Origin of the sequence: Gilliamella sp. wkB112, from assembly GCF_001690685.1 — a bacterium.
GTDB classification, from domain to species: Bacteria; Pseudomonadota; Gammaproteobacteria; order Enterobacterales; family Orbaceae; genus Gilliamella; species Gilliamella apicola_J.
In genome coordinates this window covers 519,043-576,713 of the sequence record NZ_LZGL01000017.1, presented here as the reverse complement: position 1 = coordinate 576,713, position 57,671 = coordinate 519,043, and the positions used below count along the sequence as shown (strand labels likewise).

General features: G+C 33.9%; 50 protein-coding genes and 1 other RNA gene (1 of these 51 running past the window's edge). 20 read left to right on the top strand and 31 right to left on the bottom strand.

Annotated elements, in window-relative coordinates:
- Positions 1-90 precede the first annotated feature (90 nt).
- The 3 genes from A9G12_RS09315 to A9G12_RS09305 all read left to right on the top strand — a co-directional run bounded on the left by A9G12_RS09315 (position 91) and on the right by A9G12_RS09305 (position 1,183).
- On the top strand, positions 91-330 hold the full coding sequence (locus A9G12_RS09315) for an addiction module antitoxin (protein ID WP_065565546.1): 240 nt from the start codon (positions 91-93) through the stop codon (positions 328-330).
- Position 331: 1 nt separating this feature from the next.
- On the top strand, positions 332-604 hold the full coding sequence (locus A9G12_RS09310) for a type II toxin-antitoxin system YafQ family toxin (protein ID WP_065565545.1): 273 nt from the start codon (positions 332-334) through the stop codon (positions 602-604).
- 81 nt (positions 605-685) lie between these two features.
- Positions 686-1,183: a hypothetical protein gene (locus A9G12_RS09305; protein ID WP_065565544.1), complete on the top strand. Its 498-nt coding sequence runs from the start codon at positions 686-688 to the stop codon at positions 1,181-1,183.
- Positions 1,184-1,498: 315 nt separating this feature from the next.
- On the opposite strand, the gene A9G12_RS09300 is transcribed toward A9G12_RS09305, so the two are convergent.
- From A9G12_RS09300 to A9G12_RS09290, 3 genes are all read right to left on the bottom strand, one after another.
- Entirely contained in the window at positions 1,499-2,722 is a 1,224-nt protein-coding gene (locus A9G12_RS09300) for an integrase domain-containing protein (RefSeq protein ID WP_065565543.1), read from the bottom strand.
- A 191-nt stretch (positions 2,723-2,913) separates the two neighbouring features.
- Positions 2,914-3,278: a transfer-messenger RNA gene (gene ssrA, locus A9G12_RS09295) on the bottom strand.
- Positions 3,279-3,343: 65 nt separating this feature from the next.
- Positions 3,344-4,324, bottom strand: coding sequence for a 2-hydroxyacid dehydrogenase (locus A9G12_RS09290; protein WP_065565542.1), 981 nt, complete (start codon positions 4,322-4,324; stop codon positions 3,344-3,346).
- A gap of 656 nt (positions 4,325-4,980) precedes the next feature.
- Here A9G12_RS09290 and A9G12_RS09285 point away from each other — a divergent pair.
- Entirely contained in the window at positions 4,981-5,877 is an 897-nt protein-coding gene (locus tag A9G12_RS09285) for a DMT family transporter (RefSeq protein WP_065565541.1), read from the top strand.
- Between the two features lie 57 nt (positions 5,878-5,934).
- Here the strand turns inward: A9G12_RS09285 and A9G12_RS09280 are convergent, their stop codons facing one another.
- Together A9G12_RS09280 and mprF are read right to left on the bottom strand one after the other, a co-directional pair.
- On the bottom strand, positions 5,935-7,215 hold the full coding sequence (locus A9G12_RS09280) for a virulence factor family protein (RefSeq protein ID WP_081299719.1): 1,281 nt from the start codon (positions 7,213-7,215) through the stop codon (positions 5,935-5,937).
- Between the two features lie 2 nt (positions 7,216-7,217).
- On the bottom strand, positions 7,218-9,821 hold the full coding sequence (gene mprF, locus A9G12_RS09275) for a bifunctional lysylphosphatidylglycerol flippase/synthetase MprF (RefSeq protein WP_065565540.1): 2,604 nt from the start codon (positions 9,819-9,821) through the stop codon (positions 7,218-7,220).
- Positions 9,822-10,231: 410 nt separating this feature from the next.
- Between mprF and A9G12_RS09270 the strand changes: the two genes are divergently transcribed.
- Complete coding sequence (locus A9G12_RS09270) at positions 10,232-10,906, top strand: HD domain-containing protein (RefSeq protein WP_218056611.1); 675 nt, start codon at positions 10,232-10,234, stop codon at positions 10,904-10,906.
- Between the two features lie 81 nt (positions 10,907-10,987).
- On the top strand, positions 10,988-11,830 hold the full coding sequence (locus tag A9G12_RS09265; RefSeq protein WP_065565539.1) for an aldo/keto reductase: 843 nt from the start codon (positions 10,988-10,990) through the stop codon (positions 11,828-11,830).
- Between the two features lie 42 nt (positions 11,831-11,872).
- Here the strand turns inward: A9G12_RS09265 and A9G12_RS09260 are convergent, their stop codons facing one another.
- From A9G12_RS09260 to A9G12_RS09230, 7 genes are all read right to left on the bottom strand, one after another.
- Positions 11,873-12,796: an AEC family transporter gene (locus A9G12_RS09260; RefSeq protein WP_065565538.1), complete on the bottom strand. Its 924-nt coding sequence runs from the start codon at positions 12,794-12,796 to the stop codon at positions 11,873-11,875.
- 20 nt (positions 12,797-12,816) lie between these two features.
- A complete protein-coding gene (gene glnD / locus A9G12_RS09255; protein WP_065565537.1) occupies positions 12,817-15,477 on the bottom strand; it encodes a bifunctional uridylyltransferase/uridylyl-removing protein GlnD in 2,661 nt (886 codons plus the stop codon).
- Between the two features lie 172 nt (positions 15,478-15,649).
- Positions 15,650-16,375 carry a hypothetical protein gene (locus A9G12_RS09250; RefSeq protein WP_065565536.1) on the bottom strand — a complete coding sequence of 242 codons (726 nt, stop codon included), beginning with the start codon at positions 16,373-16,375 and terminating at the stop codon, positions 15,650-15,652.
- A 233-nt stretch (positions 16,376-16,608) separates the two neighbouring features.
- Positions 16,609-17,739, bottom strand: coding sequence for a class Ia ribonucleoside-diphosphate reductase subunit beta (gene nrdB, locus A9G12_RS09245; protein ID WP_065565619.1), 1,131 nt, complete (start codon positions 17,737-17,739; stop codon positions 16,609-16,611).
- Positions 17,740-17,883: 144 nt separating this feature from the next.
- Positions 17,884-20,169 carry a class 1a ribonucleoside-diphosphate reductase subunit alpha gene (gene nrdA, locus A9G12_RS09240; RefSeq protein WP_065565535.1) on the bottom strand — a complete coding sequence of 762 codons (2,286 nt, stop codon included), beginning with the start codon at positions 20,167-20,169 and terminating at the stop codon, positions 17,884-17,886.
- Between the two features lie 295 nt (positions 20,170-20,464).
- Entirely contained in the window at positions 20,465-21,841 is a 1,377-nt protein-coding gene (locus A9G12_RS09235) for a hypothetical protein (RefSeq protein ID WP_065565534.1), read from the bottom strand.
- Between the two features lie 366 nt (positions 21,842-22,207).
- Positions 22,208-23,548 (bottom strand): replication-associated recombination protein A, encoded by a 1,341-nt coding sequence (locus tag A9G12_RS09230; protein ID WP_065565533.1) that lies wholly within the window; start codon positions 23,546-23,548, stop codon positions 22,208-22,210.
- A 183-nt stretch (positions 23,549-23,731) separates the two neighbouring features.
- On the opposite strand from A9G12_RS09230, the gene lolA reads away from it, so the two are divergent.
- Positions 23,732-24,325 carry an outer membrane lipoprotein chaperone LolA gene (lolA, locus tag A9G12_RS09225; protein ID WP_065565532.1) on the top strand — a complete coding sequence of 198 codons (594 nt, stop codon included), beginning with the start codon at positions 23,732-23,734 and terminating at the stop codon, positions 24,323-24,325.
- Between the two features lie 209 nt (positions 24,326-24,534).
- On the opposite strand, the gene A9G12_RS09220 is transcribed toward lolA, so the two are convergent.
- The 5 genes from A9G12_RS09220 to A9G12_RS09200 all read right to left on the bottom strand — a co-directional run bounded on the left by A9G12_RS09220 (position 24,535) and on the right by A9G12_RS09200 (position 31,023).
- On the bottom strand, positions 24,535-26,052 hold the full coding sequence (locus A9G12_RS09220; protein WP_065565531.1) for a UxaA family hydrolase: 1,518 nt from the start codon (positions 26,050-26,052) through the stop codon (positions 24,535-24,537).
- Between the two features lie 70 nt (positions 26,053-26,122).
- A complete protein-coding gene (locus A9G12_RS09215; protein WP_065565618.1) occupies positions 26,123-27,139 on the bottom strand; it encodes a zinc-binding alcohol dehydrogenase family protein in 1,017 nt (338 codons plus the stop codon).
- A 27-nt stretch (positions 27,140-27,166) separates the two neighbouring features.
- Complete coding sequence (locus tag A9G12_RS09210; protein ID WP_065565530.1) at positions 27,167-28,606, bottom strand: tagaturonate reductase; 1,440 nt, start codon at positions 28,604-28,606, stop codon at positions 27,167-27,169.
- A 118-nt stretch (positions 28,607-28,724) separates the two neighbouring features.
- Positions 28,725-29,642: a GntR family transcriptional regulator gene (locus A9G12_RS09205; protein WP_065565529.1), complete on the bottom strand. Its 918-nt coding sequence runs from the start codon at positions 29,640-29,642 to the stop codon at positions 28,725-28,727.
- Between the two features lie 112 nt (positions 29,643-29,754).
- Positions 29,755-31,023, bottom strand: a complete 1,269-nt coding sequence (locus tag A9G12_RS09200) for an MFS transporter (RefSeq protein WP_065565528.1) — start codon at positions 31,021-31,023, stop codon at positions 29,755-29,757.
- A gap of 346 nt (positions 31,024-31,369) precedes the next feature.
- On the opposite strand from A9G12_RS09200, the gene A9G12_RS09195 reads away from it, so the two are divergent.
- The 3 genes from A9G12_RS09195 (at position 31,370) to A9G12_RS09185 (ending at position 34,815) form a co-directional block, all read left to right on the top strand.
- On the top strand, positions 31,370-32,611 hold the full coding sequence (locus A9G12_RS09195; protein ID WP_065565527.1) for an oligosaccharide MFS transporter: 1,242 nt from the start codon (positions 31,370-31,372) through the stop codon (positions 32,609-32,611).
- A 70-nt stretch (positions 32,612-32,681) separates the two neighbouring features.
- Positions 32,682-33,800: a glycoside hydrolase family 172 protein gene (locus tag A9G12_RS09190; protein WP_065565526.1), complete on the top strand. Its 1,119-nt coding sequence runs from the start codon at positions 32,682-32,684 to the stop codon at positions 33,798-33,800.
- Between the two features lie 16 nt (positions 33,801-33,816).
- On the top strand, positions 33,817-34,815 hold the full coding sequence (locus A9G12_RS09185; RefSeq protein ID WP_065565525.1) for a LacI family DNA-binding transcriptional regulator: 999 nt from the start codon (positions 33,817-33,819) through the stop codon (positions 34,813-34,815).
- A 21-nt stretch (positions 34,816-34,836) separates the two neighbouring features.
- Here the strand turns inward: A9G12_RS09185 and smpB are convergent, their stop codons facing one another.
- Complete coding sequence (smpB, locus tag A9G12_RS09180; RefSeq protein ID WP_065565524.1) at positions 34,837-35,322, bottom strand: SsrA-binding protein SmpB; 486 nt, start codon at positions 35,320-35,322, stop codon at positions 34,837-34,839.
- A gap of 33 nt (positions 35,323-35,355) precedes the next feature.
- Between smpB and A9G12_RS09175 the strand changes: the two genes are divergently transcribed.
- The 5 genes from A9G12_RS09175 to A9G12_RS09155 are packed head-to-tail and all read left to right on the top strand — an operon-like array spanning position 35,356 to position 37,282.
- On the top strand, positions 35,356-35,817 hold the full coding sequence (locus A9G12_RS09175; RefSeq protein ID WP_081299718.1) for a type II toxin-antitoxin system RatA family toxin: 462 nt from the start codon (positions 35,356-35,358) through the stop codon (positions 35,815-35,817).
- A gap of 1 nt (position 35,818) precedes the next feature.
- Positions 35,819-36,091 carry an RnfH family protein gene (locus A9G12_RS09170; protein WP_065565523.1) on the top strand — a complete coding sequence of 91 codons (273 nt, stop codon included), beginning with the start codon at positions 35,819-35,821 and terminating at the stop codon, positions 36,089-36,091.
- A 23-nt stretch (positions 36,092-36,114) separates the two neighbouring features.
- Positions 36,115-36,549: a zinc uptake transcriptional repressor Zur gene (gene zur / locus A9G12_RS09165; RefSeq protein ID WP_065565522.1), complete on the top strand. Its 435-nt coding sequence runs from the start codon at positions 36,115-36,117 to the stop codon at positions 36,547-36,549.
- Positions 36,537-36,893, top strand: a complete 357-nt coding sequence (locus A9G12_RS09160) for an EamA family transporter (protein WP_065565521.1) — start codon at positions 36,537-36,539, stop codon at positions 36,891-36,893. Before zur ends, A9G12_RS09160 begins: the two co-directional genes overlap by 13 nt.
- Positions 36,893-37,282, top strand: coding sequence for an EamA family transporter (locus A9G12_RS09155; RefSeq protein WP_065565520.1), 390 nt, complete (start codon positions 36,893-36,895; stop codon positions 37,280-37,282). The genes A9G12_RS09160 and A9G12_RS09155 overlap by 1 nt, the downstream gene beginning before the upstream one ends.
- Before the next feature lie 41 nt (positions 37,283-37,323).
- Here the strand turns inward: A9G12_RS09155 and mutT are convergent, their stop codons facing one another.
- The 3 genes from mutT to A9G12_RS09140 form a co-directional block, all read right to left on the bottom strand.
- The gene (mutT, locus tag A9G12_RS09150) at positions 37,324-37,728 is read right to left on the bottom strand and encodes an 8-oxo-dGTP diphosphatase MutT (protein ID WP_065565519.1); all 405 of its coding nucleotides are present in this window, start codon (positions 37,726-37,728) and stop codon (positions 37,324-37,326) included.
- A 114-nt stretch (positions 37,729-37,842) separates the two neighbouring features.
- On the bottom strand, positions 37,843-40,572 hold the full coding sequence (secA, locus tag A9G12_RS09145; protein ID WP_065565518.1) for a preprotein translocase subunit SecA: 2,730 nt from the start codon (positions 40,570-40,572) through the stop codon (positions 37,843-37,845).
- 81 nt (positions 40,573-40,653) lie between these two features.
- Positions 40,654-40,998 carry a hypothetical protein gene (locus tag A9G12_RS09140; RefSeq protein WP_065565517.1) on the bottom strand — a complete coding sequence of 115 codons (345 nt, stop codon included), beginning with the start codon at positions 40,996-40,998 and terminating at the stop codon, positions 40,654-40,656.
- A gap of 318 nt (positions 40,999-41,316) precedes the next feature.
- Here A9G12_RS09140 and A9G12_RS09135 point away from each other — a divergent pair, with 318 nt between their 5' ends.
- Together A9G12_RS09135 and folA are read left to right on the top strand one after the other, a co-directional pair.
- A complete protein-coding gene (locus tag A9G12_RS09135) occupies positions 41,317-42,381 on the top strand; it encodes an MJ1255/VC2487 family glycosyltransferase (RefSeq protein WP_065565516.1) in 1,065 nt (354 codons plus the stop codon).
- Positions 42,382-42,391: 10 nt separating this feature from the next.
- Positions 42,392-42,886, top strand: coding sequence for a type 3 dihydrofolate reductase (gene folA / locus A9G12_RS09130; protein ID WP_065565515.1), 495 nt, complete (start codon positions 42,392-42,394; stop codon positions 42,884-42,886).
- A 46-nt stretch (positions 42,887-42,932) separates the two neighbouring features.
- Here the strand turns inward: folA and relA are convergent, their stop codons facing one another.
- The 10 genes from relA to trmB all read right to left on the bottom strand — a co-directional run bounded on the left by relA (position 42,933) and on the right by trmB (position 55,356).
- Positions 42,933-45,188 carry a GTP diphosphokinase gene (gene relA / locus A9G12_RS09125; protein WP_065565514.1) on the bottom strand — a complete coding sequence of 752 codons (2,256 nt, stop codon included), beginning with the start codon at positions 45,186-45,188 and terminating at the stop codon, positions 42,933-42,935.
- A 6-nt stretch (positions 45,189-45,194) separates the two neighbouring features.
- Positions 45,195-46,529: a 23S rRNA (uracil(1939)-C(5))-methyltransferase RlmD gene (gene rlmD, locus A9G12_RS09120; protein ID WP_065565513.1), complete on the bottom strand. Its 1,335-nt coding sequence runs from the start codon at positions 46,527-46,529 to the stop codon at positions 45,195-45,197.
- Positions 46,530-46,543: 14 nt separating this feature from the next.
- Entirely contained in the window at positions 46,544-47,032 is a 489-nt protein-coding gene (gene coaD, locus A9G12_RS09115) for a pantetheine-phosphate adenylyltransferase (RefSeq protein ID WP_065565512.1), read from the bottom strand.
- 221 nt (positions 47,033-47,253) lie between these two features.
- Positions 47,254-48,252, bottom strand: a complete 999-nt coding sequence (gene galM, locus A9G12_RS09110) for a galactose-1-epimerase (RefSeq protein ID WP_065565511.1) — start codon at positions 48,250-48,252, stop codon at positions 47,254-47,256.
- On the bottom strand, positions 48,243-49,400 hold the full coding sequence (gene galK, locus A9G12_RS09105) for a galactokinase (protein WP_065565510.1): 1,158 nt from the start codon (positions 49,398-49,400) through the stop codon (positions 48,243-48,245). Before galK ends, galM begins: the two co-directional genes overlap by 10 nt.
- Positions 49,401-50,450 (bottom strand): galactose-1-phosphate uridylyltransferase, encoded by a 1,050-nt coding sequence (gene galT / locus A9G12_RS09100; protein WP_065565509.1) that lies wholly within the window; start codon positions 50,448-50,450, stop codon positions 49,401-49,403.
- 48 nt (positions 50,451-50,498) lie between these two features.
- Positions 50,499-51,515 carry a UDP-glucose 4-epimerase GalE gene (galE, locus tag A9G12_RS09095; RefSeq protein ID WP_065565508.1) on the bottom strand — a complete coding sequence of 339 codons (1,017 nt, stop codon included), beginning with the start codon at positions 51,513-51,515 and terminating at the stop codon, positions 50,499-50,501.
- A gap of 48 nt (positions 51,516-51,563) precedes the next feature.
- Positions 51,564-52,832 carry an MFS transporter gene (locus A9G12_RS09090; protein ID WP_065565507.1) on the bottom strand — a complete coding sequence of 423 codons (1,269 nt, stop codon included), beginning with the start codon at positions 52,830-52,832 and terminating at the stop codon, positions 51,564-51,566.
- Positions 52,833-53,352: 520 nt separating this feature from the next.
- A complete protein-coding gene (locus A9G12_RS09085; RefSeq protein ID WP_065565506.1) occupies positions 53,353-54,513 on the bottom strand; it encodes a histidine-type phosphatase in 1,161 nt (386 codons plus the stop codon).
- Between the two features lie 141 nt (positions 54,514-54,654).
- Positions 54,655-55,356: a tRNA (guanosine(46)-N7)-methyltransferase TrmB gene (gene trmB, locus A9G12_RS09080; RefSeq protein WP_141674135.1), complete on the bottom strand. Its 702-nt coding sequence runs from the start codon at positions 55,354-55,356 to the stop codon at positions 54,655-54,657.
- Between the two features lie 255 nt (positions 55,357-55,611).
- Here trmB and A9G12_RS09075 point away from each other — a divergent pair, with 255 nt between their 5' ends.
- The 3 genes from A9G12_RS09075 to A9G12_RS09065 form a co-directional block, all read left to right on the top strand.
- Positions 55,612-56,559, top strand: a complete 948-nt coding sequence (locus A9G12_RS09075) for a ribose-phosphate pyrophosphokinase (RefSeq protein WP_141674134.1) — start codon at positions 55,612-55,614, stop codon at positions 56,557-56,559.
- A gap of 89 nt (positions 56,560-56,648) precedes the next feature.
- Positions 56,649-57,233, top strand: coding sequence for an aminoacyl-tRNA hydrolase (gene pth, locus A9G12_RS09070; RefSeq protein WP_065565504.1), 585 nt, complete (start codon positions 56,649-56,651; stop codon positions 57,231-57,233).
- Between the two features lie 189 nt (positions 57,234-57,422).
- Positions 57,423-57,671, top strand: partial view of a DUF721 domain-containing protein gene (locus tag A9G12_RS09065; protein WP_065565503.1) — the 5' portion only. Its footprint extends 213 nt past the window's final position; only the first 249 of its 462 coding nucleotides appear in the window; it begins with the start codon at positions 57,423-57,425; the stop codon falls past the right edge of the window.

Below are 57,671 nucleotides of genomic sequence, written 5' to 3'. Positions count from 1 at the left end.
TAATATTTATATATAATAAGTATTACTTTTAATATACATTGTATACTTTTATCTATCTGCTGTACTTAATTTCAATTAAGAGGTAATACCATGAAAACAGAAATTATGACATTAAAAGTTGAATCAGATCTTAAACAAGCATTTAAAACTATTGCGGAACGCAACCATAGACCTGCATCACAAGTTATTCGTGAATTAATGAGGGCTTATATAGCAACAAATAGAGAACCAAATGATTTGACTATTGAGTCTATGATTAAATCAGAACGAGGAGAAGATATACATTGCACCAAAGATTTTAATGATTTGTGTAAACAATTAGGTATTTAGAATGCGAGAAATTAAATATTCTACTCAATTTAAAAATGATATTAAGCAGACGCGAAAGCATAATAAAAACATGGATAAATTGAAAGCTGTCATGCAGTTAATCGCCAACAAACAACCTTTACCATCTGTTTTAAATGACCATGAGTTAATAGGTAAATGGAAGCATCATAGAGAACTACATATTGAATCTGATTGGTTATTAATTTATTATTTTCTAGATGATAAAAAAGTCCATTTTGAACGAACTGGTTCACATTTTGATTTATTTAGGTAATAGCGTATGCAATTTTATGATAATAACAATAATAAATTAGGATAATTAATGTAAATATTAATAAATAAACGAGAAATTACTATGTTTCTAATTCCCAAGACCAGTAAACAAACCTATCTTTCCAAACTAGCAGCATTGAATATTTTTAATGAAACATCTAGAAAATTATGTACTGGTGACTGGCATTATGTTTCTATGTTTGATAATGGTTTTAGAAATGAAAATGCCTTTCTTGCAGGGGACGGAATGGAAACTAATACCAATCCTTATTTAGGAGATATGGAAATCATCGATGTTACTGATTCTTTAAAAAGAATGGGTTATTATAATAATCATGTTATTGATAAAAATAGTCCTGTTTATTGTGCTTCACACGCAAGAGCATGTGTAGATTTGTTATATGGAAAAATAAATAATAATGCACCTTTAAATAGTGTTATTTTAGAAGATTGGTTTAGTACATTAGAAGCTAAGAAAACAGTTTATAATTTAATAGATATTCTTTATCCTAAAGTTAATAGTTATATTCAATCAAAAATAGATGAATGGAAGAAAAATAATCCTTGTGCATTAATATAACTAATGTAAATCAAGTAATATTTCTTAATTTTATTCAAATAGGTGAGTTTTCTTCTGTGCATTAACCGTGAATTTTGCTAATGTAACCATGTTGAAAAGCTATTGATGGACAAGCCACCAACAACTTTACAACATTAATTCACCGTTACTACACAATCGAAAAACCAACATTTGTGTTTATTTTTAATTTGCGCTCCGCGCTCAAGTTATAACAATTATTTTTTTCTTTTACTTTTAAAGACCAAAATAAGATTAGTAAGATTACTTTTTTAAAACTTTCTACTCAAAGTTAAAATAAATTGATGTCAATTTGTGTTAATAGATATTTGAACTTTTACTTTCAATGAAATTCCCCCACCAATTCAACATTTCAAACCGTTTTTCAAGATAATCAGCTCGATTGTATGCCATTCTTATACGATCTTTATTAATATGGGAAAGAGCTACTTCAATAAGATCGGAATTGAAGCCCTGCTCATTGAGTGCTGTACTGGCGATAGAACGCAATCCATGAGCAACTAATTTACCGTGATAGCCCATTCTTTTAATCGCTGCATTTGCAGTTTGGGTATTAACGTGCGTTGATGGATCTTTAATGCTTGGGAAAAGATATTCACTGTTACCACTCATTTTTTTGATTTCATCTAGCAACTTAAGTGCTTGTTCTGATAATGTGATTTTGTGCTCTCTGCCTAACTCATTGGTTGTGATACCTTTGCTAATATAAATCGTCCAAATCTTACTTTCCATATCAATATCATTCCATTTAGCTGTAGCAGATTCAGCAGGACGAGTTAAAGTGTAGAGTTGCCATAAAATTAAATATCTTGTTTGTAACTTAATACTTGCCTTATAGAGTTTTTGAATAAACTCGCCTAAATCATCAGGTTTAATGGTTTTCATATGTTGAACTTGAGGACTATCAAATTCACGAGAAATATATTGAGTTGGATTTTGGCTTATCAAACCTCTATGTTGGGCAAATACCATTATTTCATTAAGTTTTTGAACTGAACGCTTAAGCGTTTCTAATGTTCCTTTTTGTTGCAATGGTTTTAATGCTTCAATTGCCATATAAGCGGTAATTGATGAGATAGGCAGTTTAGCAAAAGCAGGAAATAAATTACGTTTAATTAAGCTCCATGTATCTTTAGCTGTTTTTTCTGAAAAGTTAGCTCGTTGCTTTCGATATTCAAACCATTGTTCTGCTACTTTTTCAAATGTGTTAAACAACTCTTTTTGCTTTTGGTTCGTTTGTTCTTCAAGGTAAGTTTTAGGATCTATATTTTGAGCGAGCTGTTTACGATAGTGTTCTCTACTCGCCCTAGCATCAGCTAAACTGATTTGTGGATAGCGACCAATAGTAATATCGGTTTCTTTATTTGTATAAGGTCGTTTATAACGAAATCTCCAAACTTTGTTACCACTACGACTAATGAATAAAAATAGTCCATAACCATCAATTAATTTATAGTCTTTTTCTTTTGGCTTGGCATTCTCTATTTCTACAAAGGTTAACGGTTTTACAATTCTAGCCATAATAATTCACCGAATAATAAGGGGATGGAATTATTATATAGAAAAAGGTCCCCTTATCAATCCCCTTATTAATTTATGACGGTGGTATATGCGAGTTGATTTCCATATACAAAAAAAGCCTTAAGATTAAATCTTTCTATATGATTTTAAACGTTATTTTTACTTCGATTTACGTCTATTGATTTGAGCGGTGGTGGAGCTGGCGGGAGTTGAACCCGCGTCCGAAATCTCTACATCCTTGGTACTACATGCGTAGTTTGTCTTTAGATTTCATCTACCCGCTGCGGACAAACACGCCACTGATAGACTAGCTTGATTAAGTTTAATGCTTCAACCCCAAGCAAGGCATCCACACGATCTCGTTTAGGTTTGACTCCTCTTGATCCCCGTCCTACGAGCGGAGGCTAGGGAGAGAAGGCTCTATGCAGGTTATTAAGCTGCTAGTGCGTAGTTTTCGTCGTTTGCGACTATTTTTTTGCGGTTTATTTACGAGGCCTACCGCACCTCGGCATGCACCTTGGGTTTCGCAAATCCCGTCGAATCCAGAATCAGCCCCAATTGTGTGTTGGTTACAATCTACAATATCGGGGCATTATAGGTGAATTCAAGTGTTAATACAAGTTAGCCTACATCCGGATTAACCCAATTTTCAGTTGGTTTTTCATCTTTTAATGCAGCAATAATGTTATCGACGGCACATTTTGCCATTGCATAACGGGTTTCAACGGTTGCCGAACCTATATGTGGTGATAATAAAACATTATCAAGTTGTAATAATGGCGAACTGGTTGGTAGTGGTTCAACTTCGAATACATCAAGTCCAGCTGCTTTTATGGTTTTATTTTTTAATGCTTCGACTAATGCTTGTTCGTCAATAACGCGGCCCCTAGCACCATTAATTAAAATAGCCGATGGTTTCATTAAAGCCAGTTTTTCTTTAGTGATTAAGCGGTCAGTCTCAGATGTGAGTGGTAAAATAATGACAATAAAATCTGCGGTTTTTAATACTTCATCAAGTTCGAGTCGTTTGGCGTTAAATGTTTGTTCTGCATCAGGTTGTGCTGAACGGTTGTAATAAATGACATTCATATCAAAACCATGATGAGCACGCTTGGCTATTGCCTTACCAATCCGTCCCATTCCTAAAATACCAATGGTTTTACCATGAATATCACAACCATAATATTCAGGAGTGATACCTTTTTGCCATTTACCATCATGGATAAGATTCGATAATTCAACTGTTCTGCGTGCAGTTGCCATTAGCAAGGTAAAAATTAAATCGGCCGTACTTTCAGTTAATACCTTTGGGGTATTCATCAAGCGTACACCATGCTTTTTTAAAGCAGTTAAATCATAATTATCGAATCCGACTGAAATTGTTGATGCAGCTTTTAATCTGGGTGTTTGGCTAAGAAAATTGTCATCAATGCGAGTGGGCATATTAGTACCAATCATACCATCGGCATTTGTTAATGCCTTGATAAAAGCTTTGGTTTCGCGATTTGGATTACGATCAAAAATGGTTAAATTGAAATTTTGCTCAAGTTTGGCTTGTTGATCGGCAGGGATTTTAGTGAATAAAACAACATTCTTTTTCATAACTTTTCCTTAGCAACCGACGGTAAATTTAACTAATAGTATATTATTATATTCTTGTAAAAGGTAATTTAATCGTTTAAACAAGAATAAATAGCTGAGAATTTTTTTGATTAAATTAGTTTTGTAAAAATGTTTCAGGAGAGCTATACGTTTCAGTTTATTATATGTTGCTATGTTATAAATTATAGACTGACAGAAAATAAAAATGAAAAAAATAAAATTATTTTTATTTAAATAATCAATAAATTAGGGTTTTTTCTGTTAAAACTTGAAAAAAATATAAAATTAAATTGAACTTTTTATAATTTAACTTGTCTATATCTACAGATTACGTTTTTTCATTTTTTGCCCTCCACTCGCATTTTCGAGTGGATTTTTTTTGTCTAGAATTTATCAGGATCGCATAAGTGATAATTATTAAGTGTGATTTTTTCTTAGCTTAACTATTTAATTTCTTGATTAAAGTAAAAAATATTTGCCTAAAGCTAAATGGGAAGTTAGTATTCCTTTTTTATATGGTTATTTTATACGTTATCAAGTCACTTCAAAAATATTATTATAATTTATTTTGACTGGCATTATTAACCCAACTATAAGATTAGGTTTAATAATGTATGCTTGAGCAGTGTTGTGTTATGTGAACAGAGAAGATCTTCATGTTATTATCTAAACGAACCCAAGGGCACCTTATTGCACTAATGACCGTGTTTATTTGGGGGACAACCTATATTGCTACTAAAGTTTTATTAACCGATTTTAAACCGATTGAAATTCTATTTTTTCGTTTTACATTGGGTTATCTAACATTGTGGATTTTAGCTCCACGATTGTTTGCTTGGCAGGGTATCAAACAAGAGCTATTGTTTTTGTGTGCTGGTTTCTGTGGTGTTACCTGTTATTTTTTATGTGAAAATATAGCGTTAACTTATACGACAGCTTCCAATGTGGGCGTTATTACCACTTTAGCTCCAGTGTTTACTGCAATTTTAGCTATCTTCTTTTTAAAAGCTGAAAAACCGGGTAAAAGCTTTTATATTGGTTGCATATTTGCCATTATTGGTATTGCACTAATTACCTTTAATGGTAAATTTGTGTTATCAGTCAATCCATTAGGGGATTTACTTGCTGTTTTTGCGTGTATTTTTTGGGCTTGTTACTCAATTCTAACTAAAAAAAGTAGTAATTATGGTTACAACATTATTTTATTAACTCGACGCTTCTTTTTTTATGGTTTAATGTTAATGCTGCCGGCACTGTATATATTTAATTTTGAATTAGATTTAACTCGTTTTAGCAATTCAGTTAATCTACTTAATATTATATTTTTAGGTGTTGGTGCTTCGGCTATTTGTTTTGCTTCTTGGAATTATGCGGTAAAACTAGTGGGTGCAGTTAAGATCAGTATTTATATCTACTTAGTGCCAATTATTACTATTATTACAGCGGTAATTATTATACATGAGCCTTTTACTTGGATTGCCGCAATTGGTACTTTATTTACTTTGTGTGGAGTTCTACTCTCGGAAGGGAAGGTTAAGGTTCGCAAAAAATAGTCCATTATAATTGTGTTTGACAGGGGCATTAGCCCCTTTGTTATTTGTTAGATAGATTTATTGCAAGCGTTTATCAATTGCATTCATAATAATTTGTCCAAGATGTTGGTAGTTTTCATCAAAATGATGCCCCCCTGGTAATTTAAATGCTTCTCCCTGCATTTCCGGTTGTAAGCAGCCTGTTTCATCAGTTTCTTCTTCACCATAGATACAAAATAATTTATCGGCTGCTATTTTCTTCACTTCAGGAGCAGTTTTCATTTCATCTCCCGATTGTCCTAGCCAACCACTAACTTCAATTTCAAAATTGGCATCTTTAGAAAAGGCTATCATAACTAGTGCTGATACACTTTTTTGGTCTTGTGGTGATAAGCGATTATAAAGGGCTGGTAATATATCACCACCAAACGAATAACCCGCTAATACAAATTGAGTTGTTCCCCATTTATCTCGATACTGTTGCATTAAGTAGGCAAGATCTTTAGCACTTCGCTCTACCGAGCGATGTTGCCAAAATAACTTTAATGCATCCACACCCACCACCGCATAACCATGCTGGGCCATATATTCGGCTGAGATTTTATCTAAATCACGCCAGCCACCATCACCTGAATAATAAAAAGTTACCGTTTTAGGATGGACTTCTGCAATGGTCGCCGGTAATTCAATTACTGGTAATTGTTCATGTTTGCCATATAAAATTGCCGGTAAATGTAGACTTAAAAGTTCAGTTGGTGTGGCCTCGTATTCACCGATTGCCGTGGTAGTAGTGATTTTTTGCTGTTCCCGAGGAAAAATAGCTACGTCATCATTTGGTGGATTATTCCAAATAACTTGCCACATACCATGATTAGCCTGTTTGGGTAAGGGGGCATTACAGTCTTGGTGATCTAAAGTAAATTCGATTGACAAGGCTTTGGCATTGTCATTTTGCTGAGTAGTTAACCAACGGTATGCGAAGGCGGCACCTTCTTCCATTCCCGCTACAACAAAATTAGGTTCATCTAGTATTTCCACCGCCTGATTAAAACGGTTTTGTTGTTCACTACAGCTGGCTTGTGGTTTTAACTCAAATTGTACCAGCTTAGCACCAGTGGTTGTAGATAAAGCTAATAATTGTTCTGCGGTAAAATGGCTTTTTGGAGTCGCAACTATGATAGCAGCAGCTTCAGCCGATTTTTTTGGTGTAGCGGATATAAGTGTAAAATCATTAGTTATTGCAATGGTCTTAAGGGATGCTCTAGTCTGATTTTTAAAAACATGCCAACCTAAAAATGCAAGTATTAGCACAACAATAATGAGGAGTATTAACAGTAGATAGTGTAACAATTTTTTCATATTTAAGGGTTCTTACTCTTTTTTAAACCAGTAATACCGCCAGAAATTAACATGGTGGTATCGAGCAATGCAACTAAAGGATCAAGCCCAGCAGGGACGGCCATATAACGAGGTTCCCACTGTGTAGCAAATTTTTCTTTAAAACGACGTAGTCCTTGAAAATTATAAAAACGACCTCCTCGCCGAAAGACTAACGCCCCTAACCGTTGGATTAGTGGAGCACCGCGTCGCCTTTGCATTCCTGCCAGTGGTACCATACCTAAACTAAAATATTTAAAGCCTTTTTCTTGATAATGGAGAATCAAACCAACCATTAAAAACTCCATAGTTAATTTAGGTATATCTTGTAGTACTCGCATTAAATCAATACTAGCAGAATAACATTGTTGCGTTTCTAAAAGATTAACGAAAGCGATGATACGATTTTGGTACTTAATTGCCGCGATAGTAAAATTATCCAAGTATTGTTTAGAAAATGATCCTAATGAAAATTGCTTTTCTTTAGCATGTTTATTTTTGAGCCATGTGTCTGATACCACTTTTAGTTCATCAAATGGAGCGGTACCTGGTGGATAAAATACTAAAGATAAACCATCACGCTGCCCACGATTCCAAGTATAGCGCAAGTCTTTATAACCTTTTGAATTTAAGTCGAATTTTTTTAAATTAACTAAAGCTTCTTCACCAAGTTTGATAGTTCGTAAGCCAATATCCATATAGAATGGTAAGTTAGCAGCTTTAACTTGATAGAATACTGGACGTAGCCGATGTTGGTCACATAGATCGCGAAATTCCCATATTAAATCAGCGCGTTCACTAATGTCACCAATTGGATCGTAAAGTGCTACCATGCTTCGCCCTCGTCGGGAATACATAATAAAAGAGGTTTCTGACTCATTGAATAGTAATGATTTATCCCCACACATGGCTAAACCACCTTCGGGTTGTTTGGAAGCTAAAATAATTTGATAAGCCTTAGCTAGTTGTGGTTTATTTGGTTTAGTCAAAATAGGTAACGCAGGGCGGAATAGCCAAAATAACATAATACAGCTTAATAAGATAAAACTGCCTAAGGCGGCACGCAATGCCCGTGGGACGCGGCTATCTAATTCAAATTGCCACCATAAAGAGTGACTATAAGGCACATCTTGATAGATGAATAAAATCACCCATACAAACATGGCTAGCATACAAAAACAGATAGCGAAAAACTTAAATGAAAATGGAATGACTCTTAAGTGATTTTTCCGATAAAACGCATGCCTAAATTTAATTAATAAAATAGCAATCAATAATAATATACCGGCCTCAATCCAATGCAGACCTCGTAATATAGAAACAATACTACCAATAAATAGTAATAAAACGGTAACTCCCCACGCGGAAAAGAGTCGACGCCTTAGCCCCATAGCCAGTAATAAGCATAGAACACCAATTAGGCTAGAAATTAAATGAGCAATGTTGATTACTTTATTAGGAATAAAACTGTGGACTAAGTGCGAATTAAATCCTGGTACTACACTCGAAAACATCATAACTACACCAGCAAAAAATACGGTTGCCGCCATCACTGAAGCGGCGATTCCGGTTTCAGTTTCTTTAACTGGTGGTGTAGTTAAGTAATTTTTACCTTCATTAATGAGTAATAAAATCCCGGCAGGAATTAATGGAATTAAAATATAAATAATCCGATAAATAAGTAGAGCAACAGTTAGAGATGCTGCACCTATTTCAGATGAAAAAGCTGCCAGAATAATAGCTTCAAACACGCCAACACCACCTGGTATATGACTTAATACTCCGGCAACTAAGGCGAGAATATAAATCATAATAAACGTGGTGAAATTAGGGTGATTGGGTAATAAAAAATACAGAATGGAACCTGCTAAAATAGCATCAAACAAAGTGATAAGGCATTGCCAGCAGGCTAAATGTAAATTAGGTAAACGGATTGACCATCGAACTATCTGAAATAAACGGGTGTCCTTATTTGGCCTTTCATCACATTGATTTCGGTAAAGAAAAATTAATAATGCTATGTACAGGCATAATACTGAACCGGCGATTAACCAAACACTTTGCAGCGGCATATGTAGTGCTTGCATGGTGTCTTTAGTTTCGACTAATGCGGCTATTGCTGCCAGTAGTGGTAAAGTAAAACCAAGCGACAAGGTGACAAAAATTGACATTCTGGCAACATCAATAGTGGTTAAACCATACTTAAAGTACAAACGACAACGCACCGCACCGCCAGATAAAGCCGATAATCCTATAGCATTACCAATAGCAGAAGCACATATACCCCCAACTACAATAATAGATGGTTTAAGTTTTACGCCCGCATAGCGGGCAGCTGACCATTCATAGCAAATCAGCATTACATAGCTACCGACTGCAGATAAACAGGCAAGTAAAATAGTGTGAATAGAAAGGTTATGAATTGATTGTTTTAAATCATTAAGATTAATCTCTTTTAGTAAATTCCAACAAACAATTAAGGCAATAACAAAGATTAATAGACCAAATATTAAAGCCAACAGTTGGCGATAGCGAGTGAAGTATTCTATTAATTGCCATGGCAAAACTCTACGCGCTAATATTTTCACTCAGTCGACTCCAATATTTGCTTGGTTAATATTTTAGATTTGCGCATTCTACATCCCCAAATTAACGAAAACAATCGCAGAAAAATAAAAAAATTTTAAATTCTAATGTTTTTCTTTAGCTATTTTTTAATATTTGTTAATTAATATGATTAATTACTTGTTGTATCTGGATTTTTATACTTAAAGTTAGTGTTAAAATTAGTACAGTTAAAGCTATTTTTTTTATATTATTTGCTTAGATATTTATAGATTATTTTCATAAGATGAGGAATAAACGATCGGCTTTCATCTTGGTGATTAGCAAAATATGCGCCCATTTTTTATGCTATAATTAAACGAAATTGCATAATATAGCAAGTATATTTTGTGCACAATAATAATATTTATTTATACCTAAAGTAATTAATATAATGAATAATAAAATATCACTTTTAATGACACCATCGCAGCAGCAAATCATCCAAAATATCCAATCTTTAGTAAAACAAAAATTAGCTGATGATTATTCTGGACATGATATGGCACATATTGAACGTGTGGTTAAGTTAACTAAACAGATCTTAGCTAGTGAGCCCAAAGCTAATAACTTTATTGCTATTGCTAGTGCTTATCTACATGATGTTATTGATGAAAAAGTTGTTAATGACGTCAATTTAGCGGTAACACAATTACACGAATTTTTAAAACTACAACCAATACCGACTGATGACATGCAAATGATTTTCGATATTATTGAAAATATGTCATATCGAAAAAATCTTAATGATAAAAAAATATTATCCCTTGAGGGGCAAATAGTGCAAGATGCGGATCGTCTTGATGCTCTTGGCGCAATAGGTATTGGGCGAACATTTTATTATGGTGGTAACAAACATCATATTATGTATGATCCTAATATTCCCCCCCGAACCTTTCTGAACGAAACTAGTTATAAACAACCCAGTACGGTAATTAATCACTTTTATGAAAAACTATTTTTGCTTAAGGATCTAATGAATACCCCAAAAGGTAAACAATTAGCACAAGCAAGGCATGACTTTTTACTTCAATTTGTAAAACTATTTGAAGACGAATGGCTCGGATGAAAATTGATATTAACCTTGGAATAATTTGTTTATAATAACTATAGTTGATTAATTAGTTTTAATAATATATGGGGGCCAATGATGACTTTTTCTATCAATGATAAGATCGTTTTAAGTAACAATGTCTCTATGGAGCAGTTCGGGTTTGGTACTTTTAAACTAACAGATTTAAATGAATTAACTCGTGCAGTTAACGCAGCCGTTAAAGTTGGGTATCGTGCTTTTGATACGGCTGAACTTTATCAAAATGAAAAACAACTGGGGCAAGCCCTTAAACAATGTGGCATTGAACGTAATAAATTATTTATTACCAGTAAAATTGATAATAATAATCAAGGTTATGAAAAAACTTTAGCGGGTTTTGATCAGACATTAAAGGATTTACAACTTGATTATCTTGATCTTTTTTTGGTGCATTGGCCTTTAAATGATACCTTTTTTGAGACTTGGAAAGCGTTTGAAAAATTGTATGAAGAAAAGCGGGTACGCGCCATAGGTGTTTGTAATTTTCATATTTCACATATGGAATTACTAGCTATGAAAGCTAACATCAAACCAATGCTTAATCAAATCGAAATTCATCCGTATTTAACACAAATGGAATTAGTCAATTATTTGCGTCGACAAAAAATTGCTATTGAGGCTTGGTCTCCATTGGCACGTAATAAAGTGGTTAATGAACCGCTGTTAGTAGAAATAGGTGATAAGTATCAGAAATCAGCATCTCAAGTAACACTGCGTTGGCATATTCAAAATGGCTATATTGTGATCCCTAAATCCAGTCACCCTGATCGAATTGCCGAAAATGCCAATATTTTTAACTTTGAGCTAACTGCTGAAGAGATGGAAAAAATTAGTGGATTAAATCAAAACCTGCGTACTGGACCAAATCCAGATTATGTTTTTAGTAATAATGGTTTTTAATATTTAAATCTCTCCCCGCTGTGAGGGGGAGAGATCCCACCATTAAAATGGTATTGGTGCACCAACTAACCATAACACAATTGGTAATGTTATTAAGCTTAAGATTGTGCTCAGTAATGTAGCACTTGAAACTAATTCCGGGTAAGTATCAAATTGTACTGACATAAGAGTAGTATTAGCTGCTGTTGGCATTGCCGCCAGTACAATTAAAATTTGTTTATAGACAGGATCAATCGGCATAAAATAAACGATACACATAGCCACAATAGGTGAAAGTATCATTCGTGTTACTAATGAAAACGAGATTTTTGGATAATCGAGATGTTTAATTTGTATTTTAGCTAACTGCATTCCTAAAATAATCATAATCACCACAATAGACGCGTCACCTATCATACCTATTGAAGTCATAATCGATTTTGATAAAGGAATATCGCACAACTGAAAAATAATTCCTAGAAAAGCACCATAAGCGACAGGCATGCGGATTACTTTGTTCAGTACATCTTTTTGGCTAACAATGTCATTATGTCGACTACCTTTAGCGGCATAATAGATACCAACAGTACTCATTACAAACTGTTGTAAAACCATCATAATTACCCCTAAATTGAAACCAACACTACCAAAGAATACTAACAATACTGGTGTACCATAATTACCATTATTCATAAAGCAAGAGCTTAAAATCATGGCACAGCGCTCTTTACTTGAATATTTCATGATAACTGACCAAATAGACACAATAATAACTAATGCAAAACACAGCCCGAAAATATAGAAAATATAAAAGAAATAGTCGCTGGTTAAAGTATGGGTATAAAATGTTTTAAAAGCCAAAAATGGCGATAACACATAAAGTGACATTTTAGAAAGATTAGCGACATCAAACTTTAAGGCTTTTTGGGCAATAAAGCCGACAATAAAAATACAAAAAATGGGGAACAAAATAATAAAAAATTGCATAATTTAATTCTTAGATCTAATTAATTCATGTCATCAATAGCAAGAACTATTGATTCTCGTAGTTTGTTGCAAGTGCTATCATCCAAGGCATTATTGTGTTTATCCGTTAATATGAACAGATCTTCAATATGTTCACCGATAGTGGCTATTTTAGCACTACTTAATGATAAATCTAGATTAGCAAAGATTTCTCCAACGCGAGCAAGTAACCCCGGGCGATCAAGGGCTATCAATTCCATATAAGTTTTGCTTTCGTTAAAAGAAGACCGAAAGTTTACTTGAGTAGGCACCGAGAAATATCGTAACCGTTGTTTTGGTGGTTTAATAGTTACGCCTTTATAAACTGAACTTTGTAGTGCTTTTTCCAGTGCTTTTATAATATCTTGATGACGATCTTGTTGTAATGTTTTTCCATTTGGTTCCAATACAATAAAAGTATCAAGCGCAAATCGATTTTTATTGGTGATAATGAGGGCATCATGGATATTTAAATTATGCATATTGATTACATTACAAACAGTAGCAAATAAATATGGTCTATCTGGTGAATAGATAAATATCTCAGTCCCACCATGATGAGGACTAGGGTTGATGAATACTAAGGTTTGCGTTAAATCATGATGCAAAAGGTTTTGTGCATGCCAAACAATTTGTTCTGTGGTATAACGTAGAAAATAGTCAACCCGATAATCTTGCCAAAAGTTTTTGATCTGTGACTCTGCATAGTTTTGTTGTATTAAAATTTCTAAAGCTTGTTGTTTATGTTGCCGTGCAATACTCCGTTGTTCTGGAATTTGATGAATACCAGCATCAAAGGAACGTTCAGCAGTAAAATAGAGTTCTCGCATTAAACTTTGCTTCCAACTATTCCACAGTGTTTCGTTGGTGGCACAGACATCGGCTACAGTAAAGCAAAGTAAATATTGCAAACGGCGTTTACTTTTTACCTGTTGAATGAACTCCCGAATAACATCTGGATCTTGTAAATCACGACTTTGGGCAGTGACTGACATGAGTAAATGTGATCGGACTAGCCAGACAATTAATTCAGTATCTTTAGCATCCAATTGATGTAATTGACAAAAATCTTTCACTAAACGCGCACCAATTTCGGAATGATCGCCATGCCGGCCTTTACCAATATCATGAAATAAACCCGTAATAATTAATAATTCAGGTTTGGGTAATTTGCTATAAACTTCAGTGCTATTGGGATGTTTTTGTTTATCAGCAGTATTTTTTAGGTTATCGAGTTCTAGTAGTAACCGAATAGTGTGTTCATCAACCGTATAAATATGAAATAAATCAAACTGCATCATACCAGCAATATGCTTCCACCCTGGAATGTAGGAGGTCAATATTCCATATTGATGCATAGGTAAGATAGCTTTTTTAATGGCATCCGGATGCTTGATAATTTGCATAAACAGTTGCCTAGCTTGTGGGTCTTCGCATAGCAACTTTGGTAATTGTCGTCTTGCCGAACGCAGTTGCCTAATGGTATTGGAATAAAGGCCAATTACTTGCGGATTTAATAAAATGGTATAGAAAAGCTGCATCATCATCACAGGATTTTGCTTGAACAGATTATCATCTTTTATATCTATTAATTTTTCCCTTACTTGGAAATGTTCATCAATATCATAGGGTTTATTTTTGGGATTAAGCTCCAATATTGTTTCATCAAACAATTGTAATAACATTTGATTGAGTTCAGTAATATTGTGAGCAACTCGATAAAAATCATGCATCATGTTTTCAACTGGAGCATTGCCTGTACCGGTATAACCTAACATATTAGCGATGCTCAACTGGCGATCAAATAATAGCCGGTTATCATAACGACTAATTACGCAATGCAGTGCAAAACGGATGCGCCATAAAAATTTACGGCAAGTTTTAAACTCTTCAATATCTTCAGGAGTTAAATAATCAAAGTGGGTAATTTTATGTAAAAATTCACCACCAAAATGGCGAATAGCTATCCATTGAATAATTTGCATATCCCGAAGACCACCAGGACTATTTTTTAAATCAGGTTCCAGATTATAAGTTGTGCTGTGATACTGTTTATGGCGTTCTTCTTGCTCTTTAACTTTTGCTTGATAAAAAGCCGGAGAAGGCCAGATCTTATCGCTGAAAATTTGTTTACGCAGTTCATTTAATAATGCCTCGCTACCTGCGATTATTCTTGATTCAATCAAGTTAGTCATTATGGTGATATCATTTTTTGCTTCGTGTAGGCAGGTTGTTAATGTTCTAACACTGTGGCCTATATCTAAATGGAGATCCCAAAGTAAACGAACTAAATCAGCAACTTGTTTTTCCAGTATTTTAGTCAGTGGTTTATCACTTAAAATTAAAATATCAATGTCAGACAAAGGATGAAGCTCGGCACGCCCATATCCACCTACGGCAATTAAAGCAATACGGTTTTGTTTAAATAGTGAAGAAATTTTCTCAGGGATTTGATAATAACGCCATAAACGTTGTAAGAGCTGATCGATAAAGGCACTGCGCAAATGTACCAATACATCAATATCAGCATTGTGTTTAAATTGGATTATTGACCATTGTTGAAACTCATCAAGCTGCTGCTTGAGATAGTTAATATTTATCTGTTCATCGCTGAAATCTAAGGGTGAAACAGGGTAACACAAATGAGTTTCATTCATAGCCATAATATTAAATTAAGCAAATTCAATAGATATATCGTTACGCGATTTTAAATTACTGTCAAGTTACAAGAAATTAATTTACATTAGTCGATGATTGGCTTAATAACAAAAAAGGAACATAATGATGTTCCTTTTGTAAAGAAGTTTCAGGAGTGCTATACGTTTTAGTATGGGTTTACCGTTTGAAACTATTTAAATTCATTGATTCTTGAGGTGTATTAAAATTACTAATTAATTTGTATTTAATATACTGATTGGTAGCATCTAGCACTTCAATTACTGCACCTTTATATCTAATTACTTTTGAGCTAGATAAGTCATATTCAGCATTATTCGAAAAAGTAGGATGAGTTAAATCATTATTAAATTCTCGGTATCCTATGTTAATTTTATTACCAATTTTACCATTATAAATTAATGTCTGCTGCAATTTGCTCTGGCTTGTTATATTAACTTTTTTTAAAGTATATTGCTTATCATAGTTACAAAAATCAGTTCCAGTACTAAAGGAAATACATACTTCATTTTTAGCATTGTCTTTTCTCACTCTAATACCAATAGGTTCCGGTGATGAAGTGAAGGTTTTTACAATAGCATTTCCATCATCACTTCTAGCTGAAAAAAATAAATGATTCTTGTTTTCTCCAAGTTTAGGATAGTCACCTGGCTCTATAATATATGCATGAAAAGGTCTGGTAATCTCAGTCGTGGTAGGAAAAGAGACTGCGTCCATTAATTTGACTTCTCCTTGGTTTAGCATGTTATCACCAATATAGGTTGTGGTGATGGCATTAAGCTCAGGATAACTTATTGGTGTCACTTGAGGCATATAGTTATATTTAATGTCACTAACACAACCAAGCAAAACAAACGATAATGTTGCAATTAATAACTTTTTCATTTTGTTTCCTTACATTATAGATATATTTATGAAATATTAAGTTAATTCGAGAATATATCAAGATAAACTTCTATACTTTAATTGAAATAATAAATTTATATCAATGATGTAAGGTGATATTAATCAAGTTAATAACTTGAATTAACGTGGGACTAACATTAATAACAAAAAGGAACATCAGTATGTTCCTTTTGTAAATAGGTTTCAGGAGTGCTATGCATTTTAGTATGGTTTTACAGTTTGAAATCACTTAAATCATCTTCATTAATTTCGGAGTCAATTTGCCCAACTAAGTAAGAGCTCATTTCGGCTTCTTGTGGTGCAACTTGAACATTATCGGAAACTAACCAGTTATTAATCCATGGGATAGGATTAGATTTAACTTCAAATGGTAATTTTAGTCCAACTGCTTGCATACGAATATTAGTGATGTATTCAACATATTGGCATAAGATATCTTTATTTAAACCAATCATAGAACCACCAGCAAATAGGTACTCAGCCCAATCTTTTTCTTGATTGGCTGCTTGTAAAAATAGATCATAACACTCTTGTTCACATTCTTTGGCAATTTCAAGCATTTCAGGATCATCTTCACCACTGCGCAAGGTATTAATCATAAATTGGGTGCCAGTTAAATGTAAGGCTTCATCACGAGCAATAAGTTTGATAATTTTAGCATTACCTTCCATTAGTTCTCGTTCTGCAAAAGCAAATGAACAAGCAAAACTAACATAAAAACGAATGGCTTCGAGGGCATTAACGCTCATTAAACAAAGGTAGAGTTTCTTTTTTAGTTCTCGTAAATCAATAGTAATAGTTCTATTATTGACGGTATGTTTACCTTCACCAAGCAAATTATAATAGCTAGAATAGCTTATAAGATCATCATAATAACCAGCAATATCACCAGCACGTTTTTGAATTTCTTTATTGGTTACAATATCATCAAAAACAACAGATGGATCGTTAACAATATTACGAATTATATGTGTATATGAACGTGAATGAATGGTTTCTGAAAATGACCAAGTTTCTACCCAAGTTTCTAATTCCGGAATTGAAATTAAGGGTAATAAGGCAACATTGGGACTGCGGCCTTGAATTGAATCAAGTAAAGTTTGATATTTTAAATTACTGATAAAAATATGTTTTTCATGTTCCGGAAGGCTGGCATAATCAATACGATCTTGTGAAATATCAACTTCTTCCGGACGCCAGAAGAAAGATAGTTGCTTTTCGATTAGTTTTTCAAATATTTCATATTTTTGTTGATCATAACGGGCAACATTTACGGATTGGCCAAGAAACATTGGCTCTTTAAGTTGGTCATTATGCACATGCGAAAAGGTACTGTAATTCATACTCATAAAAGAACTCCTAACATATTTTTTAGTTACTTTTACCACCACCTTTCGACAGTGCAAAAAGGGATGAATGGTTGGGAGAGTTACCAGCTCCCCCTTTAAAACTGATTTTAAGGTAATATTTACTAATTTTGGGCGCGATTAAATTTTACAGGCTCCGCCTTCACAGCCATCATCATTACTAGTAAGGGCAATATCACCTTGAATATCTTCAGCACCATCTCTAGTGTTATGATAATAAAGGGTTTTGACGCCGAATTTATAAGCTGTCAATAAATCCGCTAATAATTGTTTCATTGGTACTTTGTCATTTGGGAATTTGGTTGGATCGTAATTGGTATTGGCTGAAATAGCTTGATCAATGAATTTCTGCATAATACCTACTAGGTGTAAATAGCCAGTATTATTAGGAATTTGCCACAGTAGTTCATAGAAGTTTTGTAGATTTTTATAATCCGGTACCACTTGGCGTAAAATACCATCTTTAGATGCTTTAACACTAACAAAACCACGTGGGGGTTCAATACCATTGGTGGCATTTGAAATTTGTGAAGAAGTTTCAGATGGCATTAATGCTGATAATGTTGAATTGCGCAATCCATAAGTTTTTATAGACTCACGTAGTGATTCCCAATCATAATGTAAAGGTTCTTTCGTAATGCTATCTAAATCCTTTTTATAAGTATCGATTGGTAGAATACCTTGAGAGTAGGTGGTTTGATTAAATAATGGGCAGGCGCCTTTTTCTTTCGCCAAATTATTTGAGGCTTTTAACAAATAATATTGCATAGCTTCAAAGGTACGATGAGTTAAATTATTGGCACTACCATCAGAATATTTAACCCCATGTTTGGCTAAATAGTATGCATAATTAATCACACCAATACCTAATGTGCGGCGGTTCAATGAAGAATTTCGAGCAGCTGGCACCGGATAATCTTGATAATCAAGTAATGAATCTAGTGCGCGAACGGCTAAATCAGCAATTTCTTCAAAATCATCAAGTGATTCAATTTTACCAAGGTTAAACGCCGATAAGGTACAAAGGGCAATTTCACCTGTTTCATCATTAATATTATTAAGCGGTTTGGTTGGTAAGGCTATTTCCATACATAAATTAGATTGATGAACGGGTGCTAGTTGTGCATTAAACGGACTATGAGTATTACAGTGATCAACATTTTGTATATAAATACGCCCAGTTGATGCTCGTTCTTGCATTAATAATGCAAATAGTTCCACCGCCTTAACTTCACGTTTACGGATATTTTCATCTTTTTCATATTGTTGATAAAGCAGTTCAAACTTATCCTGATCAGCAAAAAATGCATCATATAGTCCGGGAACATCTGAAGGACTAAATAAGGTAATATTTTCATTTTTAATTAACCGTTGATACATTAATTTATTAATTTGTACCCCGTAATCTAAATGACGAACACGATTTTCTTCGACCCCGCGATTGTTACGCAAGACCAGTAGACTTTCGACTTCTAAATGCCAAAGTGGATAAAAAACAGTTGCCGCACCACCGCGAACGCCACCTTGTGAGCATGATTTCACCGCTGTTTGGAAATATTTATAAAACGGAATACAGCCAGTATGAAATGCTTCACCGCCACGAATAGAACTGCCCAAAGCTCGAATTCGACCCGCATTAACTCCTATCCCTGCACGTTGCGACACATATTTAACTATGGCGCTAGCAGTGGCATTGATTGAATCTAAACTGTCATCACATTCAATTAGCACACATGAACTGAATTGACGAGTTGGTGTACGCACCCCTGCCATAATTGGGGTTGGTAGCGAGATTTTAAATGTTGAAACGGCATCGTAAAAACGTTTAATGTAACTCATGCGAATTGCTTTAGGGTAATTAGCGAATAAACAAGCAGCTACTAAAATATATAAAAATTGTGCACTTTCATAAATTTCACCTGTGACGCGGTTTTGAACTAAATATTTTCCTTCTAGTTGTTTTACTGCAGCGTAGGAAAAAGTCATATCTCGCCAATGATCTATTATTTGATCCATTTGAGCAAAATCTTCTGGGGTATAATCTTCCAGTAAATGTTTATCATAACGTTTATCTGCCACTAGCTTTTTTACATGTTCATAAAGTGGGGGAGGAGTAAATTGGTTATAAGCTTTTTTACGTAAATGAAAAATCGCTAAACGAGCTGCTAAGTATTGATAATCTGGAGCATCTTGTGAAATAAGATCGGCCGCAGCACGTATTATGGTTTCATGAATATCTGATGTTCTTATGCCATCATAAAATTGAATGTGTGACCGTAATTCGACTTGTGAAACCGACACATTTTCTAATCCTTCGGCAGCCCAATTAATGACGCGGTGGATTTTATCCAAATTGATTGCTTCTTTTTTACCATTGCGCTTTGTTACTAACATTGATTTATTCATTTTTTACCCAGTGTTATGTTTTTTTTGTGTTAGCATCATAATTGATATTAATCAAAAAATACAATATATAGTGCCTATTAATCAAATTACTACAATATATAGTGTATTGGCAAGTTGGTATCATTTAAGTTAAACTGCAAAAACTTGAATTAATTTATATACCAATGTTATAAGTATGCAGTTATATTGAGTTAAAATTTGGGATTGGAAATGAGATATTGATAACAATAAATAAAAAGATCTACCTATCAATAAGTAGATCTTTTAAATTATATAAAAGTGGATTAAGTAAGTTTTATTTTATTGCAGTACATATACCGTTTTTTCTTTCGCCTGCACCACGGCAGTGGTATTTTGCATCATAGGAATGCAAGTCACAGTATTTATTTGCTACCGTATCCCATAACCAGTACCGTCTGTGTAGATTATCTTGATTTGTAGCCGCTGCCCATGAATTAGGATAAGCCGTTTGACTTGGAGCTCCCCATTCACCTAATAATGTACCTATTTCCCGAGTAAATGTTACATCTCCGGCGAATTCTCCCATTCTGGCATTACTGACTTCATTTGCATAACTTATGCGGTAACTACCTGGTTTACCTAATGAATCACAACCATCAACGATTTGATTTCGAGTACCAATATTTCCTTTTGGTTGACCGATTATGTTTTTATCCCAACCAGAAAACCATTTGGTTATAACAAATCCATAGTCAATTATTTGTTCGGTTACCTTATGCTTTCCTTGTATAAGAACAGGAAAGCCATTATTAGAATTCATAACATAATTCCATGCGGTTTCCGGATCCATTGCATTAGGAGTATTAAAGCTAATGGTAACTACATCCTTCGTGTTAAGAGAAAGTGTGACGAGTTCTTGACCTTTAATGATTTCCCAATCATATTGATCTCTTAAACCATTTTTAGTCAATAGAAGATCAAACTTTGCCCCATAAAAGGCTGTTGTTGGAAAGTTTTTGTTTATATCAATATTAGATTGAATTAGGAAACCATTCCTTTTATCCCAATGATTTAATGCACTATTGGCTGCTGCAGTTGGCTTAAGTTCCGGTCTGGCAAAGCAAATACCCGCATGATTTAATACAGTATAAGTTTTAGATGGTTGTGTAATTACTTGCTCATTTGGGTATTCATTAACATTGGGATCACCATATTTTGAAAGTAATAATAAATTAGAGGATATTTTGACTTTGTAGGGTCCTATTTTACCATCTTTAGCTATTGAGCAAAACGTATCAGTATTTTTGGGAGTGAATTGAACTAACTTATTGTTAGAATCAGTATAATACCAAGTTAATGTAGTATTATCTTTTAATGTTAAGGCGCTTAGTTCATCTCCATCTATATCTAAATACTGATCTGCATCTGGTTGTTTTATTGGTGCTATTTTGAAGCGGTCTTTAAATGGATAGCTAACAGATACAGGAATATTGAGTGCATCATCACCATAGTAATTTTTATTATCTACAGTTAAGCCAAAAAGTTCAAAATTATCAAAATTATCTTCAACTGTGGTTGCTAATCTGGGTTTGTTTCCTTGAATTGTCGCTATTGTTGTTGCTGTTACGGCTTCAGCATTATTAGCAAACTGTAAAAAGGATATTATATAAACAATTGTTATAAAAGGCTTTTTTATTATACCTTTAGTCATTGTTGTTACCATTCCTTATATTTTTAATGGGTATTTATATTGATCTTTCACAAGATTAAAGGCTTTTTTGATATAAGACAAATTGTTTAATTCGATCAATTCCTGCAAAAACAATAGTTGACATCTATTAATATCTTTATAATGATCGTTTTAAACTTTATTCGATCGGTTAGTAACCAAATTGTAGTTAAAAAATGTTCACGGATGCTTGGTTTTCTAGGCTTGAGGAACAATTATGGATTAAGTACATTATTGTATCTTTGAAATGATAAAGGCTACTATATTTTCATATAATCAATAGTTGATACTCAGTTATTATTAACAATAAAATACTAAGTTTTTAAAAAATTTTACTAAAATAATAGGTTAATTTTGTTTTGATTTGTAGCGTTGAATATTACTGTTACGGTTTTGCTCTTCTAACCACAGTAGTTTATCGGAATAAATTTTTTCGGAACCACGGGAAGTAGGATGATAATATTTAGTCTCGGCAAGCTCAGGGGGGAAATAATTTTCACCAGCAGCAAAAGCATTAGGTTCGTCATGCGCATAACGATATTCAGCACCATAACCTAAATTTTTCATTAAATTAGTTGGGGCATTACGTAAATGTTCAGGAACATCATAATCAGGTTTTGATTGCGCATCATTCATTGCTTGTTTAAAAGCAAGATAAACAGCATTACTTTTTGGGGCGCAGGCAAGATAAATTATGGCTTGTGCGATAGCTCGTTCACCTTCTGCTGGCCCAACTCGAGTAAAACAATCCCATGCTGCCAACGCCACTTGCATAGCTCTAGGATCGGCATTACCTACATCTTCGGAAGCAATAGCCAATAATCGGCGAGCAACATAGAGAGGATCGCCACCAGCGGAGATGATTCTGGCATACCAATAAAGGGCTGCATCTGGTGATGAACCTCGGATTGATTTGTGTACCGCAGAAATTAAATCGTAAAAACGATCGCCTTGATTATCGAATCTGGCACTGCGCTCACCAATGACTTCTTTTAATAATTCAGGAGTGAGTTGCTTACCATCAGACATATCAACTAATAGTTCAAGAGTATTGAGCGCTTTTCTGGCATCACCACCTACAAATTCGGCTATCTGTTTTTTGGTTTCTTCTAGTAAAACAACTTGCTGATTCCCATAACCACGTTCTGAATCATCCATTGCTTGTTGTAAAATATTTTCTATATCTTGATTTGATAATGGCCTTAATAAGTAAACTCTTGCTCGGGATAACAGCGCAGAGTTTAATTCAAACGATGGGTTTTCTGTGGTAGCACCAATAAATGTAACAGTGCCATTTTCTACATATGGCAAAAAGGCATCTTGTTGACTTTTATTAAAACGATGAACTTCATCGACAAATAAAATAGTACGAATGCCTGCTTGCTGATTGATTTTTGCACGTTCAATGGCATCGCGAATATCTTTTATGCCAGACGTGACGGCTGATAAACGCTCAACTTTAGCATTGGCATGATGGGCAATGATTTCCGCTAATGTAGTTTTACCGGTACCTGGTGGCCCCCATAAAATCATAGAATGTAGATGACCGGCCTCTATAGCTTTTGGTAAAGGTTTACCACTGCCTAATAACTGAGCTTGCCCAATATATTCTGATAAATTACGCGGTCGCATTCTGGCAGCTAGTGGTTTAAATTCATCAGTAGTAAAATCAAAGGACATACTTGACATTTGGTTGATTATCCAATTGGGTGAAATTTAAAGTATTATATACTGGTTACTTGATAAGTGAAAAAGAAAAGAAAATATCTTTCCCAGTTAGACGAAAAACGGTAATATTTTGACACTAATTTAGCTATAAGCAATCGCATATAATTTGCTTAGAAAAAACAAGTGCATATATAAGGATTTGCCATGAAAAAATTGTTATTATTGGTTGGGTTATTCCTAAGCATGTCAGTATTGGCGGGTGATAAAGAAGTATTACAACAAAGATTAGATAAAATTGATGGATTTTATGCCCGCTTTACCCAAGATGTGAAAACCGCTGATAATCAACCAGTTCAACAAGGTAAAGGTGATCTTTGGGTTACCAGACCTTACTATTTTAACTGGACAATTAATGAACCCGACGAAACTTCGATTATTTCTGATGGCAAAAATATGTGGGTCTATACTCCGGCAGTTGAGCAAGTTAGTGTTATGGATTTAAAGAAAACGGTTGATAACCGTTTAATGTTACTTATTACCGATAGCCATAATCCCATTTGGAATGTATATCAGGTAACCCGTAAGCAAGATTCTTTTACACTTAAACCAACTGATGGTTCTAATCAAGATTTTATTATTTCTGTTCTACCAACGGGTATGATTGCAAATTTCACAATAATTGAAGAAGATGGTCAACGCAGTTTTTATGATTTATCTCGCCAACAATTAGGCAAAGTGGAATTAAGCAAATTCAACTTTAAACCACCAGTTGGGGTAACAATTGATGATCAAAGATAGTAGCTTTTTAATTCGTCTAAAATCTATAAATTAAAAGTGTCAATTAATATTAAATAACTTAACTTTAGTAACTCTTAAATTCTTTCATTAAGCCCTTTGGACTTAATGAAAGGCGGTATAGATACTATTTATTATTTAACTTTCTTCTATTTTTTCTAACAAAATGGTTTTCTGTAGATTCCATTAATAGTAATGAAATAAAAAATTAATTATTCAGTTACCCCATTTTTGAAAATGGATAAATCACGAAATTCATTTTTTTCATTACAAGTTTGTTTACCGTTAACAAGTTGTATAATCACATCAACAAACTGTTCTAGCAATTTATCCATATTGACGCCATTAACGAGTTGCCCGGCATCAAAATCAATCCAGTGTTTCTTTTTTTGCGCTAATGCTGAATTAGTTGAAATTTTTACTGTTGGAACTACTCCTCCATAAGGCGTTCCTCTACCAGTTGAAAATAAAACCATGTGACAACCAGAAGCAGCTAATGCGCCTGTTGCCACCGCATCATTTCCTGGTGCTGATAATAAATTGAGTCCAGTATTTTTGAGTCTATCACCATATTCTAATACATCAACTACGGTACTATTTCCTGCTTTTTGTGTACAACCAAGAGATTTATCTTCAAGTGTTGTAATTCCTCCAGCTTTATTACCAGGAGAAGGATTTTCGTAAATAGGTTGGTTATATGACATAAAATATTTCTTAAAATTGTTAACCATATTTACTGTTTTTTCAAAAATGTGTGTATTAATACAATGAGACATTAAGATTGTTTCGGCGCCAAACATTTCGGGAACTTCGGTTAACACGCTAGTTCCACCATGAGCAATTACATAATCAGAAAATTTTCCTAATAATGGGTTTGCTGTAATGCCGGATAATCCATCGGAACCTCCACATTCAAGTCCAAATTTTAGTTCACTAAGCTTACCGGTTTGACGACGATCTAATTTCATTACTTGATATAATTCGTGTAAATAATTTACACCTTGTTGAATTTCATCTTCCACTTCTTGTGAAATCAGAAAACGGACACGTTCATGATCATATTCTCCAAGGCTTTCTTTAAATGCAGAGAGTTGATTATTTTCGCATCCTAAACCAATAACTAAAACCCCGCCAGCATTAGGATGTTTGACCATATCTTGTAATATAGTTTTAGTCGTTTGATGATCTGGTCCTAATTGAGAGCATCCATAAGGATGTGAAAGTAGTTGCACACCATCAAAAACAGAGTGATTTAGCTCAATGTCTTTTGCCATTTCTACTAAAAACCGTTTACGAATTTGTTCTGCAATACCGTTAACGCAACCAACAGTTGGGATAATCCAAAGTTCATTACGAATACCTACATCTCCATTTTTGCGTCGATAAAGGTTCACATCCCTATCCGGTAGTGAAGATGAAATATGATTAGCAACAGGTTCATATTGATATTCATCAAGTTCACCAAGATTAGTCTTAACATTATGAGTATGCACATGTTCACCAACTTGAATAGCTTGGGAAGCATGACCAATAGGGAAACCATACTTAATGATGTTTTCACCTAGTGAAATCGGTTTTATCGCTATTTTATGACCTGAAGGAATTTCTTGTAAAACAGTAATTTGTTGATTATCTTGTAATAGCTCACTATTTATTTTATCACCTGGGTGTAATGCTTCTAATGCAATAATAACATTATCGTTACCATTGATTTTAATTGTTTTTTTCATGAACTCTTTCCTAAAAATACACTTTTCCGCTACTTGTTAGTAGCGGAATAATTGAAAGATAGTTATTTAGTTAACCTATTTTTATTACTGATTTAAGTCGATTACTTGGATCATCTCGCATTTCTTTAAAAGCATTTTCGGCATTATCCAATTCGTATATGTCGGTAATAATTTTTCTTACATCACATTTTCCAGAACTGACTAAATCAATTAATTCGATAAAGTCTTTTTTTAGTGCATTACGTGAACCAAAAATATCCAACTCTTTAGTTTGAATTTGCGTGAAAGCAAAATCTAATTTTTGTTTACTTACACCTACTAAACCTACTCGACCACGATAAGCGGCAGCATCAATACAATTTTGGAAAGTTTGTGGTAATCCAACACATTCGATACAAACATCAAAACCATCACCTTGAGTAATATCTTTTACTCTTTCTTCAAAATTCTCTTTATCTGTCCTAATAATACCTTTTGCACCTAATGATAATGCTTTATCTAATCTTGATTGCATTACGTCACTTACATATACGTCAGCCTCTTTTAATACGGCAGCCATGACAGCAAATAAACCAATAGGTCCGGCACCAACAACTAGTACTTTATCTCCTTTTTTTACTGACGTTCGTTGAATTGAATGATAACTGATACAAAATGGTTCAATCATTGAAAGCGATAATGCATCTAATCCTTTACCATCATATATCCGCTCAATTGGCATACTATAATATTCTCTGAAAATGCCATCTCGTTGCGCACCAAGTGTTTGATTCCCTGTGCAACAGTTTACAAAACCACGTCGACAAGAATAACATTTACCACAGTTAAAATAAGGATTAGCCGTAACAACCATTCCTTTTTTGATCCCTTGGTCGTTTTCACCAACTTCAACCACTTCTGCCGAGAACTCATGTCCTGGAATACGTGGATAACTAGCATAAAGGAAAGTTCCTTTATACGTTCCCATGTCTGATCCACAAATCCCGCCATATAATACTTTTAAGATTGCTTCACCTTTTTGTAAGGTTGGTTTTTCCATTTCTTTTACTTCGACTTTTCCTGGTTCAGGAATAACAATATATTTCATTTTAGTCATCTGTTTGACTCCTACGGTTTAATTGTTTGGAATATAATTTTTGATATCGTCAGATAGAATATTTTTCAGATTTTCCGTTACTAAATCCGTTAATCCAACAACATTATTGAGATCTTGTCCCCAATGATCTGTCATTTTTAATACATTCGAGACAAGTGTTTTTACATCATTTTGGTATAGTGGTTGCCACTGCTTAAATCGCTCTAATAAATGAGCATCATCGGTTAATGAAATTGCTTGACCTTGATACTCACCTCGATAAAAGGCAATAAGCGCAGCTAATGAAAACGAAATATATTTTGGAGGTTGGTTAAACCTTTGACTATAGGTCAATAATTGAGGTAATAAACGTGTTTTAAATTTAGTTAATGAATTTAATGAAATAGACATCAGTTCATGTTTGATAAACGGATTTTTGAAACGTTTTAATACCTCATCAGCAAATTGTATTAGTTGTTGTTTATCTAACGATAAGGTTGGGATCACTTCTTGGTTAAGGAGGTTTTTAACAAATGTTTCAATTTGCACATTACCCATACATTCACCCACAGTTCTGAGTCCTGCAAGATAAGCAACCGGTACCATTGCAGTATGAGCGCCGTTTAAAATACCTACTTTTCTTTCTTTATAAGGTTTAATATCATCAACAACTAAAATATTTAGGTCGACTTGATCTAGTTTTAATTTTTGTTTTAACCATTGTGGACCTTGGATAACAAATAGATAAAAATACTCGGCAGTATCTAAAAAACGATCTTGATAACCAAGTTGTTGTTCAAGTTGTGCACTTTCATCTTTAGGATAGCCAGTTACAATACGGTCAACCAAAGTTGAACAAAAGGTATTGCTTTCATTGATCCATTCGATAAAAGCATCATCAAGTTGCCATAATTTTGCATATGCAATAATTAACTCTTTTAATTTATCACCGTTATAATCAATAAGTTCGCACGGAATGATGATTAAACCTTTATCTTTTTGCCCTTTAAAAAATTGAAAACGATGATGTAAAAAACAAGTTAATTTAGCGGGAAAAGTTGCTGGTGGTGTATCGGTAATTTTATCTTTATCACTAAATGCGATACCTGCTTCAGTGGTATTTGAAAAAATAAATTCTAAATCCGGGTTTTCGGCACATTTGAGATATAACTGATAATCTTGATACACCAAAATTTCGCGGTTAACTGAATAGATAATTCTAGGTGTAGCTATAGCTTTTCCTTGTTCATTAAGTCCACGGATAATTGTTGTATAAAGACCATCTTGTTCATTAATGGATGGTTGATGTGTATCAATAGGTCTGACGATAGTTACGCCACTATTAAAGTTTGTTTTTTCATTTAGGTTATCAATAATCCAATCAATAAATGCTCTTAAAAAATTACCCTCACCGAATTGTAAAATTTTTTCAGGAAATTTAGGACCAGGAAAATTAGATCTATTTAATTGTTTAGCCATATTATTGCTCTCTTTAATTATGTTGTTAGGTAGTAATTAGAGATAACTATAGAAAAAGATAAAAAAAGAGAACGAAATTTTTAATAGTTTCGTGTTGAATATAAAAATTTTTTGTTTTTTATCTGTTTTTTATGGCTAATGTACGTCCAATTGATTCTTGCATTGAAGTTTTGGCTGAATTTAAATGTCTACATAATGCTGCAATAGCAACCGGTTCATTTTTTTGTATAATTGCCGTTAATACAGCAATATGTTCTGATACAGCAATGCTGTTGCGTTCTTTAAGATCACTACTATCCCATTGATAGTGGAAATGAAAAATAACTGATATTAAATCAAAAGATTGCATAAAAAATGGATTATCATTGCAAGATAAAATAAGCTCGTGAAAATCCCGATCAAGAATTGAAAAAAGTTTATATTCATCTTGCATATTTTTTTGGAGATTTTTGTGTCGTTGCAATAACTCTTTTGCTTTGATCCAATTAATATGGTTATCTGGTTGAGCCATAAAAGATTTGAGGGCAAATATCTCTAAGACGCTCCGAAATTCATATAATTTTTCCGCGTAATCCTTAGCAAAGGTAACCAATTCCCATTCCCCTTTTTTTACATTATTAATAAGTCCATAGTGTAAAAAACGTAATAAAAATTCACGAACAACAATGGGACTAACATTAGTTTCTTTAGCTAATTGGATTTCATTAAATCGATCACCTGGTAGTAATTTTTTACTATTGATCAAATGGTAAAAATAAGCTTCAAATTTTTCATCTTGAACGGATTGCTTATCAAACTGACAAGCAATTTTATCTTCTTGTGTAGGTTTACGGTTTAAATAATATTTATTATTTTTGTCTACCAAAATATTAATTTGACATAAATATTCTAAAACTGCTCGTATTGTTGTTCGACTAACGTTAAAAGTATCTGCAAGAATTGAAATAGAAGGTAATGGGAAAGATAAAATGTTGTTATTTATACAATCAATAAATTGATTGATAGTATTTTGTCTTAATGTTTGACTTCTGCCCATATTACATTTCTCAGCAATTTTATTATAATAAGAGAGTTTAAAAATCCTATCAAATGTTTTGATAGAATTTTTAAACTAAATAAATAATTTATTGTTATTTTTTAAAATTATATTAATTTGTTGCTATTGGTTTGATATCTTTTAATACCAATAAATAAACCAATGCACCAATAGCACATGCGCAACCGGAGACTACTAAAGCATACATAAATGAACCGGTTGCTCCGATGATATAGCCTGTTACTATTGGGCCTAATATTCCTCCACAATTTGAAACTGTATTTTGAATTCCACCTAAAACTGATGTCATATTTCTTGGCGCAATATCACCAGGTAAACACCAAATAGCTGATCCGGCAAAAGCAAGTCCGATATATGAGATACAAAGTAACATCATCATTACGGTGATAGAATCAACTAATCCAGCAAGTGAGATAGAAGTTGCAATTAGCATTCCCCCAACTAAATTAATTTTTCTAGCAAGACTAATATTATTTGTTTTTATATAAATAAAGTCAGTGAACCAGCCACCAATCCATTGTCCTATTATGCCACATAAAGGTGGTAACATGGCTAAAAATCCCATTTCTGTTAAACTTAAACCTCGTTCTTTCATTAAATAGGTTGGAAACCAAGTAATGAAGAAATAGACTGCGTAATTAAGCATAAAGAATCCAATACACATGGCAATCACATTACGGTATTTCAGTAATTGATACCATTTCATTGGTTGTACCTTGTCAATGCCTTCTTTTTTTACTTGACCATCGCGAATATATTTCAATTCTGTAGCACTGATGCTAGGGTGCAATTCAGGATCTTGATACACACATAACCACCAAACTACCCAAATTAGACCTAATCCGCCACAAATAAAGAAAGCTGCATGCCATCCCCAAGAAGCAATAATCCAGACGACAAGAGGCATAGCAAAAGCTGTTCCAAATCGTGACCCGCTATCAAATAAAGCAGTAACACGACCTCTTTCCCTATCAGGGAACCATTTTGCTGTAATTCCTCCATTACAAGGATATGCCGCAGCTTCTCCTACACCCATAAAAACACGAGCCATAATAAAGCCAATAGGTGATGTGGCTAATGCTGTTGCGGCTGTGGCTAAAGACCACCAAGTTACAGATCCGGCTAGTGTTTTCCTTTGCCCAAAGCGGTCAGCAAGAAATCCGGCAGGGATTTGGCAGCATGCATAACTTAAAAAGAATGCCGACATAATCCATCCCATAGCTTGGGGAGAAATATCTAAGTCAGTAGCAATAATAGGAGCTGCTGCGGACATCACAGTTCTATCTAAATAGTTAATTACGATAGCAAATAACATTAGTATTGCTATATGGAATCGAATACGACTATTTTGTTTAGTCATAAAAACCTCTTTCTATAAATTATTAAATAATATATCCAGTTAGTTGCCTTATTACTTATAGAATTAACAAAAACTACTAATGGATAAGTAAGTAATTTCATTAAAATAACCTTACTAATAGTAGAGGTAAATTTTATTCATATGATGAATTGTTTATTTGATTGTGGTAGAGATAATATTTTTCTGTTTTTTATTTGTTTTTAATCTTTATCGTTATTTTTTCTTAATATCACTTTAACTAATGAAATAATTTTGATGTAGATCACATTTATCTAATAAACCTTTTAAAGCTAAATTTTTAGCTATTCATACTCATTCGCGTACTCCACTCTACATAGGATAAATTATGACTACGACATTTTATAAAAAGCCAACTTATTGGTTTGCTTCCTGTTATAGTTTTATGTATTACGCTGCAGGTAGTTTTGTTTTTTCTTTTTATGCAATTTGGCTTAGTAAGGAGATAGGCTTAACCGCAAAACAGACAGGTATTATTTATTCGTTTAACTATTTTATTTCGCTAATCATTATGATTTTGTATGGTGTTTATCAAGATAAATTGGTGCTAAAAAAACACCTTGTTTGGTTCCAAAGTGTCATTATTACCTGCGCTGCTCCGGCGTTAATTTATGTGTATGAGCCGTTGTTACGCCATAATTTTTATATTGGTGTTATTTTCGGTAGTTTCTTTTTAGGTTTCGGTTGGGTTGCTGGAATGGGACTTATTGACTCATACTGCGAAAAAATCAGCCGAGCATTTGGTTTTGAGTTTGGTCAATGTCGAACTTGGGGGTGTATTGCTTATGCTGTAGGCACCTTTATTGCGGGTATTTTAATTAGTCTTAACCCTCACCTTAATTTTTGGGCGGCATCGCTTGTAGGTGTCTGTTTTATGATTCTTAATCTCAACTTTAAGCCTGACTTAAGTAAATCATCGGAAGCTGTTTTTCAGAAAAAAGATAAACTTAGTTTTAATGAGATTATTTCAGTTTTTACCCTGAAAAAATTCTGGATATTTGTTATCTATGTACTTGGTACTTATAGTCTTTATAATATTTATGATCAGCAGTTATTCCCAGTCTATTTCACACAGCAATTTGAAGATGTTAATGATGGTTATCGTTTATACGGTATATTGAATTCATTTCAGGTGTTTCTCGAAGCGGCAGTAATGTTTTGTGTACCATTTGTAGTGAATCGTGTCGGCGCTAAAAATGCATTGATTTTTGCAGCATTTATTTCGGCTTCACGTATATTTTTAACTGGTCATGTCAACAGTATTGCAATTATTTCAGTTATCAAACTTATGCACTGTTTAGAGATCTCGACTATTTTAGTTTCAGTATTTAAATATATCGATAATAACTTTAATGCTCGCCTGTCTGCGACAGTTTTTTTGATTGGTTATCAAGTCGCGGGTTCGGTTGGTGTCATCTTGTTCTCAACCTTTGTTGGTGATTTTTATGATACGGCAGGGGCAGCCACCACTTTTAATAATCTTGGTTTAGTTGTCTTAGGTTTTATGATTTTTGCTATCTTCTTCCTAAGTCGAGACAAGAAAAGCGCCAATATTGAAGAAATTAAGTAACAAGTTAAATAAGTAAAAATTATTTTAAACTTTTATTAATAGAATTTTATAACGTTAGTAAGGATTCACAATGAACATATATAATTCGGTAACACAATTTCACTTTGAACAAACTCGAACTATTTCGCCAGAAAATATGACTGGTGAAAAAGGTAAGTCTTGCATGAAGGCCAGTGCTTTAGGTCCAAGTCGTAAAGGACAAGGTTGTATATCCATTCCGGCAGGTGAAACAGTAACTATAGCAGAGATCAATGGACCAGCCGAGATTCGTCACATGTGGTTTACCTTAACTGACAGAACGCATCGCGGTAGTTTTGTACTTCGTGATGTGGTGATTCGTATTTATTGGGATGATGAAACAATTCCTTCGGTTGAGAGCCCAATTGGTGATTTTTTCTGTAATGGTTTTGGGGCAAGGTGCGATATTAATTCAATGCCAATTGTTGTTAATCCAACAGGTGGTTTTAATAGTTATTTTAGAATGCCATTTAATAAAAAAGCTCGTATTGAAATTCAAAATGAGCATGAAGCTGATTTACAGCATTTCTTTTTTACAATTAATTATGCCATTATGCCTAAACCATTTGAAGCACCACTTTACTTCCATGCACAATGGCGAAGACAACGCGTAACCAATTATGCACAAGATTATGTAATATTGGATAATGTTGAAGGTCATGGTTATTATGTTGGTACTTACTTAGCATTGACGGCTCTTGAGCGTTATTGGTGGGGGGAAGGAGAGTTTAAGTTCTATCTTGATGATGATAGTGAGTATCCAACTCAGCATTCAACGGGTTCGGAAGATTACTTTGGTGGGGCATGGGCATTTCATAATCGTGATAGTCAGGGTCGACCAAAAGCTAAATGTTTTCAAACATTATTTATGGGCTATCCTTACCAAACTAATCGGGATGCGACGCGTGATTTTTTCCAAACGGGGGATTCTAATCCAGTACATGGTTTTGGAGATGATAGTTTACCAATGCATGGTTTATATCGTTGGCATTTGCCAGATCCAATCGCATTTCATAAAAATATCAAACTTGCTTTTCAGCAAATAGGTAACGATGATATAAGATTATACGAGCGATGTGATGATATAGCGAGTGTTGCATATTGGTATCAAAATCCTTCGATTAACCATTATCCACCATTTCCAAATCAACAACAACGAACTCCACGTTAATACAAAAGGGTAATTTATGGCGAGTAATAAGATTAAAATCAATGATATTGCTCGTTTGGCTGGCGTGTCGGCTACGACCGTCAGTCATATTTTTAATAAGCGAGACAAAAAATATCGTATTTCGCCACAAACTCGGCAAAAAGTACTTAGTATTGCTCAGCAATATAGTGATCAACCTCATATCCGTCAATGTATTATCAAAGCTAATAGTACCGATACTATTGGGGTAATTGTTCCAGATATGTCAAATATGTTTTTCTCTTTGTTTTTGCATCATTTAGAAGCATCATTTAGACAAAAAAATATTCAATTGTTAATTACATGTAGTCATTATAATCGAGATGTTGAAATTAAAGTCGCGCAAAACTTAGTTGAACGTAAAGTTGATGCAATGATTGTGGTCACATCTTTAGATAGTGATCAGTTTTATGTCGGTATTAATGAACATACTCCGGTTTTATTTTTCGATCGTTATTTAAAAGACACCACATTACCGTTTATTACTAGTGAGGCAATAAAGTCTGTGTCAGAGTTAATTGAACCATATGCTAAGCAATTAGATGAATTTTATTTTATTGGTTGCGATATTCAATTAACATCTATAAGAGCAAGGTTAGAAGGATTTAAACAAGGATTAGCAAAAGCAGGATTAACATTTAAATCAGATTGGTTAGTGAGTGATGACTACTGCCCAAATAAAGGCTACCAGTTGCTTAAAATGGTACATGAAAAATTAGGGCGATTACCCAGAGCAATTTTCACTCCTTCAGGTAATCTATTACAAGAGGTGCTTAGTTATTTAGTAGAAGTAAAAGTAGAACCGAAACATATTTGTTTATGTTCTTATGATTATAATATTCATCTTGATTACTCATATTATCCTGTTGATGCAATTACTCAGGATTATCAAAGTATGGCGTATACTTGTGTCAATGTTATAAATAAATTAATTAAATTTAAAGAATTGAAAAGCAATGCTTTTTTGATTGAACCTCAAATTATACGTCACCGATAAATAACTTATTGAGGCTATAAATTAGCCTCGATTAGCATTTTTCATAATACGCGCTTTATCTACTTGCCATTGGCGTTCTTTAATATCTGTGCGTTTATCGAACTCTTTTTTACCTTTGGCCAAACCGATTTTAACTTTTGCCCATGCATTCTTCCAATATAATGAAAGTGCTACCACAGTATAACCTTGGCGGTTAATCTGCCCAAATAATGAATTTAATTGGCGTTGGTTTAAAAGTAATTTACGGTTGCGCATTGGTTCACAAATGACATGAGTTGACGCCACAGACAGTGGTGTAATAGTGGCACCAAACAGCCACGCTTCACCATCTTTAAGTAATACGTAGCTATCGCTAATATTAGCTTTACCTGCGCGTAGTGATTTAACTTCCCAACCTTGCAGGGATAACCCCGCCTCAATTTCCTCTTCAATAAAGTACTCATGGCGTGCGCGTTTATTTAATGCAATAGTCGCCGATCCCGGCTTATGTGATTTTTTCTTAGTCATAATGTGCGTTATTATAGAGTTACGTGATACTATATGCCACTAATTTTATTTTTTAATTTTATAACTATGGCGCACGTTTTTCACGAAGTTATTGAGCCTTATTCTATTCAACAAATGTTTGAGTTGGTGAATGATATTGCCCACTATCCAGAATTTGTCCCAGATTGTATCGCAACTGGTATTGTTAGCAAACAAGATAATCTTGTTACTGCTTTTATTGAGGTTGAAAAATTAGGTTTCAAAAAATCATTTACCACTCTTAATCGAATCAATGAACCTAATTCAATTGATATGCAATTGCTTGAAGGTCCATTTAAGCATTTATCGGGTAAATGGCAATTTATTGCATTGGATAAGAGTAGAACTAAAATTAGTTTTGACTTAGATTTTGAATTTAAAAATAAGCTATTGGATATTGCTTTTACACCAATTTTTAAAGAAGTGATGGCAAACATGGTCAATGCATTTTCACTGCGTGCAAGGCAGATATACTAATATGATAAATATTCAAGTTGTTTATGCACTACCTAATAATCCAACTATAATTGATTGTGAAGTTGAAGAGCAAAGTAATGTCTTGCAAGCTATTACAAAATCCAATATCTTATCATTATGTCAGATTAAATTAGATGAGCATTTAATAGGCATTTATGGTAAACGTTGTGATCTAAACGAGTTGGTTAAAAATGGTGATCGTATAGAGATTTATCGACCTTTAATTAATGATCCCAAAGAGATTAGACGCAGAAAGGCAGCTCAAAAAAGATAATTAACGAAGGCAAGGGAAATATGATGCATACTCTGCTAATTGAAAAGATTGAAACACTATGTAAAAAGCGTAATATCAAATTAACAAATCAACGCCGAACTGTTTTAGATATCATGTTAACAGCCAATAAAGCGATGAGTGCATATGATCTTTTGGACCTATTAAAAATTAGTGAACCCCAAGCAAAGCCACCTACAATTTATCGTGCTCTTGAGTTTTTACTTGAACAGGGGTTTATTCATAAAGTTGAATCTTCTAATAGTTATATTATTTGCCCACATTTCAATGATCCTGAACATGTTTCTATTTTATTTATTTGTGATAAGTGTCAACAGATTTTTGAAAAACATTCAACCGACATTGAACAACAACTTAAACAATTAGCACAGCAAAATGTATTTTTGATAAAACATAGTGTGCTAGAAATCCATGGATTTTGTCAGCAGTGTCAATTTTAATTATCATTCTTTGGTTGATTAATATTACTTGTGATACTGTAGGTCAAATTGCCTTCAAATATGCAGCTATTACATCTAAACATAAGCAAGGTTTGTATTATTGGCAAAGATTATTTGGCAATTACTGGTTATGGTTAGGTTTTGGTGTTTATTTCATGGGTTTTATTTTTTGGTTAGCTTTTTTAAGTTATGTGCCATTATCCCAAGGTATTTTATTGGGCTCGTTTAATATGATAACCGTCATGCTTGCGGGAAGAGTTTTATTTAAAGAGCAGCTTACACCATTTCGTCTTATTGGTATTTTGTTTATTACACTTGGTGTAGTATTGGTAGGGCTTAACTAATGAAAAAATTTTATTTAATAGGTTTTATCTTATTACTTTTTTTTGATACTTTTGGGCAAACAAGTTTTAAATTAACGGCATTATCAGCGTTGCCATTTGAGATGAATATTGACTGGTTAATTCGTGTTTTTAGTCATTATTGGGCATATTTTGTGATGTTAGGTTATTCAGGTGCATTTATTACTTGGATGGTATTATTGAAAAAAGCACCAGTTGGCCCAGCTTTTGCCGCTTCTCATCTACAAGTTGTTACGGTAATGTTAGTTTCAATTATTGCTTTTAATGACCAAATAACTTGGATGCGCTTACTAGGTGCACTGTTTATCATTATTGGTATTATCTTCTTGGCACTAGCTGAACAACGGCTTCATAAAAAATGTTTATATTAAAACGTATAGCTTACCTGAAACATCTTTACAATAATTTTTTGCTAAATCTGTTTATCAAGGTTTTTTAACATCTCAATAATTGGACGATTAGCATCGGGAAATTCGTCAGCATTAAGATCTTCTTGATCAATCCAACGACTAGGTTGACCTTCTTTAGCAAATGGCACACCATCCCATTCTTCAACTAGATAAGCGTGAATAGTGATATCGCGATCGTCATAACTGTGCTCAAATTTTTTTAAAAATTGGGCTTGGTGGATATGGATATCTACTTCTTCAGCAATTTCGCGTTGTAAGGTTTGAAAAGGCGTTTCCTCTGGTTCCACTTTTCCACCAGGAAATTCCCAAAATCCAGCAAGATGGGAATCTTCTCCCCGCTGGGTTATAAAGATTTGACAATTTTGTGAACGAATAATACCTACAGCAATTTCAGTATGTTTTCTCATAATCCTGTCTATTTAGTAGTCATATCAAAATAGAGTCGCAGCTATTAATTTACACGCCGACGATGGTCGGCGTTTATATATCGTAAGCTTATTTGATAATACTAAATTTTTTCGTTAGTGAACAGCTCCATGACAATGTTTATATTTTTTGCCAGATCCACAAGGGCATGGATCATTACGTCCAACTTTAGCTTGAGCACGGACCATTGGTTGTGCTGGTCCTGATGCTTGTTGTTCACTTTCACCATTCATTCCTGACATAGATTCGTGATTAGCTTGCTGGCGTGCTGCTAATTTTTCCATTTCCGCTTGGCGTTGGCGTTCGGCTTCGTCTACTTCTTCTTGAGAACGTATCCTTACACGACTGAGAATACCAATCACATCATATTTAAGTGATTCTAACATGCCAGCAAACATATTAAATGATTCACGCTTATACTCTTGTTTTGGATCTTTTTGTGCATAACCACGCAAATGAATACCTTGGCGTAAATAGTCCATAGCTGCTAAATGTTCTTTCCATAAACTATCCAGAGTTTGTAGCATGACTGTTTTTTCGAAGTTTCTAAATGCTTCAGAACCAGCAGTATTTTCTTTTTCAAGATAGGTATCTTGAGCAATTTGTAAAATACGCTCTCGCAATGTTTCTTCGTGCAGATTTTGTTCTTCATCTAACCATTTTGCTATAGGTAATTCTAGAGCGAAATCAGTTTTGAGTGCGGTTTCAAGCCCTGGGATATCCCACATTTCTTCAATTGATTGTGGTGGAATATATCGATCAATTAGTGCATTAAAAACATCACCTCGAATTGAGTCAATGGTTTCTTTGATGTCTGAATTATCTAATAATTCATTGCGTTGACGATAAATTGCTTTACGTTGGTCGTTAGCCACATCATCAAACTCAAGTAATTGTTTACGAATGTCAAAGTTACGGCTTTCTACCTTTTTCTGAGCATTTGCTATAGCTTTAGTGACCCATGGATGTTCAATAGCTTCGCCATCCTTCATGCCCAGTTTACGCATCATACTACCAACACGTTCGGAAGCAAAAATTCGCATTAATGGATCTTCAAGGGATAAATAAAAGCGTGAAGCCCCCGGATCCCCTTGACGACCTGCACGGCCACGGAGCTGATTATCAATACGGCGTGATTCATGGCGTTCAGTACCTAAAATATATAATCCACCTAAAGCAATGACTTCTTCATGCCTTACTTGCCATGCTTGTTTGGCTTTTTCAATATCTTCAGGGGTTGGATTTTCGAATTTAGCTATATCACTTTGCCAGTTACCACCAAGCATAATATCGGTACCACGACCTGCCATATTGGTAGCGATTGTTACTGCTCCTTTACTACCAGCATTAGCTATGATTTCGGCTTCTTGAGCATGGAATTTAGCATTAAGAACATTATGCTTAATGCCCACTTTTTGAAATGCTCTTGAAACTAGTTCTGATTTTTCGATTGAAGCAGTCCCTACTAAGACCGGTTGCCCACGTTTTAAACAATCTTGGACATCCGCTACAATAGCGTTAATCTTTTCTTTTTCCGTCATATAAACTAGATCCGCTTTATCTTTACGAATCATTGGGCGATTAGTTGGAATGACAATAGTATCTAAACCATAAATTTGGTTAAATTCGAAGGCTTCAGTATCAGCTGTACCTGTCATACCAGCTAACTTTTCATATAGACGGAAATAGTTTTGGAAGGTAATTGAAGCAAGTGTCTGATTTTCATTTTGAATTTTAACATGTTCCTTAGCTTCCACTGCTTGGTGTAAGCCATCAGACCAACGGCGTCCTTCCATAGTTCGTCCGGTGTGTTCGTCAACGATAATAACTTCATTATCTTTTACAATATAATCGACATCGCGATGGAATAGGTGATGCGCACGTAATGCAGCGTTAACATGGTGCATTAATACGATATTACTAGGAGCATAAAGTGATTCGTCACCTTTCATAATCCCTTGTTTAATCAATAATTCTTCGACTTTAACTAAACCTCGTTCAGTTAGATTAACTTGACGGGTTTTTTCATCAACAGAGAAGTCACCATCACCTTGAAATTGATCTGAATCTTCTTTTTCTTGGCGTACTAAATGTGGAATGATTTTATCAACACTAATATAGCGATCAGAACTGTCTTCAGCTTGACCTGAGATTATTAGAGGCGTTCTAGCTTCATCAATTAAAATGGAGTCAACTTCATCGACTAAAGCATAATGTAATGGTCGTTGTACGCGAGACTCTTTATTAAATACCATATTGTCACGCAAATAATCAAAACCATATTCATTATTAGTACCATAAGTAATATCAGCATTATATGCGTCGCGCTTCACCTGCGGTGGCATATTGGGTAAATTCACCCCAACAGATAATCCCAAAAATTCAAATAATGGACGATTGTTTTCGGCATCGCGCTGAGCTAAGTAGTCATTGACGGTAACTACATGTACTCCTTTACCTGTTAGTGCATTTAAGTAAGCAGGTAATGTTGCGGTCAAGGTTTTACCTTCACCAGTACGCATTTCGGCAATACAACGTTCATTTAATACCATACCGCCTATTAATTGCACATCAAAATGACGCATACCAAATACGCGTTTACTTGCTTCACGAACAACGGCAAAAGCTTCTTCTAAAATATCGTCTAAATTGGTACCAGCGGCTATTTTTTGTTTAAATTCTATTGTTTTAGCTTTAAGTTCATCATCGGTTAATGCTTCCATTGCTGGTTCAAGTGCATTAATTTTTTCAACACGTTTACGCATGCTTTTTAAAACGCGTTCATTACGACTACCAAATACTTTGGTTAATAGTTTTAATAACATATTTTTTCTCTTATTCTTTCAAAAGGAAATGTAAGGTAAGAACCTTATAGGACAAATTAATTTAATTAAACGCTACGCACATTAGGCGATAGTTTGAGGACCAGCTCTTATACCATTATAAGGTGATAGTCTAATGACTTTACTTGGTGATATATCGCTATAATTCAGTGATATAACTTGTACTTTGACATACTGCTTTTGTAGTCTAGATAGTGTTTGTGATTGTGTAGTTATAGCTGGTTGGTGTTCTTGCACTATTGCTGTAATTGCAATAATTCCAACTTGAGGTACAGCTGTTTCTGTCGGCAGACCTTCTTGAGGACATAAACTAAAGCCAGTAGCAATCACACCTAATAATAAGTGCGATAATGCTGTTTTGATAATAAAACGTTTACTGAGTTTTTGCCAATAATCTATCACGATCATAATAGTATTATGTTAGCATTTTTTGCCAAAATGAAAAACAATTATTAAATCAATAGTACTTTGTGTGCTGAATTAAAAGTATAAAATAGTTCCAATCTTTACCGCATCTTCTATGCGCAAATATTAATTTCATTAATTAATTTAATATTATTAGTTAGCGTATATAAAAATTATTTAGTTTTAAATGATTAATAATGATGGTGGATAATTTATATAACTTAAAATAACAATCGATGCTTTCTTATCAAAATAAGTATCATAAATATAAGGTGTTCTGCTATTATATTTACATATCTTCAATTTACTAATAATAATGATATGAAAATTCTTTTTGGTGTACAAGGTACCGGAAATGGTCATATAAGTCGATGTAGAACCTTAGCCAAAGCCTTTACTAAGGTAGGTGCTGATATTGATTATATTTTTAGTGGTCGCGACCCCAAAGATTATTTTGATATGGAAGCTTTTGGTAATTATAAAACCTTCCGAGGAGTTACTTTTGCGACATTGAATGGAAAAATCAATTTTCGTAAAACTGTTCAACGTATTCGAGCATTTAGATTAATTAAAGATGTTAGAGATCTTGATTTATCTAAATATGATTGCATTATCAGTGATTTTGAACCAGTTAGTGCGTGGGCAGCCCATTATCAGCATCGTGACTGTTTAGGCATTAGTAATCAAGCGGTTTGCCAATACTTGAAACCTAAAGAGTATGGCATGATTGCTAATGTTATTATGAAATATTATGCTCCGGTTACCCAACCAATTGGTCTACATTGGTTCCATTTTGGACATAAATTAATACCACCGATGATCGATTCTTTTCAAATACCACCCAAAGAAGATGGAAATATTGTGGTTTATTTGCCATTTGAAGGATTAGATGAAATTACTGCATTATTAAAAAATTTTGCAAATTATAAGTTTGTTTGTTTTCATCCAGAGGTGAAGCAAGCATCACAACATAGTAATATAATTTTACAACCACTTGGGCGTGATAATTTTACCAAAGCTTTAATTAATTGTTCTGGTATTATTTCTAATACTGGTTTTGCTTTAATCTCAGAAGCTTTGGTGTTAGGTAAAAAGATCCTTACTAAACCAGTTTCTGGGCAATTTGAACAGGTTTATAATGCGCAGTGCTTGGAAACTTTGGAGTTGGCAACGGTCATGGAAAATTTAAATACTATTAAACTTAAGTACTGGATTAATTTACCTTCCCCTGAGCCAGTAATTTATCCTGACGTAGCAACGGAATTAGCTAATTGGATTGTTTCTGGCCGAAATGAATCGTTACTTTCTTTAAGTGAACGGCTATGGGCAAAAACTGTGTTCCCAAAACATGTACAACAACGAATTAAATCTTTAGGTTACGTGTAAAGGAAATAAAATGACATTAAGTATTATTGTGGCAATGGCGCATAATCAGGTAATTGGCTTAAATAACCAAATGCCATGGCATTTACCAGCTGATTTAGCTTGGTTTAAAAAAAATACACTTAATAAACCAGTGATTATGGGACGAAAAACTTTTGAATCTATAGGAAGACCTTTGCCAAATCGGCATAATATTGTTATTAGTGGTAGAGACGGCATGCTTCCTTTACCAAATCTTAGTTGGGTACGTTCGATTGATGCAGCCATACAATTGGCTAATAAGCAAAATACCGATGAAACCTTTATTATCGGTGGTGGTAATATTTATAATCAGGTGTTACCAAAAGTAAATCGTCTGTATTTAACACATATAGATGCAGATTTACCAGGGGATACATATTTCCCCAATTATTTTCCCGAACAATGGCAAGTGGTTCATCAAGAGGATCATCGGTCTGATGATAAAAATCCTTATCCTTATCAGTTCCAAATTTTACAGAGAAAATGAACGTGATTGATCTTGCCACTATTTTAGTGGCAAATAAAAGTACTGTTTATCCTAGACGTTTAGCTTCAATAACATCAGGTAATTGTTTAATCTTATTTAGTACGCGGTTTAGCGAGTCTTGATCGAATATTTCCATATCCATATCTATGGTAGCTAATTGTTGTTTTGTATCACTTCGACTAGATAACCCCAAAACATTAACTTTTTCGTTAGCTAAGATGGTAGTGATGTCACGCAATAAGCCACTGCGATCGTTAGCCACAACACGGGTTATCATGGTGTAACTTGCTTGACGTTTACTACTCCAAATTGCTTTAATAATACGTTCAGGAGCGTGGTTTTTTAATTCTTGTAACTGTTCACAATCGCTTCTATGAATAGAGATTCCACGACCTTGGGTAATAAACCCTATAATTGGATCACCAGGAATAGGGCGGCAACAATTTGCGATGGTATACATTAAATTACCCACACCTTCAATTATAATTTCATCGTTTTTGTTGTTATTTGTTTTAGGTGTGTTTTTGGTTTGGTTACTTGATTTTTGAGTAATTTGTTTTAATGCTGCTTCATCTTCTTCTTCAGCAGTTGGTTTGTTGAATTGTGCATTTAAGAAGTTTACTAACTGGTTAATTCTGACATCCCCACTGCCAATACCAGCTAAAACTTCATCAAATGAATGCGCATTATATTTATTAATTAAAATTTTCTCGACGCTTTTTAAACTAATATTTAATGGCTCAAGTTCTCCGACTAAAATTTGCTCACCAGCGGCAATATTTTTATCTCTATCTTGTTTTTTGAACCAAGCTTGGATTTTGGCTCGAGCTCGGCTACTATTTACAAATCCAGTATTAGGATTTAACCAATCTCGGCTAGGATTAGGCTGTTTTTGAGTAATAACTTCAACTTGATCGCCAGTTTTTAAAATATAAGTAAAAGGTACAATACGGCCCTCGACTTTTGCTCCAATACAGCGGTGCCCTACATCACTGTGAATATGATAAGCAAAATCAAGTGGAGTCGAACCTGCCGGTAAGTCAACGACATCACCTTTGGGTGTGAATACATAAACACGGTCATCAAAGATTTGGCTGCGCACAGCTTCTTGAATTTCACCACTTTCCGACATTTCTTGTTGCCAAGTTAATACTTTACGTAACCACGAAATTCGTTGGTCATAAGCAGTCATTTTGTCGGTACTACCTTCTTTGTACTTCCAATGAGCAGCGATACCTAACTCTGCATCATTATGCATCTGTTCTGTTCGAATTTGAATTTCAATAGTTTTGTTTTGAGGTCCATAAACCACAGTATGAATGGACTGATAACCATTCGGTTTCGGATTTGCCACATAATCATCAAATTCTTTGGCAATATGTTGGTAATGACTATGAACAATACCCAAAGCGTTATAACAATCTTCAATCCGGTCACAAATAATGCGCACAGCACGGATATCGTAAAGCTCTTCAAATTGTAGATGTTTACGTTCCATTTTTCGCCATATACTATAAATGTGCTTAGGTCGCCCATAAACTTCAGCACGGATATGATCTTTATTCATCATTGCTTGAAGATTATCAACAAAATCATTGATGTATAATTCACGGTCTATCCGCTTTTCATGTAATTTTTCAGCAATAAATCTATATTCATCAGGTTGTAAATAACGAAAACAAAAATCTTCTAATTCCCATTTTAATTGACCAATCCCTAAACGATTAGCTAGCGGAGCGTAAATGTTAAAACACTCCTTTGCCGCTAAAACTTGTTCTTCTTTTGGTGCGTTCATCAAGCTACGTAGATAAGTAATACGTTCTGCTAATTTAATCACTACACTACGAAAATCATTTACCATTGCTAGTAGCATGCGACGAATACTATCGATTTGTTCAGTTGTAGCATGACCATTTCGAATTGCTCGAAGTTGGCGGATTTCTTTCATTCTAATGGTACTAGAAATGATATGGACAATTTTACGGTCAAAATCTTCAGGGATATCTTCTCGGCGAATAATTTTAGCATCTAGAAACGGGAATAATAATGAAGCACATAGACTATTTATATCCATATTAAGGGTAGATAAAATCTCAACCATTTCTACTGCATTTTCAAAACAGCGAATCTGTTCAGGGGCACCGGCACTATTCTCAAAACAGAAATCCCATATATCTTTAAATTTTTTATAAGAATCAGGATTTATTAATAATAATTCTTCCCTTGCCCATTGTTCGACATCAAATTGAGCAAGTGAGTAATGCTCTTCACTGTGTTGGTGCGCGCCCCTAATTGATACCATAATTAATTATCCTGATTTGGTTAACAATAACATTGATTCAATGTGCTTAGTTTGTGGAAACATATCTAAAATAGCCACTTTAGCAATTTGATACCCAGCAGCGATCAATAGTTTACTATCTCTAGCTAGCGTAGCCGGATTACACGAAATATAAACAATTTTTGATGGTTTAATTTTTACAATTTCAATTATTACATTTAAAGCTCCAGATCTTGCAGGATCTAATAAAACTTTATTGAAAGTTGTCTGACTCCATCTTAAAAATTGCTGACTATCATCCAAATTGCTAGTTAAAAAATTAGATTTAGCACAAAGGTTACTACTATTTAATATGGTATTAAATTTGGCTTTTTCAACTAGTGCGTTAACACCTTCAATTCCTGTAACGGATTTACATAATGTTGCCATAGGCAATGAAAAATTACCCATGCCACAAAATAAATCTAAAACTTCATCAGTTGATTTTAAATCTAACCAATCAAGTGCTTGAGTAATCATTTTCTGATTAATTTTACTATTTACTTGTATAAAATCTAGCGGACTAAAGGTTAATTTTAAATGGTTTATGAGGTAATAATGTTCAGTTTTACCAATAATATGTACTAAATCATCACCATGTAAATACAAAGATAAGTTGTGATTTTGGGCAAACTGTTTTAGTAAATTAGTATCAGTTTCAGTGAGTGATTTTGTGTGCCTTAAAACTAAAATAATTCCGCTATCAACATAAATTAATTCAATATGTCCTAATGCATTTATCTGTTTGATTTTTCGTAAACAATGTTGCAATGGAGCCAATAGTTTATCTAATTGTGGCACCAAAACTGGGCAGTGTTCAATATTAATTATTTGATTTGATTCGGCTTGGCGAAAACCAATATACAATTCGCCCTTAATAATATTAATTGCAAGTCGGGCTCGTCGGCGATAATGATATGGTTGATCTGCTATGATCTGTGGTGAGTGAGCAAGAACAGGCTCCAAAAATGCACCACTTTCTTTTTGTAACAGTTTAATGAGAGCGTCATATTTTGACTGTTGTTGTAAATGTGATGAAATATGTTGTAATTCACAGCCACCACATTTTTGATAATAGTCACACTTAGGAATTATACGTTCTGCACTTTTGTTATGATATTTAATTACTTTTGCTTTAGCGTAATTTTTCTTATCTTCGGTCAATTGAATATCAACAATCTCATTTGGCAAAGCAGATTTAACAAAAATTGTTTTACCTTTATGATGAGTAACTCCATGCCCAAAGCTATCTAGGCTCGAAATAGTTACAGTTAATTGCTGAGGGGCTATTTTCTTTTTTTTAGGTGTGTAAAAATTAACCATATTAATTACTAAATTTAAGCCGTTCGCCTTATTAATTCTGTTTTGACATGCTTGGGCACTAAATTTGAAATATCTCCACCATGGAAAGCAACTTCCTTAACAATGGTTGATGAAATAAAGCCCATGGCAATTGATGGCATCAAAAATATGGTATCTAAATCAGGCTTTAAAGAACGATTCATTTCAGCAAGTTGCCTTTCATATTCAAAATCGTGGGTAGTTCTTACACCACGGACAATGACAGTTGCATTATGAGTTTGGGCAAAATCTGCCATTAAGTTATTAAAACCAATGACTTCAACATTGAGTAAATGTTCAACTGAAGTTGATGCCAAGTTGACCCGTTCATCTAAATCAAATAATGTTTTTTTAGTTGGATTTTCAGCAATAGCTATAATTAATCTAGGGAAAAGTAGTGATGCTCGCAAAATGAGATCAATATGCCCATTAGTAATAGGATCAAATGTTCCTGGAAAAATAGCGGTTAATATATTGCTTTTCATTTATTAATCATCCATAAGCAAACATAATTATATCATACAGAATTTTAGCAAAAATTGTTAGTTTAACCTGATTAAAATTACATTTGTATTTTATACTTAAAGGTAAGTTTCTTCTGAAATGTTCTTACAAAAGGTTTAAATTTAATTGTAAATTATAAATTTATTGTGACTATTGATGAGGTTTATATGCTCATCAATAGTTATTGGAAATATAGTATTAATTATTTTGTGCTAAATCGATAAGTTGTATGATGATGATAAGCTTGATTTGGTTCTAACCAACAGCTAGGTTGTGGCCATTGAGGGTGATTAGGGCTATCGGGTAGAAATTGTGCCTCTAATGCGATTCCTGCAAAGTTATTATATTCTCCATTTTTTCTATTTGGTGTATGTTGTAAAAAATTACCAGTATATATCTGTAGAGCTGGTTTAGTTGTAATTACGTCCATAACCAATTTGTTATCGGAAGAAGTAAGTTGTGCTCCTATAGATTGGGTTTTATTCAGAAGATAAGCATGATCATATCCACCAACTAACTGGCGCTCGGAGCTTTCAAAGAGTCTGTCTGATAAAAGCCTTGGTTGACGAAGATCCATATCATGTTCGGTAACGCTGGTTAAATCACGGGTTGGAATGCCATTAATATCAACAGGTAAATAGTAGTCAGCATTAATTTGTAAAGTATGAGAAAGAATATCTTTGCCAGTTTCTCCATCAAGATTAAAATAGGCATGGTTAGTCAAATTGACTGGAGTTAATTTAGTTGTTGTAGCATTAAAAGTAATAGTAACTTGATTATCATCAGTTAAAGTATAGGTTACTGTAGTAGTAAGTTCTCCAGGAAAACCTTGGTCACCGTCAGGAGAGATTAAAATAAAAGTAACCTGTTGGTCGGATTGTTTTTGAATATCCCACAAATGCCTATCAAAACCTATTTTTCCACCATGTAGTTGGTGCATGCCTTGGTTAGCAATTAATGAATGAAGTTTGCCATTAATTTTAATTGATGCATTAGCTATACGATTGGCATAACGACCTATTGTTGCGCCTAAATAGGCATCTTGTTGTTTGTATTGTTCTAAAGACTGACAACCTAACAAAACTTCTCGTTTTTTTCCCTCAACTGGCAAAATACAAGAAAGCCAAGTGGCTCCCCAATTTGATATTTTGATGCTCATACCTTGCTTATTATTAAGAGTTATTATTTTCACTATAGACATAAAGCATGGGCTCCTTCGCTAGGTTGGCAAACATAAAAATCTTCTTTAATACCAAATTTATTATAATAATTGTCATGGACGATTGTCTTAACTGCTATAACTCTATCTTTGGGTACTAAAGCTACAACGCACCCACCAAAGCCTCCACCTGTCATACGTACGCCACCATCTGTACCAATCAAGTTATGAATAATATCAACTAGATAATCGATTGCAGGTACAGTAATTTCAAAATCATCACGCATTGATTGGTGGCTTTCCTCCATAAGTTGAGAAAGTAATTTATAATTCTTTTTTGCGAGAGCTTGGGATGCTTTAAGTGTACGTTCATTTTCAGTAATGACATGATGAGCACGTTTAAAAACAATTGGATCAAGGGTGTCTTTAATCTTTTGTAAGTCAGAGATTGTTGCATCTCGTAATGCTTTTACACCAAGAGCTTGAGCCGCTGCTTCACATTGTTTTCGACGAGTATTATATTCACTGTCAACTAAACCGCGTTTGATATTGGAATTAATAATGACAACAGAAAAATTTTCAGGTATTTGAACAGGTTTAGCTTCTAATGAACGACAATCAATAAGTAATGCATGTTGTGCTTGACCAAGCGCTGATATTAATTGATCCATAATACCACAATTACAACCAACAAATTGGTTTTCGGCCTCTTGACCTATTAAGGCTAATTTAGTGCCATTAAGAGGTAAGTCATAAAGCACTTGAAACATTTTGGCGATAGCTACTTCGAGTGAGGCTGATGAGCTTAATCCTGCCCCTTGAGGAACATTTCCACTAATTGCAAAATCAACACCATGGATATTATTAGCATATTTTTTTAAATATTTTATAGCTCCTCTGACATAGTTAGCCCATTGGTAAGTAGGGTGTTTTTCGATAGGATTATCTAAAGAAAATTCATCTTGTTGATTATTATAATCGACTGCAATTATTCGAAAAATATTATCTGACCGTTTACGGCAAGTTATCACCGTTTGATAATTAATCGCGCAAGGTAAAACAAAACCATCATTATAATCGGTATGTTCCCCAATTAGATTCACTCGGCCAGGTGCTTGCACAATTGTATCTGGTTTACAACCGAAGTAGTTTTCAAAAGACTGAGATGTTTTTTCAATTAATTCTTTCATTTACTTATCCTTTTTCTCTTTGTAGTGTATATCACTTACATTGCGCAGTTTTTCTGCTGCTTGTTCTGGTGTTAAATCTCGTTGTACTTCAGCTAACATTTCATAACCTACCATAAATTTTTTTACTGTAGCTGAACGTAATAGAGGGGGATAAAAATGAGCGTGAACTTGCCAATAATCGGTTGTGTTTTCAATAAAAGGAGCTCCATGCCATCCCATTGAATAGGGGAAAGAACAATGAAATAAGTTATCATAGCGACTCGTTAATTTTTTAAGCGCAATGGCTAAATCAACCTGTTGCTTATTAGTTAATTCGGTTAATCGTGGAATATGTATTTTGGGTAATAATAAAGTTTCAAACGGCCAGATAGCCCAAAAAGGTACCACGGCAAGCCAATACTCAGTTTCAACAACAATTCGTTCTTGATTTACCAATTCTTTAGCTACGTAATCAACGAGCAAATTACTTTGATTTTTTTCAAAATAATTACGCATGTTATAATTTTCTCGCGTAATTTCATTGGGAATAAAATTATTTGCCCAAACTTGCCCGTGAGGGTGTGGATTTGAGCATCCCATTACTGCTCCTTTGTTTTCAAATACTTGTACCCAAGGGTAATGTTCACTTAGTTCTAGTTGTTGATTAATCCAAGTTTTAATTACTGCCTCAATCGCAGGTAGATCAAGCTCAGGTAATGTTTTACTATGATCTGGTGAGAAACATATAACGCGGCTGGTCCCCTTGGCACTTTGCATTTGAAACAAAGGATCTTGGTTTTTAGGTGATTCAGGTGTATTTTTCATTAATGCAGCAAAATCATTAGTAAAGACAAAAGTACCAGTATATTGGGGATTTATATCGCCAGTGACGCGTTGATTTCCTGAACACAAAAAACAGGTTGGATCATAGCTTGGTTTCTGTTCTTCATTTAATGTTTCTTGTTGACCTTGCCATGGGCGTTTTGCTCTGTGAGGAGAGACCAATACCCACTGATTCGTTAATGGGTTTAGCCGGCGATGAGGGTGATCAACAGGATTAAAAATGTCCATTTTTGCCTCTTTTGTGAAATTGCTTTTTTATAAATATTTATTGATTAATTAATCCGGATAACCTTGAGGGTTTTTAGATTGCCAATGCCATGAATCTTTTACCATATCATCAAGGGTTAATTTTGTTTTCCAGCCTAATATTCGTTCTGCTTTGTTTGCATCAGCCCAAAATGCTGGTAAGTCACCTGATCTACGAGGGGCAAAGTGCCAATTTAATAATTTTCCAGAAGCTTTTTCGAAGGCTTTAATTAGCTCCAGTACACTGTAACCAATGCCAGAACCTAAATTATAAATATGAACACCAGCTTTATTTTGATCGGCTTTAAGCGCTGCAATATGACCATCAGCTAAATCAACTACATGAATAAAATCTCGAACACAGGTGCCGTCAGGGGTAGGATAATCATTACCAAATACAGCTAAAGACTCTCGTTTACCTATCGCGACTTGCGTAATGTACGGCATTAAATTATTAGGAATACCAAGTGGATCTTCTCCCATTAGACCGCTAGGATGAGCTCCAACAGGATTAAAGTAACGAAGTAATGTTAATGACCAATCAGGTTCGGCTATGGCTAAATCCATTATACATTGTTCAACCATTAATTTACTTTTACCATACGGGCTAGTTGGCAAGCCTTGAGGTAGTGTTTCAACATATGGTACAGGGGCAAGTTCGCCGTAAACGGTTGCTGAAGAACTAAATACCAATTGTTTAACATTCGCTGCACGCATTGCTTTCATAAGTACAATGCTACCGTAAACATTATTTTCATAATATTCTAGGGGTTTTTGTACTGATTCCCCAACTGCCTTTAAGCCAGCAAAATGGATAACGGCTTTTATATTATGATCTGCAAATATTTTAGCTAATAGTTCTTCATCGCAGACATCTCCTTGATAAAATTCGACACAATGCCCGGTAATTTCTTGTATTCTATCCAAGACCGAAGCTTTACTATTAAATAAATTATCAATGACTATAGGCGTATAACCAGACTGAATTAATTGTACACAAGTATGACTACCAATGTATCCACAACCACCTGTTACTAATATTTTCATAATTAAACCTTAATATGTTGTTATGTCCCTAGCGAAGTTTGGTTTATCTTACGATTGCTGACTATTATTTTTTTTAAATAGATCCCAAGGACCTCGCCCTGATAATGTGAAGGAAGAAATAAGTGTAAAGCTAAACGCAATAAACCCAAGTACTAAATACGCTCCTTCAAATCCTATTTTAACATACATTAAACCAGCAAAGATTGACATAAACATAATTGATAACTGTTTTGCAAAACAAAATGCAATTAGATAAACAGTTGCAGATAACCTAATAGGAAAATGTTTAGTAATATATTTAAACGCACCAACTAATAATAACGGTGCTTCAAACATATGTAATGTTTTTAAGATTACTACTTCAACAGCCGTAGTGGCGAATGCAGATCCTGTAATACGTATTGACATAATTGTTCCAGCAATCAGTAATGTATTTTTACTACCTATTTTCATAACGACAAGTGGGGCAAAAAACATAACAGTAGCATTTAAAAATTCTCCAAGTGTTGTAACATACCCAAATGCTTCACGACCTATTTGTTCACTCGAAAAGAAAGAGGTGAAAAAATTTGCAAATTGCTGATCAAATACTTCATAAGTACAAGCAACACCAACAATATAAAGCATGAAGAACCATGTTTTGCGCATTTTAAGTAAATCGACAGCAAGTTTTAAATTAAATGGTTCTGGTTTATTTAATCCCATTTGTTCGATAACTTCTGTTGTCGAGTTTTTTTCTGGATCCGCTATTTTTACTAAAAATAATAAGACTAAAGCAAATCCAGAACATAACCAATAAACAGCATTTACATCTTTGGAAATCATAATACCAACAAATGAAGCACAAATGGCCCATCCAAAGCAACCAAACATTCTAGCGCGACCAAATTCAAAACCACTACGTCGACTTAATTTTTCTACGAAAGCTTCAATTGCTGGTGCTCCGCCACTAAATACCATTCCAAGGTAAAACCCACCTACAATTGCTCCAACTGTAACATTTAAGCGAAGTAAGGGGCCTAAGACAAAAATAAAAAATGGTCCAAATAGAACAAGTAGTAAAGTAATAATCCAAAGGAGATGTTTTTTTAGTCCTAGTTTATCTGAAATTAATCCAAATAAAGGTTGAAAGAAAAGAGCAAATAAGGAAATAAACGAAAAAACATATCCAGTATTAGCTTCATCTAATCCATTCATTTTTAGCCATACAGGGAAAAATGGGAAATAAGCACCCATAATAAAAAAGTAGAGAAAGAAATAGATACTAAATATCCAATAATTTTTATTATGTAATGTTGACTTAATTGTTTGATTCATAATGAACGTCCTTTGCTAATCTTTAAATGATTACTCATTTATTTAGATATCGTTTACATAGTAATGCAAACATAAAAAGCTATACTTTGATGGGGATCGTATCATCAAAAATTGTCAAAAAAAGTGATCTATGTATCATTTTGTGAAATCGGTTACATTTTAATTATTATTTTTTTGTCAAATAGTTTCAGTATGGACTAATGTTTCAATATTTTTTTATGGTAAGAATAACAATTATTTATGCATTAAAAAACAATAGCGGAGAATTATACTGACATTATTATATAAATAAGACTCTATTCAGAAGCTATAATACGGTGTTTAACTTTGATTTTTGAAATCGATTACATTAGGTTTGCTTTAAATGATATTTCTTGTATTGGTTAGACATTCATTTGTATGCATAGTTGGATTAATCTAATTACCATATAATTTTAAAAAGTTTATCGAAATAAAATACTAATATTGTTTACTTCTACTAATAAGTATCAGTAGAAGTTAAAGGTATTCATCCGAACAATTATAATTGAGTGATATTTAAGCGCTTTTCAAAATCAAGCCAGTCATAAAAACCATCACTATTCACTGTTGCATTTTCCAGTTCAAGTCGGAAATGTTTTGGTGGGTTATTTAAATCTAAGGCTTGCCCTGAATGGAGTTGTTCGAAACTTTGATAAACATACTCCGCTTTAAAAAAGAATTTTCCAGATGTTTGGTGGCGAAAGCGTTGTAACACAACTTTACCGCCAATTGGTGTTGATTCAAATTGTTCTGGGAGTTGATAATGCTTAAAGTGCAGAGCACTAAGTAGTGATGCTATATTACTATCGTGACCAACAAGTAAGTTGACTTTACTGCCATTATGTTGCATTAAATTACTAATCATATCAATTAACTGAGCAGCAGCATGTTTGGCGAGTGTTTTAGTTTGGCATAATAAATTAATATATTGATTACGAATATTGATAATTTGTTGCCATTGGCTAAGATTATCAATTTTTCCCCACGCTATTTGTTCTTTTGGAAAGTCAGCATAATATTGTAGTAAAAAAGCGTCAGCAGCTGAAATACCTATAGCTAAAGATCCAAGAAGTGCCGGTTCTTCACCTTTCTTAAAATATAATTCATTTGGAATGTCGGCTAATTTACATCGATATTTTGCATATAAATCAGAACTTTTATAATCTAAAATATCAGAAAGTAATTCAAAAGAAGGTGCAAGATTTTTGAAGATAGATTCAATTTTATCTGCTTCATCAATGTCATCTAATACGTTTTGTTTAAATTCAGGAGAATCTTTGCGCAAGCTCGGATCGAAAATTGGATCCATTTTTTCTATCGGATATTTATGTTGTATAACAATATCTTGCCCTGCATAAGCTCCGGTTATAAAAAATTGTGCTGTAGCAACGGTCCTTTGCAAACTATTAGCATAAACAAATAATTCGGAATTATTTGCTGAAAGCTTTATATTATGTTTTTCTAACCATAACGATAAATAATGCCCAAAATAAGACTCTAATGTACCACCTCGCGTAGTCAAATACCCAAAAGGATGATCCCATTGCGGCCATGAAAATGGCGTTACTTTACTGAGAAATTGAAGTGTATTAAGTAATGGTGTGCGAATACCATGCCTGCTTAGTATAACAACTTTTTCTAATTGATAGTGGTTATTCATTATTTTTTATCCATCTTTGTTTATGTAAATATGCCAATATAAAATCGCAATTTTCTTTATTAATTTATTTTGGCAATTTTATTACTCCAACCACCTAATTTTTTATTAGTATTATGATGTTGGTAATTTAGGTTATTAGGATTATTTTTTTATAAACTGTAAATCCCAAACGCCATGGCCTAAGTTTTGACCGCGTTTTTCAAATTTGGTGATCGGTCTATCCTCTGGTCGAGGAATATACTCTCCAGTTGGTGATAAATTCACAAATCCTTCGGCTTGATTTAATACTTCAAGCATATGTTCAGCATAGTTTTGCCAATCTGTCGCTAAATGTAATACACCACCAGTTTTTAGTTTTTGCAAAATGAGTTCAACAAAATTTGGTTGAATAATCCTGCGTTTATTGTGTCTAGCTTTATGCCAAGGATCTGGAAAGAAAATTTGTACTTTATCCAACGAATTATTCTGGATCATATTCTCTAAAACTTCTATTGCATCGTGACACATAACTTTTAAGTTAGATAATTTATTTTCATCAATAGCCATTAAACAAGCACCAACACCTGGTTTATGGACCTCAATCCCTAAAAAATTTTTATTAGGTGCATTTTTAGCCATTTCAACTAATGAGGCCCCCATACCAAATCCAATTTCTAAAATGACTGATTCTTTTGGGTTGAACTCGACTGCTAAATTTGGGGTATATTCAATTCCATAGATAGGCCATAAATTTGATAGAGCTTGTTCTTGTCCTTTAGTTAGACGGCCTTGGCGTAAAACAAAACTACGAATAGTTCTTTTAGATTTTATGTCTTTGCTATTAGAATTTAATTGTTCGTTCATTACTTTTTCTACTTTTTTCATAGGATTTATTAAAGTTTAAATTTTTTAGTTATTAAATATTTTACCTGATTTTGAGGTCTCATCAAAAAACATATTATTGTTTATTACTTTATTGATTAAAGTGATATATATAAAAAAATTATTATATATTTTTATATTAATAGTTGAGGATGTTCCATAAATGATTATATAATTATAGACCCAGATTAACCGATTACGAATGAGTAATCATAATAACATGCTTGAGGATTTCTCGTGCCTGATATGAAGCTTTTTGCTGGTAACGCCACACCTGAGCTAGCAAAGCGTATAGCTAATCGTCTTTATACTTCTCTTGGAGATATTGTTGTTGGTCGCTTTAGCGATGGAGAAGTAAATGTTCAAATAAATGAAAATGTCCGTGGTGAAGATGTTTTTATTATCCAATCAACCTGTGCCCCTACTAATGATAATTTAATGGAATTATTGGTTATGATCGATGCGATGCGTCGAGCTTCTGCTGGCCGCATTACTGCGGTAATTCCTTATTTTGGTTATGCAAGGCAAGATCGTCGTGTTCGTTCTTCTCGCGTGCCTATAACTGCTAAAGTTGTTGCTGATTTTCTATCAACAGTTGGTGTAGATCGGGTATTAACAGTTGATCTTCATGCCGAGCAAATTCAGGGTTTTTTTGATGTACCTGTTGATAACGTATTTGGTAGTCCTGTTATCTTAGAAGATATGTTACAACGTGATTTTGAACGCCCAATAGTGGTATCACCGGATATCGGTGGAGTTGTGCGTGCTCGAGCTATTGCTAAATTGCTTAATGATACTGATATGGCGATTATTGATAAACGCCGTCAAAGAGCCAATGAAGCCGAAGTAATGAATATTATTGGTGATGTTGCGGATCGAGATTGTATCTTAGTTGATGATATGATTGATACTGCAGGTACTTTATGTAAAGGTGCCGATGCTTTAAAAGCTCGAGGAGCTAAACGAGTTTTTGCTTATGCAACACATCCAATTTTTTCAGGTAAAGCTGTTAGTAATATTAAAAATTCTGCAATTGATGAAGTAATAGTTTGTGACACAATTCCACTTTCGGCTGAAGTAAAAACATTAAAAAATGTCCGCCAATTAACATTATCTGGCATGCTTGCTGAAGCAATTCGTCGTATTAGTAATGAAGAATCAATTTCGGCGATGTTTCATTACTAACATTCACTTAAACTATTAAAATGCCCCATTTTGGGGCATTTTAATAAATTAAAGTACATAGTTAATATGTTAATAGTTAATATCAAATCATGACAACAATCAAACTTATTGTAGGGTTAGCTAATCCTGGTAACGAATATGCAGCAACTCGGCATAATGCAGGGGCATGGTTTGTCGATTTACTTGCAGAGCGAAATAATCAACCATTAAAAAACGAACCTAAATTTTTTGGCTATAGTTCTCGAATTAATCTTTCAGGTCATGATGTTCGTTTATTGGTACCAACCACTTTTATGAATTTAAGTGGAAAAGCTGTGCAAGCTATGGCAACATTTTATCAAATTAGACCTGAAGAAATATTAGTGGCACATGATGAACTAGATCTTACCCCTGGTATTGCTAAACTTAAATTTGGTGGAAGTCATGGTGGTCATAATGGTTTAAAAGATATTGCTAGTAAATTAGGTAATAATCTTAATTTTTATCGGTTAAGAATAGGGATCGGTCACCCAGGTGATAAAAATAAAGTTGTTGGTTATGTTCTCAATAAACCTTCCAAATCAGAACAAGAATTAATTGATAAAGCAATTGATGAATCAATCAGTTGCACTGATATCTTACTATCCCAAGGTATTGACGCAGCTATGAATCGATTACATGCTTTTAAAGCATAGCTTTTGATTAAACTATTGGCTCATAAAATTAGATACTACTTATTATTAAATTAATAGGATAATTTCAATAAATTGTAAATTCATTTTTTTGATAAGACATTTAGTAATAAATAAGGTAAATTATTTAATATTAGTAGATATTTTTCAAAAAATAGATTTGGGATTTTAATTGAAAATAGGACATAATTTATGCGTCAAAATGAACCACAAAAGTTAGTAGCACTTTTGACGCGAAATTCTTCGTTGTTACAGATTAAAGAAAGAACGCTTGCTCTATGTGAATTAGCTAATCTAGTTAATGATTTATTGCCAGCTCCATTAAATAAGCAATGTAGAGTAGCAAATTATAGACATGGTATTTTAATTATTGAAGTTAGTTCAGCTAACTGGTTGACTCGATTGAAATATGAACAAGAAAATATAATTTCAGCGTTGCGT

Bases quoted from the DNA above. Each gene is read 5' to 3' on its own strand.
- galT (WP_065565509.1), bottom strand. From the start codon at position 50,450: ATGGACATTTTTAATCCTGTTGATCACCCTCATCGCCGGCTAAACCCA.
- lolA (WP_065565532.1), top strand. From the start codon at position 23,732: ATGAAAAAATTGTTATTATTGGTTGGGTTATTCCTAAGCATGTCAGTA.
- nrdA (WP_065565535.1), bottom strand. From the start codon at position 20,169: ATGAATAAATCAATGTTAGTAACAAAGCGCAATGGTAAAAAAGAAGCA.
- A9G12_RS09285 (WP_065565541.1), top strand. From the start codon at position 4,981: ATGTTATTATCTAAACGAACCCAAGGGCACCTTATTGCACTAATGACC.
- A9G12_RS09170 (WP_065565523.1), top strand. From the start codon at position 35,819: ATGATAAATATTCAAGTTGTTTATGCACTACCTAATAATCCAACTATA.
- A9G12_RS09315 (WP_065565546.1), top strand. From the start codon at position 91: ATGAAAACAGAAATTATGACATTAAAAGTTGAATCAGATCTTAAACAA.
- trmB (WP_141674135.1), bottom strand. From the start codon at position 55,356: ATGAACGAACAATTAAATTCTAATAGCAAAGACATAAAATCTAAAAGA.
- rlmD (WP_065565513.1), bottom strand. From the start codon at position 46,529: ATGGTTAATTTTTACACACCTAAAAAAAAGAAAATAGCCCCTCAGCAA.
- smpB (WP_065565524.1), bottom strand. From the start codon at position 35,322: ATGACTAAGAAAAAATCACATAAGCCGGGATCGGCGACTATTGCATTA.
- A9G12_RS09310 (WP_065565545.1), top strand. From the start codon at position 332: ATGCGAGAAATTAAATATTCTACTCAATTTAAAAATGATATTAAGCAG.
- A9G12_RS09280 (WP_081299719.1), bottom strand. From the start codon at position 7,215: ATGAAAAAATTGTTACACTATCTACTGTTAATACTCCTCATTATTGTT.
- A9G12_RS09290 (WP_065565542.1), bottom strand. From the start codon at position 4,324: ATGAAAAAGAATGTTGTTTTATTCACTAAAATCCCTGCCGATCAACAA.
- A9G12_RS09250 (WP_065565536.1), bottom strand. From the start codon at position 16,375: ATGAAAAAGTTATTAATTGCAACATTATCGTTTGTTTTGCTTGGTTGT.
- A9G12_RS09215 (WP_065565618.1), bottom strand. From the start codon at position 27,139: ATGAAATATATTGTTATTCCTGAACCAGGAAAAGTCGAAGTAAAAGAA.
- A9G12_RS09175 (WP_081299718.1), top strand. From the start codon at position 35,356: ATGCCACTAATTTTATTTTTTAATTTTATAACTATGGCGCACGTTTTT.
- A9G12_RS09085 (WP_065565506.1), bottom strand. From the start codon at position 54,513: ATGAATAACCACTATCAATTAGAAAAAGTTGTTATACTAAGCAGGCAT.
- A9G12_RS09205 (WP_065565529.1), bottom strand. From the start codon at position 29,642: ATGGGCAGAAGTCAAACATTAAGACAAAATACTATCAATCAATTTATT.
- A9G12_RS09305 (WP_065565544.1), top strand. From the start codon at position 686: ATGTTTCTAATTCCCAAGACCAGTAAACAAACCTATCTTTCCAAACTA.
- A9G12_RS09200 (WP_065565528.1), bottom strand. From the start codon at position 31,023: ATGACTAAACAAAATAGTCGTATTCGATTCCATATAGCAATACTAATG.
- coaD (WP_065565512.1), bottom strand. From the start codon at position 47,032: ATGAAAAGCAATATATTAACCGCTATTTTTCCAGGAACATTTGATCCT.
- pth (WP_065565504.1), top strand. From the start codon at position 56,649: ATGACAACAATCAAACTTATTGTAGGGTTAGCTAATCCTGGTAACGAA.
- glnD (WP_065565537.1), bottom strand. From the start codon at position 15,477: ATGGCTATGAATGAAACTCATTTGTGTTACCCTGTTTCACCCTTAGAT.
- A9G12_RS09185 (WP_065565525.1), top strand. From the start codon at position 33,817: ATGGCGAGTAATAAGATTAAAATCAATGATATTGCTCGTTTGGCTGGC.
- mutT (WP_065565519.1), bottom strand. From the start codon at position 37,728: ATGAGAAAACATACTGAAATTGCTGTAGGTATTATTCGTTCACAAAAT.
- A9G12_RS09220 (WP_065565531.1), bottom strand. From the start codon at position 26,052: ATGAAAAAAACAATTAAAATCAATGGTAACGATAATGTTATTATTGCA.
- A9G12_RS09190 (WP_065565526.1), top strand. From the start codon at position 32,682: ATGAACATATATAATTCGGTAACACAATTTCACTTTGAACAAACTCGA.
- zur (WP_065565522.1), top strand. From the start codon at position 36,115: ATGCATACTCTGCTAATTGAAAAGATTGAAACACTATGTAAAAAGCGT.
- A9G12_RS09135 (WP_065565516.1), top strand. From the start codon at position 41,317: ATGAAAATTCTTTTTGGTGTACAAGGTACCGGAAATGGTCATATAAGT.
- A9G12_RS09270 (WP_218056611.1), top strand. From the start codon at position 10,232: ATGAATAATAAAATATCACTTTTAATGACACCATCGCAGCAGCAAATC.
- A9G12_RS09300 (WP_065565543.1), bottom strand. From the start codon at position 2,722: ATGGCTAGAATTGTAAAACCGTTAACCTTTGTAGAAATAGAGAATGCC.
- A9G12_RS09155 (WP_065565520.1), top strand. From the start codon at position 36,893: ATGAAAAAATTTTATTTAATAGGTTTTATCTTATTACTTTTTTTTGAT.
- A9G12_RS09230 (WP_065565533.1), bottom strand. From the start codon at position 23,548: ATGTCAAGTATGTCCTTTGATTTTACTACTGATGAATTTAAACCACTA.
- A9G12_RS09235 (WP_065565534.1), bottom strand. From the start codon at position 21,841: ATGACTAAAGGTATAATAAAAAAGCCTTTTATAACAATTGTTTATATA.
- A9G12_RS09140 (WP_065565517.1), bottom strand. From the start codon at position 40,998: ATGATCGTGATAGATTATTGGCAAAAACTCAGTAAACGTTTTATTATC.
- galE (WP_065565508.1), bottom strand. From the start codon at position 51,515: ATGAAAATATTAGTAACAGGTGGTTGTGGATACATTGGTAGTCATACT.
- A9G12_RS09195 (WP_065565527.1), top strand. From the start codon at position 31,370: ATGACTACGACATTTTATAAAAAGCCAACTTATTGGTTTGCTTCCTGT.
- relA (WP_065565514.1), bottom strand. From the start codon at position 45,188: ATGGTATCAATTAGGGGCGCGCACCAACACAGTGAAGAGCATTACTCA.
- galK (WP_065565510.1), bottom strand. From the start codon at position 49,400: ATGAAAGAATTAATTGAAAAAACATCTCAGTCTTTTGAAAACTACTTC.
- A9G12_RS09260 (WP_065565538.1), bottom strand. From the start codon at position 12,796: ATGCAATTTTTTATTATTTTGTTCCCCATTTTTTGTATTTTTATTGTC.
- A9G12_RS09210 (WP_065565530.1), bottom strand. From the start codon at position 28,606: ATGGCTAAACAATTAAATAGATCTAATTTTCCTGGTCCTAAATTTCCT.
- folA (WP_065565515.1), top strand. From the start codon at position 42,392: ATGACATTAAGTATTATTGTGGCAATGGCGCATAATCAGGTAATTGGC.
- A9G12_RS09265 (WP_065565539.1), top strand. From the start codon at position 10,988: ATGACTTTTTCTATCAATGATAAGATCGTTTTAAGTAACAATGTCTCT.
- A9G12_RS09090 (WP_065565507.1), bottom strand. From the start codon at position 52,832: ATGAATCAAACAATTAAGTCAACATTACATAATAAAAATTATTGGATA.
- nrdB (WP_065565619.1), bottom strand. From the start codon at position 17,739: ATGAATTACAGTACCTTTTCGCATGTGCATAATGACCAACTTAAAGAG.
- galM (WP_065565511.1), bottom strand. From the start codon at position 48,252: ATGTCTATAGTGAAAATAATAACTCTTAATAATAAGCAAGGTATGAGC.
- secA (WP_065565518.1), bottom strand. From the start codon at position 40,572: ATGTTATTAAAACTATTAACCAAAGTATTTGGTAGTCGTAATGAACGC.